This is a genomic window from Jeotgalicoccus marinus DSM 19772 (genome assembly GCF_000425825.1).
GTDB lineage: Bacteria > Bacillota > Bacilli > Staphylococcales > Salinicoccaceae > Jeotgalicoccus > Jeotgalicoccus marinus.
Map to the genome: position 1 here is coordinate 115,344 of NZ_AUEE01000004.1, position 57,671 is coordinate 173,014.

The following is a 57,671-nucleotide window of genomic DNA, read 5'->3' on the forward strand; positions in this document are numbered from 1 at the left end:
TCATTAGTGTACCAATAATATATTGCACACCATGCTGTTCTTTAGCTGAGCGCTCTAGTTCATCGAACACGGGACCATCGATACCTGATTCACCATGAACATTGCGACAGCATCATCGTGACCAGGATCACAATCTAAAATTATTCTTTTTTTGTCCATTTTATATCTCCTCTGTTTTTGCCTTAAAATCATACTTGTTACATACCCATAATGTATGGAATTTATTGTGTTTTCGATGTATTTAGAAGGGTAAATATCTGAAAACAGAGGTGATAGTATGAATTTATCTAATTATAAAGTACCAAGTACTAAAGATATAAAGTTGAAAGATTATAAAACAAGTGAGGGAATGAAAAAAGATAATCTTGAAATTAAAGAAACTATCATTCCACCACTCGTTGAAAAACTAAAAAATTTACATTTGAAATTAAATGCTGAAGAAGAAAATGGCATCATGGTCGTCTTACAAGCCATAGATGCTGCAGGTAAAGATGAAGCAATTTCTTATATTTTCTCTAATCTCAATGCTCAGGGTCTAAAAGTCACATCTTTTGGCAAGCCATCAGAAGAGGATAGGAAGAAAGATTATTTACGAAGAATTCATGCAGGCGAACCAGATCGTGGTGAGATTGCGATTTTAAATCGTTCTCACTATGAAGAGATCATTGCCACAAAGGTTCATAATCTACTAGATGACGAAGACGATAATATATTTGAACAACGTTATCGACAGATTAATGATTATGAAAGATATCTATGTGAAAATGGCTTTACTATCATTAAGTTTTTCTTCAATATGTCTAAGAAAGAACAGAAAGATAGACTATTAGAAAGAATGAAGAACCCTGACAAGCAGTGGGAATTCTCATTTTCTGATGTTGAGGAACGTAAGAAATGGAATCAATATCAGAAGGCGTTTGAAAATATGCTTAATAATACCTCCACCCAGCATAGCCCTTGGTACATTTTACCCGCAGATGATGAATGGCATAGTCGTCGAATTATTACAGAGGTTATGATCCATGTGTTAGAGAAAATTGACCCTAAATTCCCTGAGATTTCAGGTGAGGATAAAGAGAAACTGGAAAAGTATATTAAAGAATTGGAGAATGAATAGAGGATAACAGTTCTGTAACTCTGGAGAGTGTTGGTTATGAATAAAGAAGATTTATTGAACTTAGCAGAAGAAATAAGTAAAGAATATCATGAGGCTCTCAAAGAATTAGTTGATAGATAATTGCATAAAAATAAAAGCTGCTTAGTAAACCCTATCAAGGATTCCTAAGCAGCTTCTTACAGAATTAAATTACAAAATAACGTTAGCTAATAGTCTATCTATTTCCCTTATATCTATACCTTTACCAAGTTTAAGTTTTAAATGGCCCGCTCTAGTCCACAGCTCAACCTCAGCATTTACATCAAAAATACCTTTAGCATTCTCACTTGACCAAGCATTGATCGTGCTATAAGGGATTGAATAGACCTCTACTTTTTTACCTGATAGTCCTTGTGAATCTCTGAAGACAATTCTTTTGTTGGTGAATGTCACACTATCTCTGTATGTTTTAAAAGCAGTGACAAACTTTTCATCATCAATCATAATTTCTTCAACTTCTGCAGGTAACTCACATTTACTAAGTAAAGTATATTCAGGTAGACTGACGTTAGACATATTAACACTCCACTTTTAAATTTAATTTTACAAACTATTTATTGTCCGAGCTCAGCAACTGCTTCAATTTCAATTAGACAATCATGATGCAGTGGCGTTGTCGGCACAATTGCTCGTGCAGGTTTGTGATCTTTGAAATATTCACTGTAGATGACATTGATCTCATCCCAATACTTCACATCAGGTGTGTAGACACGGCACATAATGATATTTTCTCTAGTAATGCCAGCAGCTTCTAACACAACATCTAAGTTTTTTAGTGCTTGTTCAGTTTCAACCTTGATGCCACCACTCGGAATTTTCCCTGTTTCATTATCTATAGACAGCTGTCCTGAAATATAGAGTGTGCCATTATGCTCCATGGCAGGCACATAGTGTCCAGGATTGTTTTTTGAGTACTTTGTATGAATTGGTTTCATAGTTATCTCCTTCACACCGACTTATATTTTGATAGAGTCAACTCGTTTGCTTTTCACGTACGTGCAACACCTAAAGCATGACTATTGAATCTTATTCAAGACAATATCAGCTAATGCTTTTGCTGAAATCAGCAATGATTTTTCATTGACGTCGAATTTAGGGTGGTGGTTCGGGTAGGCATTTTCTACGCCTTCTGGTTTAGCACCGACAAAGATGAATGCGCCTGGTTTTTTCTCTAAGTAATACGCAAAGTCTTCTGAAGCAGCTTGTGGTTTGGCACGGTATACTTTATCGAAGTATGTGCCTGCACTCTCTACTAAAGTCGCTTCAATTTCATCTATAATTTCTGGTGTGTTATATAGAACTGGATAGTCATAGACATAGTCTAAAGTGCAATCTACGCCGTAGCTTCTTTCTAGTCCTTCAACCAGATTTTTCATTTCTTCATAGACTGGTTCCATATTATCCATAGATAAATAACGTACTGTACCACGAAGTGTTACACTGTCTTGAATGACGTTGTAACCACCTGGTGCATCAAAGGCTGTAATTGACACAACTACTGAGTCATTTGGATCCATGCGACGGGAGACGATTGTTTGTGCTGATGTGACAAAGTAACCACCTGCAACAAGTGCATCATTAGTAGTGTGTGGCATTGCGCCGTGACCGCCTGAGCCTTGGATTTTAAGGTCAAAGTTTGAACGGCCTGTCATCGCTTCTTCTGCACACACTGTAATATCACCTACATCAATCGTTGGGAAGAGGTGAATACCATATACTTCATCTAAATCATCTAAGATGCCTGATTCTACGATACTTTTGGCACCGCCTGGTGGAATTTCCTCAGCATGTTGGTGAATGAGCTTAATTCTACCTTTCCACTCATCTTTAAGATCGATTAAAGCTTCACCTAAAATTAACATGTAAGCCGTATGACCATCATGTCCACAGGCATGCATGACACCTTCATTTTTAGATTTAAACTCAACATCTGCTTCTTCTTTAATTGGTAGAGCATCAAAGTCCGCACGCAGTCCGATTGTCGGTCCTTCACCAGCTCCACCTTCTATTTCCACGATAATGCCATAGCCATTACCCACATTTGTTGTCAGAGTCACATCTTTGTCTTTATAAAATTCTTCGATAAACTGTGCTGTTTTCTCTTCTTCAAATGATAACTCTGGATTTTCATGTAAATGACGTCTAATTTCAATCATTCGTTCTTCATTTTCTTCTAATTGTTTAAAAATCTTTTCTTTTAATGACATTGTTCATAACCCCTTTTCTTGATTTAATCGAAAATTTCTTCTTTAAAGAAATGGAACAGAACTAAAGGCAAGATTGCAACATTAGGAAGATAAGGCATAATTATGCCAGTAGCAAGGAACGTATCCCAGTTACCCTCTTCTTCTGTAAATAAAACTTGTCCGGCTTGTACTTTCTCTTTAAATCTCTCTAATTCATCTTCATCAAAGAGCTTTAATTTTTCTTCCATATATTCTTTATGGACTAATCGCTTAGAAATTGCATTAATAATTTGTGGTCTTGTCTTGTACTCTTCAAGGTCTAAGTCTAAGTTTTCTGCCACAAGATTCATGTGCTCTTCTGTTAATAATAAGTCATAATATTCGATAATTGGATAGTCTAGTAAATTTACAGTTGTGGTATATTCTGCATTATTCAACGTTACATTTGATACATTAATACCTTCTGGTAAGGGTGCTAAATGGATTGTTGAACCAAAGTTCCTTAATATCCCATCGATCACTTCTTCATGCATTACCCCTTCGCCGTCGCCAATGTATAAGAGGTGATGATTGTAAATTAAAAATGGATTATCATCAGGATTGAAAGGCAAGGTAATGATATTGTCACCTGTTAAGGCATTAGAATAACGCTTGATTAACTCAATTTCTTCCATTTTTAAGCTATCTCCAAGTAAGGTGAGATAGTCATCCGATTTTGCTTCTTCTATTTTTTCTTCTACTATCTTATCTAGTTGGGATAAAGACTCTCCCACTTTATCTAGATGTAAATATGTTAAATACGTCTTATAAAATGTTGCTAGCTCCATCTCGATTCTCCTTAAGTAATTGGGCTACCTCTGTTAAATAGTTTTAGAAGCTGTTTATTTACTGCGCTGACCGGATAGCGTTCCCTAAAGTTTTTATTTCTAACCTTGGCATAGGTGCTCACATAGTCCGGATGGTTTTTATCTTGTAGTATAGTGAGGATATCCTGAAGTTGGTCGATGCCACCGATACCTTCAATTGGGACTGGGCCACCGTAAGACAGGACTTTAGGTAGTGCCTTTTCTATATTTATATAGTCCTCAACTTCAATATCGACGACATAATAATCATCTGATGATGCCAGGTATTGAACTGGACCACCTTGTAAATACACATCCGCCATACGGACATTTTTCGGTGAGGATTCAAGATCTGTTAGAACTTCATCGTCCGTGACAAAATCTCCGCTCCCGGTATTCTGCCAACCAAATGCTTCAGAAATGACAATTTCTAATTCTAAGAGGTTTAAACGTGTTGGTAATTGAATTTCTCTATATATCTCATCCATTCCATTAATAGACAACATAATTCGGTAAGCGTTGTAGTTTTCACTGACACGTGCTGTCGTCATATGGTTGATAGTTTTAAAGTCTATTTGTTTTAAGGTCGTCAATACATCTTCATGCATGATCAGGTAATCTTTATGAACCTTAACTAATAGGCCCATTTCTACAGCATCTTGCCAGCGTGGTTGATTTGCATAAAGGTAATCATCCTCTTTAACTTTATGCGCCACTTCATTGGCTAACTCCCGATCTAAGAGGGAAATCGCAAGTTCTAATGATTCTTTAGTCACAATATGAGCAGTGACTTCGGATAAATAATCGTCCTTATATTGTCCGATGGATTTAATATTTAATTTCGACATTACTTTTCGTAATTTAATGAAGGTCAGATTATTATAGAGCCAGTAGATTGGACCCTTAAAAATGGGTTCAAATCTTGACAGTTCACTAGGTTTAATCTCTTGTGAGTCTGGAATGTACATCGGTTCAAATGGGAAAATACCTGTTTTTCTCAGACCGTAATTTAAGTGATTGATGATATCTTCATGAATCACACCTTGATTGACATTATCCTCTAAAATGTACTGGTAGTCGATTAAGGTAGAGTATTTGTTTTGATTGTATGCAACCCTGTGGACTTCATCATGGCTTTCTTCTGCTGCTAAACGCCTAATGAGTTTGGCTTCTGCCATTGATAGATGTTCAAAAATTTCAGCTTGTAAAGCCGCATCACTAAGTTCTTTTAATTTATAGTCAATCAACTCATCCATACTCGTAAAATTTACAGAGTTAAACAAACTGGCCCTGACCAGTTCATGTTCTCCTAAATAAGTCTGATAGAAAGTTTGAATATCCATAGACATAATCCCCCAGCTCTTTGACTGCTTTTATACTTACTATTTTACACTTATTAATCATAAAAATCTGTTGAGACAGTTTAATCACAAAAAAACACTAGTGATAAATCACCAGTGTTTAAAATTATGCGATTCTACTTCTTATTCTGGCAGTTTAGATACACCAATGTTCGTCATTTCAAAAGCATTTAACACATGATTTAACTGTTCTTCTGAAAGGACATCATATTTCTTACATATGTCTCTTACTGGTTCACCACTTGCCATCGCTTCACGTGCAATTGATGATGCTTTCTTATAGCCAATGTGAGGCACAAGTGCTGTGATTACACCGATACTCTTATCCACGTATTCCGACATCTGTTTTTCATTAGCTGTAATACCTGCAATACATTTTTCTGTAAAGACTCTAAAGCCATTGTTCATAATGTCTATGGATTGTAGTAGGTTATATGCAAGCACGGGTTCCATAACATTTAATTCAAACTGTCCAGCTTCTGATGCGAGACAAATGGTATTGTCGTTACCGATGACTTGGAAGGCAATTTGATTAATCACTTCAGCCATAACCGGATTCACTTTACCAGGCATAATTGAAGAACCTGGCTGACGTGCAGGAAGATTGATTTCATTCAGACCCGCTTTTGGTCCTGAAGCCATCATTCTTAAGTCATTTGCAACCTTAGACATGTTCATCATACATACTTTAAGTGCTGCAGAAATTTCAGTATAGGCATCTGTATTCTGAGTTCCATCAACAAGATTTTCTGCAGATTTAAATGGATAGCCTGTAAGATTTCTAAGTTCTTCAACAACTGTATCAATGTATTTTTGGTCTGCATTTAAACCAGTACCAACTGCAGTTGCACCGATGTTGATTTCATAAAGATTTTCTAAAGCGTTTGATACACGGCGAATATCTCTTGATAAGACCTTAGCGTAAGCACTAAATTCTTGACCTAGGCGAATTGGTACGGCATCTTGAAGATGCGTACGTCCCATTTTAATGACGTGATCAAACTCCGTTGCCTTCGCTTCAAATGCTTGTTTCATCGTGTTCATCGTTTCTAACAAGCTTTCTGCACGTATTAAAAATGCAATATGGAGCGAAGTTGGGAAGGCGTCATTTGTTGATTGTGACATATTGACATGGTTGTTCGGACTCACAAAGTCATAGTCACCTTTTTCTCTTCCTAAGATATCAAGTGCACGGTTTGCAATGACTTCATTTGCGTTCATGTTTGTCGAAGTCCCAGCACCACCTTGAATTGGATCTACGATAAAATGACTGTGCCACTGACCGTCTATAATTTCTTCACTCGCTTGGACAATGGCATTTTTTCTTTCCTCATCTAAGACGCCATTCTCATGGTTTCCAATAGCCGCTGCCTTTTTGACCATACCAAGGGCTCTGATTAAGTCCGTGTTTAAACGATAACCTGTAATTGGGAAATTCTCTAAAGCTCTTAGGCTTTGAACTCCATAATAGGCATCATTATTAATTTCTTTTTCTCCAAGAAAGTCTGCTTCAATTCTTGTATCTTTCGTCATGTCTTCATACAGCTCCTAGGGTTTATTGTATAATCATCGATTCAAAATCTTTTGGAAATGCGTTGAGATTAATTGTATTATCATCTTCAATATACAACATATCTTCGATTCTGACACCGCCAAAATCAGGAATGTATATTCCTGGTTCTATGGTAATCACATTCCCCGCTTCTAACTTATCTTTGTTTTCACCATGAACAGAAGGTGCCTCGTGGATATCTAAGCCAAGACCGTGACCAATACGGTGCATGAAATACTCACCGTACCCTGCATCTTCGATAACCTGTCTCGCACTTTTATCGATATTTGAGAGTTCTGTTCCTTCTTGACTCGCTTTAATACCTGCAAGATTTGCATTCAACACTGTTTTATAGATTTCTTCTTGCTTTTCAGTCGCTTCTCCAACAATAAAAGTTCGTGTCATATCTGAAACATAACCTGTATCCGATACAACTCCGAAATCAATTAACAAGAAATCTCCTTTTTGGATGACGGCATTGCCCGTGTCACCATGTGGTAAGGCAGATTTTTTACCTGTTAATACACTTGGTCCAAAACTTGGTCCTATTGCACCATAAGATTTAAATTGTTTGACCAGGAAGTCTGACACTTCCATTTCTGTCTTGCCTTCAACAGTAAATGTTTTAAGATTCTCTAGTGCCTTTTCTGTCATATCGACGGCACGTTGTAATTCATTTTTGTCATGGTCATCTTTTATTCCACGTAAGTAATTGATGTGATTATCAAGGGTCTGAATATTCTCAGCTTGATATTGTTCAATCAACCTAAGGTAACGATCATAGATTAGATGACTGCCTTCGACTGCGATCGTCTTATCACTTGGAATTGTCTTAAAGACATATGAAAATGCATCTTCCTTATCATCATGTGGAAGGTAATGATCTAAATCCGTATTATTTTTCACTGTTTCACCATCTAGTGCTGGGTAAATCATCGTTGTTTCTTTTGACTGATTATCGATTAACAAGAGTAACAATCGTTCATGTGGGTCTAAGCGTACACCGGTAAAGTAAAAAATGTTTAATGGATTAGATATTATTGAATAATCCGCTTCGACACTTGCTGCTAATTCATCGATTTTGCTCGCCATCTATTTTCCCTCCTCAGAATATGAAATGTACTTATCAAACCATCCTGTGATTTGTTCTAATCTTGCGAGACGTAAACTCGGTTTTCCTGAACGTGAAAGCTCATGAGAAGAAGATGGGAAACGGACAAACTCAGTTTCCTTACCGTGATATTTCAACTCTATAAAGAACTGCTCTGCTTGTTCGATTGGACATCTAATATCTTCTTCACCATGTAAAATAAGTAAAGGTGTTTCAACTTGTTTCGCATATTTCAAAGGTGAGTGATGCCACAATTTTTCAAGATCATCAAGTCCAGCTAAAATCTGCCAATCTGTAAAGTAATAACCAATATCTGAGACCCCTCTAAAGCTAATCCAATTCGAAATTGAGCGCTGGGTCACAGCTGCTTTAAAACGGTTCGTATGCCCTACAATCCAGTTGGTCATAAAGCCACCATATGATCCACCTGTTACACCTAAATTATCTTGATCAATCCAATCATACTTATTGGTAATATAGTCCACTGCGGCCATAATATCTTTATAGTCACCGTTACCGTAATCCCCTCTTACAGCATCAACAAACTCCTGAGAATAACTGTGTGACCCTCTAGGATTAATAAATAATACGGCATAGCCTTTCGCTGCTAACACTTGCATCTCATGGAAGAACGTATTGGCATATAAGGCATGTGGTCCACCATGTATATTGGTTACCATCGGATAGATTTGACCAGCCTGATAATCAGCTGGTTTCATGAACCAACCGTGAACTGTCGTCTCATCAAAACTAGAAAACTTAATTTTTTCTGGATAAACGAGTGTTGTTTTCGATACGTAGTCCTTATTGACTTCGGTTAATTGAACAAGTTCTTCTGTTTCAAAATCAAATTTATATAGTTCACTCGGTGACACATGCGTTGAAATTGTTAAGTAGGCACCTGACTCATCTGCATCCATACCAAAAATGTTATGGTCGCCACGGTAAAGTGGCTTAATATGCCCATTAATGTCTCCTTGGTATAAGTTCACACTACCAAATTCCGACACGATAAAAACATACTCACTATTTGAAATCCACTTCGTCGGATTACCGTCAATATTTTGTTGGGTATCTTGTGCGACTAAGCCACCGACTGGTTTGTCGAGTGCTGTAGTGACATCAATAATATCGCCTGTAGTTAGATTCAAAACTTCGATATGTGGGTGTGTTGCATTCTTATATTGACGTGTCATCACTGTCATTAAAATATGTGACCCATCTGGTGATAATTCCGCTTTAAAGACATTCATGTCTGAACGTAACAATTGATCCGTACCGTTTTTACGTAAATACAGTTTAGAAGAAAAATTGAAATCTGGATTATCACTTTGATCAGTTGAGTAAATAAAACCAGTATCTGTTAAGTCATGAAGTTGATAGTTCGCTTCGCCTTTTAAGACCACTTCTGTTTCTTTAGTATGAATGTTTACTTTTTTAATCTGTGAATATTTCTCGGGAAATATTCCATATGGTGATGGCCCACCATCAGATTTATATTTCATTTTATTAATAATCGTCGGTTTCGGTGTTTTACTATCTTTTTCTTCTTCAGACTCTTTTGTGTCCTTTCCTTCTCTGACAGAATAATAAATTGTCTCATCATCTGAACTAAAGACTGGGTTAGATGCACCATCTTTTTCAAAGGTAATTTGTTCGCGTTCCCCACCTGTGTGACGGAGTATGAAGATCTGTGTTTTTTTGTCTTTATCAGGTGCTGTGAAGGCTGTCATATTTCCATTATAGGCATGACACACATTACCGATTACTTCATCTTTATATGTAAGTTGAATGTTGCCTTGGCCATTGTGAGAATGAAGGTAGGCATAGTACGTATCCTCGTCCTTATCAGTACGACTCGTTAAATACGTCACGCTCGAGCTATTTGGGACGACTTTTGGTGCAGAAACGGATTGTATATCAAAAATGTCTTCGATTGAAACTTTTGTCATTAAAAATCCCCCTTTTTAATTAATATAACACTCTTTAGTTCACCCTACTAACGAATGAATGAAATGGCTTCATTTTTTAGTACTTAATGTGCGTTGATATAAGAGATATATAAATATAGGAACAGCAGATAACATGACCATAACACCTGTAGGAATGCTAACTGGTGCAAAAAGTGTACGCCCTAAAGTATCTACGATTAGAACATAGATTGCACCAACAAGAATCGAACGTTTTAACAACGGGATAAATGGCATCGGCTTAAGGTACATAATCACCTGAGGAACGATAATGCCTACAAGAGCAATAATACCGGTGTAACCTAAGGCAACAAGTGGCGGAACAGCAGCGGTCATTAATAACATCGGGCGTATTTTACTCACATTGACGCCTAAGGCATGTGCCCGAATATCTCCTAGCTTTAACAAATCTAACTGTCTGCCATATCTTATTAACAAGATAAATGCAATAAATGTCAGCACCATAACGACGGCAACTTGGTAGTAATTTACGCCACTCAAGGAGCCAAACATGTACCTTGAGATGTTCTGTGTATCTTCTGGATTAACTAAGATAATCAAGTACAAAATACCCGAGAGTAATGAACCCAGTAGAACGCCGGTTATAATTAATGTTTCTGGACGGTAAGACAAATCTAAACGCCGTGCAATTATTAGCACGAGTACCATGGTCAAAAGACCACAAATGATGCTCATAATTGGTGCGAAGATAACAGGGATGACTGTAATCACTGTCAAAGCTGAACCGAGAACCGCCCCATTAGCCATACCTAAAGTAAAGCTATCCACCATCGGATTTTTCAAGATAATTTGAAATACTGCCCCACTCATACTTAAGCTTGCTCCAAGGAAAATTGCCATTAACACTCTTGGCAATCTCACATCTAGCATGATTGTATATGACTGCATTGTAGACACATCAGAGAAACTAACAGATCCAACAAACACACTAACAACCAGACAGAGCATTAAGATCATTGATAGAACAACATTTGTCTTATTCATATATACACTGAGCGACTTCTTCTAAGCCTTCAACGAACCTAGGACCTGGTCTTGAAATCGTATCTGGATTTGGAATACATTGGTTGCGTTCATCGGCAATCTCAGTTGTATCTAGCCCAGAGATACTAGAAATTTCTTCAGATAATGTTTCATTATCTTGTCCAGATGTTGAGATCACCTTCGTTGGTTCACGTGCAATTAACTCTTCCGATGTAACAGATGGATAACCTTCGACATCATCAAAAGCATTCTCTACTTCTAAAGTTTCCAAAAAGTCATCAATAAAGGTATCATCACCTGCAATATAAATATCTGGTACCACTGACACTAGGAGCAGCACACTATCATCAGTTTGTTGATCTTCATAAGTGGCTTTAAGGTCTGTAAGTTCTTTTTGAAGTTCAGTATTTAAATTTTCAGCTTCACTACGCTTATCAATAAAATCACCAACTTGTGTTATCGTATCGTAAATTGCATCAATTGATTGCGCATCGTCTACTACTAAGATTTCAGCACCTGTATTATCAGCCACACGGTCAATAATATCCTTGTTCGCATCATGGTTTGAAGCATGTGAAATAATATGTGTTGGATCTAGAGCCATCATAGCCTCTTCATCTAAATCAAAAGTATCCAGCCTTGTTAAATCTTCAGACAGATCCTCAGGGTATGTATCTACTGTTGTAATGCCCACCAAGTCTTCTGTTGAACCAAGCTCTGCGATGATTTCCGTATTACTTGGTATCAAAGAAATAATATTCATATCTTCATTCGAGCTCTGATCAACAGCGGATTCATTAGAACAGGCTGTCATAACTATCGTAAATAAGGTTAAGAAAAATAATTTTGTGTGCCTAGGTAATTTTTTGATAATCACCATCTCCTTTAGCATCATTATAATAAAGTTACACTGTCTATTGTAGGGTGATTTATTTATAAAATGACATACAAAAAGGGGCTGGGCAAAAATATTCCCAACCCCTTCTTAGTTACTTACATTCTTTCAGGTGCATTCACATCTATTAATCTTAGGGCATTCTCTAAAGTTTGACGAACGGCTTCAATCATTAAAATATAAGCACGTGTCTTATCGTCATTTTCTCCTAGTACTTTTTCAGCATTATAGAATTTATGGAAGCTCGCAGCTAAGTCATGGATGTAATTTGGAATTCTTTGTGTCGCACGAGCTTCTGCTGCACCTCGAACAATATTAGGAAATTCTAATATTTTCTTCAGTAATTCAAGTGCTTGCTCGTTGGTGATTACATCCACTGCAACTGTTTGGTCTATATCAAAACCACTTTCCTTCGCTTGACGTAAAATACTGCATATTCTAGCGTGTGCGTATTGTGCATAGTAAACCGGATTATCAGAGGATTCACTACGTGCTAAGTCTAAATCAAAGTCAAAATGCGTATCAGTTGAGCGCATAACCATGAAGTAACGTGCAGCATCAACACCAATCATATCGATTAAATCTCTCATCGTCACTGCCTTACCAGTACGTTTACTCATCTTCACTTCTTGACCGTTTTCAATTAAACGGACAATTTGCATGATTTCAATTTCTAACTTCTCCGGGTTCTCACCTAAAGCACCGAGTGATGCTTTTAGACGGTTAATATAACCATGGTGGTCTGCACCAAAGAGGTTAATTAACTTATCATATCCACGCTCCACTTTGTCATAGTGATAAGCAATATCTGGCATTAGATATGTGAAGGTCCCGTCTTTTTTCACGATAACGCGGTCTTTGTCATCCTTAAAGTCTGTTGTGCGTAGCCATGTCGCATCATCACTTTCATAGATGAAACCATTGTCTTTCATCTTGGTCATCGCTTCATCTATTTCGCCACTTTCGTATAGTGAGGTTTCACTAAACCAGTTGTCAAAGTGAATACGAAAATCGCTTAAATCTTCTTTTAGTTTACGCATTTCATATTCGACACCAAGGTCTCTAAATTTACTAATACGTGCAGTTTCATCTAAATCTTTATACTCAGGGTGAGCCTCAGCTAACTCTTCACCAATCACCTTAATATCTTTACCGTTATAACCATCTTCCGGCATGTTCAATCCTTGACCTAAAGCCTCAAAATAACGTGCTTCTATGGAACGTGCTAAGTTGTTAATTTGATTACCGGCATCGTTGATATAGTATTCACGTGTGACATCATAGCCAGCAAAATCCATGATATTAGAAAGTGTTGCACCAACTGCACCATTTCTCGCATGACCAATGTGAAGATCGCCTGTAGGATTTGCAGAAACATACTCGATTAACACTTTTTCTTTCGTTTCAAGCTCTGAACGACCATAGTTTTCTTTTTGGTTTAGAACCTTAAATATAACGTTTAAGAGTTCTTTACTTTCCATTTTAAAATTGATAAAACCTGGTCCTGCAATGCTGACTTCACTTACACTTGCTTTTTCTTTATCCAGTTTTTCAATGATTAATTCAGCAATTTCTCGAGGGTTTCTACGCGCAAGTTTAGTCAAAACCATCGCTGCATTAGTAGAAAAGTCTCCGTTATTCTTATCTTTTGGAACTTCGACTTTTACACTAGGCATATCTGATTCTTCGACTAAGTTTGCACTTTTGATTGCACTTTCAATCGCTTCTTTAAGTTGTTGTTTTAAATCCATATTTAAGCCCTCTCTAACTTATATTTGTAGTGACCAAGTAGTGACCCCGATTCAAATAAATCATATTCAATATACAAGCCTGTGTCACTAGCATCCAGTTCATGCGTCAATATTTCAAACTGATGTCGGCCGGCTGGGGAATCATAAAATGTTGATGTTCTCATACCTTTTTCAAAGTGAAAATTCATATTGATAATGCCACGTCTCTGTAATTTTATATTACAATCACTTATTCTAACTGTGACTTTTAGCTCATGTTCATCCAATGATTCTGTATAACGCAAATAACGGTCTTCTTTATCTATGACTGAAACGTTTAAATCTTGTTTGTATTCATTTTTCTCACCATGCATATCAACGATTTGAGATAGCTTATACATACCTTGATTTGGAGCGTTCATTTTATCACCTTCAATATTACAAATTATAGCACAATGCATGTAAATTGACGCCTAAAACATAAAAAAGGCAGGGCTTTCGCCCCACCTAAGTGTCCTAGTTATATCACTATAACTATAATATATTTTATCCATAGATTTAGGAATGTGCAACGTAATTTTAGAAAGTCATAAAAAAGACATATTTGCTAGGACTGAACACCGAGTGCTTCCTGCATACGGTCTGAGTTATTCCACATTTCTTCATTATGTTGTTGTAAAAAGTCGATTAGCGCATCTTTTGAGCCCTGATCCAGAAGCTCAAGCTTAATGCGACCTTTCATTGCATCATCTAAACTATTTACGTGTTCATGCATCATTTTATAGCCGCGACGTTTTTCCTTATTAACCATTAAATAACAAGCACCTGCGCCGTTATAGACAGGACCAACTTCCTTACGTTCGACTGCTATCCAAACAAGATAATACTCTTTAGCATCTTCACCTTCGGCTTCAGTCTTATCCGTAATCCACTTCACTCGTTTTTCAACTTCAGCTTTACCATGTAAGCCGCCGATATCTAATACTGCTTCTTTCGTTTCAATATTAATATATATTGGTGCAATGTTTTCTAGACTAATTGAGCCAAAATTTTGTCCTCTATGACCATCAAGTGGGTCATTTTTTATAATATTAAATTGAAATCCTGGCTTTTTCTTTGGTTTTTCATCTGCCAAATTGAACCCTCCTAATCAAGTTCGTTTAGTAAATTAATAATTTCCGCCTTTACACTCAAATCTTCGATGGCTAAAATTTTCTCTTTCGGATAATACAGACGAGACCCTAAACGATGCAAGCCTGTAATTGAATTAATGATGGCAGATTGTGAACTAATTTCTCTAATATCACCATTCGATCTCAATAGATGAATCGGCTGACGATTTGTTTTTTGACCAGGGCGGTCGTAGTCATATGGTAAATCAGAATAACTATCACTAAATACATAATAGTTAGGGTCTAGGCCAGCTCGTCTATACAAATCATTGAGTTCAGAAATTGTAATTATAGAGCCATCAAACGGCAAGTATTTAAATAAATCTCTGTTTACAAAACGACTTGCTAAATCGCTGAGAATTTCATCGTCTTCACGAATCCACTCTTGTAAGTAAAAGTTCACAACCATTTCATCAAGTCGTAAATAATCTTCAACAGTTACATTCTCATTAAAGAAAGGGATGAAATATGTTGGTGCTTGTTTAAAATTATAGCTAGACTGGTGGAGATGCTTCGCACGTCTTAAAATAAGATTTAAAAGTACTTCCCCACCACGTGACACAGGATGGAAATACACCTGCCAATACATCTGATAACGACTCATCAGGTAGTCTTCAACAGCGTGCATCCCACTTTCTTTGATTAACACTTCATTTTTTGAAGGTCGCATCACTCTTAATATACGTTCCATATCAAAATTACCATAACTGACTCCCGTATAATAAGAATCTCTCTGCAGGTAGTCCATACGGTCAGCATCAATTTGGCTTGAAATCATGCTGATAACTAATTTATTTGGATGTGTCTTATTTATAACTGCTGCCACTTGTTCTGGGAAGTCTTGAGAAACTCTCGATAGTACCTCATTGACTTCTGTCGAACCTAAGATAATTTTCTTTGTAAATTCCTCATGGTCAGTATGAAAAATATCTTCAAAGCTATGGGAGAACGGTCCATGACCTAAATCATGTAGGAGTGCTGCAGTAAGTGCGAGCAACTTATCATCTTTGTTCCACTCAGGATATTCTTCAAAGTTATCAATCATACGTCGCACAATTTCATAGACGCCTAGCGAATGGTTGAAGCGAGAATGTTCTGCCGAATGAAAAGCAAGATACAGAGTCCCGAGTTGTTTTATTCTACGCAGGCGTTGAAACTCTTTAGTTTTAATAAGGTCCCAAATCACCTGGTCTCTGACATGAATATATCGGTGAACTGGATCTTTAAATACTTTTTCTTCTTGCAGTTGCTTGTGACTATATTCGCTCATTACCAATGGGTGACGCCTCCTTTTTCAATCCAATAATATCATAAATTTACGATTAACAACCAATAGCTCACATTAGCTTTGAGATTGGTTAGCTCTTTTTCCAACAAAAAGCATGTAACATAAACCAGCTATGAGAATTGGGAGAATCAGCCACAGATACATACCGTCATATCCGACAAATGGTATCAAAAGACCGAGTAAAACTGGGCCAAAACCTAAGCCGATTTCTAAAATAATAAAGTAAGTTGATGTGGCAAGACCTACATTTTCTTTCGGTGCCACTTTCACACAGATAATCTGGGCAGCCGATTGGAAGTTACCAAAACCTAAACCAATAATGAAACCTGCGACTAGTACAAGCAGTCCGGAGGTCGTATTTCCAAGAATTAAAAAGCCAATCGCCATTAGAATAAATGTCGGGTAGATGACCATATTAGGTCCCTTTTGGTCAATTAAGCGCCCCGTAAATGGTCGGGTCGATAAGACCGCTACTGCATAAACAATAAAGAAGAAACTCGCAGCAGTCACAACATCAATTTCAATTGCATAAGTATTTAAAAATGATAATACACTGGAATATGCTAACCCCATTAGGAATATAGGCATCAACATTCGTAGAGAATTTTTCTCTATCAGAATAAATTTAGTCGGCTTAACTGCTGTCTCTTTAGTTATGTTATTAATTTTTATCATTGGGATCATCAACACAACTAAAACCATGAGTACGCCGACGTATACTAACATCATTTCAAAGGTAATTACTTCAAGTAATAAGAAAGCAATAAAGGGTCCAACTGCACTCGCAACTACCATACTTAAACTAAAGTAACTTATTCCTTCACCCCTACGCTCTTCAGGGACAGAAATTGTTGCGAGTGTATTGAGTGCTGTCGAGATAATACCTGTTGCGAGACCATTTAAAAGACGTGTCACCAAGAGGAATGTTAGGCCAAAATCAAAGAAATATAAAATGTAAGTTAAAAAATACAGGCTAGTTCCGATAACCATAATTTTCCGAGCACCAAGATGGTTAATTTGATACCCTGTCACTGCGCGACCGATTAGAACACCGACAATAAAAATACTCGCCGTAAAACCAGCAATACTTGGATTGATATCATATTTTTCAATGATGTAGTTTCCTACCGTTACTAAAGTTGAATACATCGCACCCATTAGAATAAAGTGAAAGGCAAAAATCGCTATAAATTCCTTGGTCCATATTTTTGGTGCGTAGACACTGTTTGACATTAAATTCCTTCTTTCTGACAAATTAAAACCAGTATTTAAAATACTGGTTAGTTAGCATTCATATATTTACTATTGCGGTTTTTGATATTATCTGTAAAACGTTCATAGACTGTCTTATCCGTTTCTGATAACTCTCTGAAATCCACAACATTCGCACCCATTTTCTCAAGTGCTTTTAAGGTGAGCGCCTCAACTTCTTGAACGCTAAAGTTTGTTTTTAAGAGCTCATTTAGAGAAGCCATATGTTCTGGATTAATCAAGGGATAAGTAAATTTCTCACTTTCTACTGCACGTGCATACTTATAAAAATCCTTCATTAATTTAGCACGTTCACTACCACTGCCCGTAACAGATAAATAAATCTGTACTGCCACCCCGTCCTTGATTCGGCGTTGTGAAATACCAGCAAATTTTTTACCATCAATGCTTAAATCATATGTACCTGGGCAATAACTATCATGAATTTCATATGCTTCAATACCTTGGTCCTTAAACATAGTTTGAACCAACTCTACCATCATATCATAACCATCTTCTATATACTGGAAATCCGCCTTAGGTATGACAAGTGAAATGTTCAACACACCATCATCAAGTACGACACCGAGCCCCCCACTATTTCGAACGATAAATTCAAAACCTGCATCATTTAAAAAATCTAAGCCATAATTCAACTTAGGCAGACGTGCATCTTGTAGTCCTAAGATGATAAATGGACTGTGCTGCCAAAAACGAATCTTTGGCGTGTTATCTTCTGATACTTGATGTTGTAAAAAATCATCGAAAGCAAAGGATTCAAAGGGATGTGTTGTATGATACTTGTGAATCACTTCAACAGTTTTACCTGTGAAGTAGGTCTCACTCATTACTATCGCCTTCACGATTTGCAACAACTTGTGTTGCAGTAAATAGAGCTAGGTTATAAACCTCTTCTGTTGTCGTGCCACGAGACAGATCATTAACAGGCTTTCTTAAACCTTGAAGAATTGGCCCATATGCCTCAAAGCCACCGAGTCTTTGTGCAATTTTGTAACCGATATTTCCCGCTTCTAGTGATGGGAAGATGAATACATTAGCGTTTCCTTTTAAAGGTGAGTTTGGTGATTTTTTCTCCGCTACACTTGGTACAAAGGCCGCATCGAACTGTAACTCGCCATCAATAATCGCATCAGGTAATTTGTTTTGTGCATATTCTGTTGCGAGACGCACACGTTCTGCTTCTTCAGTCTTCGCAGAACCTTTAGATGAGAAGCTCAATAAGGCAACCCTTGGTTCAACACCAAAACTTGCTGTTGTTTTCGCCGTTTCCACTGCAACCTCAGCCAATTCATCAGCAGTCAATGTCGGGTTAATGGCACAGTCACCCATGACATATAATTCATTATCACGACGCATGAAGAAGATACCACTTGTCTTAGAGACACCTTCTTTAGTTTTAATGATTTGAAGCGCCGGGCGAACAGTGTCTGGTGTAGAATGCATAGCGCCTGATACAAGACCTTGTGCATAGTTTGTATGTACCAGCATTGTGCCAAAATAGTTTACGTTTGTACCGATAATTTCGACTGCCTGATCTGCAGTTACCTTGCCATTTCTTACTGTTTGAAATTCATCCGCGAGTTTCTGACTTAATTCAGAAGTTGCTGGGTTTATAATTTCTAAGTAATCTATATCTATATTTTCTTCTTTTGCTATTCTTATTATTTCATCAGTATCCCCAAGAACAATTGGATGCACATAGCTATTCTTTGAATGCTGTGAAGCGGCAGTTAATATGCGCTTATCAATACCTTCTGGGAACACTATCTTAATTTTTTCACCATGTAAGTTGTTTTTAAGATTCGTAATAAAGTTACTCATTATGGCCTCCTCGGTGAATTACTTTATATATTATTATACTGGTTCTGTCACATCTTTTAAACATAATCTGTTGTTAAAACGTTTTCTACTAACTAAAATAGAGTTATATATATATCAAAAGGAGAGAATAGAATGAGCGAACCGGTCAGTACAATAGAAGGTTATTATAGCTTACATTTACTTTATAGCGTGGATTGGGCTGCATTTAAAGTTTTAGATGATGAAGAGAAAGATGCCTTGTTAGAAGAACTCCGGACATTCTTGGTTGAACAAGAAGCTGTTCACAACAATAAAGAAGGTGACTATGCTTTCTACAATGTTATGGGACACAAAGCAGATTTGATTTTCTGGTTCTTAAGAAACACGCCAGAAGAATTAACTAAACTTGAACTTCAAATCAATAAACTTGGTATTGGAGATTTCTTAGTTCCAACATACTCTTATGTTTCAATCATTGAAATGAGTAGCTATCTAGGTGGTAATAAGACTGCTGAGGAAATGCTTGCCATCCCTCACATTCAAAATAGACTCTTCCCTAGCCTAGATAAGTCTAAATATATTTGTTTCTATCCAATGGATAAAAAACGTGACCTAGACGATAATTGGTATATGCTACCGATGGATGAGCGCAAACAATTGATGCGTGATCACGGTATGATTGGTCGCCAATATGCAGGTAAAATCAAACAGTTCATTTCTGGTTCTCAAGGTCTAGACAAATACGAATGGGGTGTAACGCTACTATCAGATGACATGCTTGAGTTCAAGAAAATCATCTATGAAATGCGCTTTGATGAAGCAAGTGCTCGTTATGGTGTCTTTGGTGACTTCTATGTCGGCAGTATCATCGAACGTGATGGATTAGAAGCGTACTTTAAGTAATAGATATTTTAAGTATTCCTCTGTTTTATCCTCTTTAAAATGGGTTATATATAATTATCTAGATTTTTAGGAGGAAACCTTATGAAGCGCTTGTTAAAGCGTGTAGCAATCTTTGCTGCACCAATTATCATCAATAAAATCGGTGAGAAATTCATGAATAAAGGCAGTAAAGATACTGACTCAAATTCAGGTACTTATCCAAGTAAGAAAAATAAAAGAAAATAAAGATCAACTTATAAAATCCACCTAACAATCGTTAAGTGGATTTTACTATAGAGAGGACGCCTATGATTAAACAAATTTCAGATCACGTCTATGTTATGCCATTTGATAGTGAGCGGGACCGGCCACACATTGGATATATTCAAGGTGAACAGTTTAGTGTTTTAGTTGATGTCGGTAATTCACCTGAACATCTCAGTTAAGTACTAAATGAAATTCAAGAAAATAATTTACCAGAACCGACACTTGCCATCATCACCCATTGGCACTGGGATCATACTTTTGCTATGCATGCTTTTAAAGGTAAAACAATCGCCCACAAAAAGACAAATGATATCTTGTCTCAGGTCAGCACTTGGGAGTGGACAAAAGACGCGATGATGGAACGTCTTAGAACAGGTGAAGAATGTCAATTTTGCCATCATCATATCCTTATCGAATATGATGATATCTCAGAGATGAAAGTCGTAACTGCTGATATCGTCTATGACAACACGCTATCTTTAGACTTAGGAAACCTGACTGTACACGTTGTACCTATCGATAATCCCCATTCAGATGATGGTGTTGTGTTGTTCGTAGAAGAAGAAAAAGTGCTATTTGCTGGTGATGCAGACAGTGGCGAGTATTATAAATTAGATGGTGGTTATGATTCAGACCGCTTCTATCACTACGTAAAAACAGTTGATCAATTCCCATACGAAACCTATATTCATGGACATGTGGGACCCTTTAACCGTGAAGAGACTCAAAGATTTCGGCAAACAATCATAGATGAAGAATTGTAGGCAAAATACCGATTAATATACGAAAGAGAGCCGATAAAATCAGCTCTCTTTTTATTTCTTCCATTTTAATTCTACTAGTGGACGGGTCAATGTCACAACTGGCTTACTTGATAGCACCAACACAATAAGCGCTGAGAAAATGACAAATATAAAGGTTTCATACCATCTGTCATACCAAAGCACATCAAATTCTCTAAGTGGCTGGATTATAAAGCCGTGTAAAAGATAGACATATAAGGTATTTTGTCCAAGCTTAGTGAGGTAACCATAGTTTTTGTCTGGTATCCAAGCAATCATAAAAATAATAAGCAAGGTAGCAAGTACATAAATAATGAGTCGCATCAAGCTACCACTGATTTCAGCTTCCAACGAGCGGTAAGCAATAGCGCCAGTTAACCAGTCAGTATCTAGAGATACATCGATATTTATCGAGCTGTATATAAAAACAAAAAGTACAACTGCAAATATAAGTCCAATTATCCTTAAGCCCTTGGTTTTTAACATGACTACATGCTCTTTATTCATATAATACCCGGCTAAAAAGAATGGGAAGAACACTATCGTTCTAGACAAACTTAGGCCAAAACTTGATAAATCCACATAGCCAACTGAAATGCCTATGAGGACCGTAAGCGGAATACCTACGTATGCCGGAAAGCGTTTAAACAAGATTAACAATATGTGCCAACTAAATAGACTGACTAAGAACCACATCGCCCATTGCGGTTTCAGAATACCCACGTACACGTCCTCTCTACCTAAGAGAAGATACAAGCCCGTATATATAACTTGAAAAATAAAATAAGGCAAAAGTAAATTCTTAGCGAGCTTTAAAATGTATTTAGGTTCACCAATACCCTTAGCAAAAAAACCTGCCAACAAGATAAACATTGGCATATGGAAAATATAAATAAAGGCATAGATTGAATTTATTAATTGTGAATCCGTCGCAAATGGTTGAATCATATGACCGAACACGACTAAGAAAATCAAAATCAATCTCGCATTATCAAAAAACGGTAAGCGGTTCATAGTTCTCCTCCGGGCCAAAAAATATCATTCCCAATATAGTAGGATAATTTACACGAAAATGAAAGTAAAATAAAAAAAGAATCTTAAACTAATTAAGATTCTAATAACACATTATTTTCTTTCTCTTCCCGTTCTTTTTCCTGCTCTTGTTTCTCTAGCACAGTTCATTCAACTGATTCTTGTAGCGTATCTTTTGGTAGATGTACAAAATCCATAAGTGCAGGCTGGAATTTTCTCATCATCCAACCCAGTATCTTTCCTACAAAAAGCGCAGTTACAAATGTTCCGATACCTATAGATCCTAGTGTTTGAGTAAATATTAAACCTATAACAACAGCAACAATAACGTTCAACATATCACTTGTGACCTTGGCCTTGGAGAACTCTAGATTAAAACGATCACTAATCACATGTGTCAATTCATCATATGGCATTAAAGGGAACTTAGCATTGAAATAGCCGAGTAGGCCCAAAGCCACAAAGAATAGACTAACTAAAAGGAAAATAGCTTGTGTCACTAAATTTCAGGGTTAGGTAATTGTTGAACTAAAAACAAGGTAAAGTCCATCATACCTCCAAATAAAAATGCGATGATGAGTTGAACAATTGCTTCTCTAATATTTAGTCTTTTACTTAAAAGAATTTGAACAATGATAAACAATACGTTAGCGGCAACTGTCATTAAACCGATGGAAATTCCAGAAGAAAGTGTGAGTGCATAAGCAAGTGAAGACACAGGCGATACACCCATGTTTGCTTGAATTGAAAAACTGACGCCGAGGGAAAGGAAAAATAAACCTAATACATAAATGAATAAACGTTTTACTGTGACATTAATATGCGAAATAATTAATCCCCCTTCAAAATTTGTCCATTAAATATTATATCAAGGTTTGTGAATAATATATAAATATAATGAAGTCATATTAAAAATAATATGTTGGAGGGCTTATGGATTTTAGACAGCTATACTACTATAGAGAAATTATTCGAGAAGCAAGTATTTCTAAGGCAGCTGAAAAGTTACATATTGCTCAGCCACCCCTTAGTCAGCTATTAAAACGTTTAGAAGATGAACTTGAAACAACACTGATTCACCGTTACCGACAAAAGTGGGAAGTCACTGAAGCGGGTCGTCTTTTATATGATTACGCAAGTCAAATAATTGGCCAGTCTGATCAACTTAAAAAGAGAATTCATGAACTTGAGATGGGTCAAGGTGGAACCATTGAAATAGGCGTCTCATCCTCATGATATAACTTATTAATCGACTATCTTCATAATTTCCGGTCACTCTATCCAAATGTTAAGATACTCATCCATTCCGGTGATTCTGAAACTTTAATTGAAAAACTTAAAGAAAAGGAAATAGACATTGCCATTGTCATGCGTCCTTCAATGACTGATGATTATGATGTTAAAACACTCGAGAGTGAGCCTAATATTTTAATCACTCCAGAAAGCTGGGCGAGTAGTTTACCAGAAGAACCAGAATTAAAAGACCTGGTCCATCTTCCCTTTATTATGCTCGGTGCAATGAAGGACTATACTTTTAGAAACGATTTACTCAAGTCATTCGCCCGTCGAGGAATCAAACCAGATATCGTCATGGAGTGTAAAGACCTACCTATTTTGGTTTCGTTGGTCAGCCACGAACTCGGCATCTCTATTATTCCTGGTATGAATAAAAAATCCTTAGATACGGAACATCTAAAAATCTATAAATTACCTCAATTAGAAGTGACTGTAGAACCTGTCTTTTTAAAACTAAAAGATATACCAATGTCGACAGCTGCGAATAACTTTTGGAACTTAGTAAACTAGTAAAAACCCTCTCGGAAAATTGAATTTCCGAGAGGGTCATACCAATTATAGAATTTATTTTACTTTTACCGGCATATCTTTCAAGATTCTCGATAAAATCCACGCGTAAATTATCGTTAGAACAACCGCAGCAATATGACCAAAGTATACAATCGCTTCACCCAAATAAGCTAAATCATTCATAAAGTTCTCAGTAAAGACTTGCAGAATAATTAATATTAGTCCAGCTACTATTGATGTCATTCCGGCTGCGAATCCTCTACTAAAGGCCGCTCCGATTAATGCACCTGTCACAAAGTACAGTGGACCTTGTAAGAAAATGAATAGTCCATTGCCAAATACCGATAAGCCTTTAATTTGCTCTTCCATCAAATAATCCCCTGCTAATGGTGTAAAGGATAATACAAAGTTAATGATAATCACCAAAACTGCTGTAATTACAGCTGTCAATATAGCTGAAGTTATCAATGATTTGAAAAATGTCTTTCTGGAAACACCGGAATTCACTGCCCATTCAAAGAAACCAAGGACCGTTGTTATTCCAACAACTGCAAAGTATATTCGTGCTGTTCTCATACCCGTTCCAAAGAATGAAGATGTCGGGTCATTTAGAAAACTGAGTATGATATATATAATGAGCAGTATCCCTAAAAATACAAAGGTGAACATCGATAATATATAAGTTAGAGACTGAGTCGTTTCTTTAAATTTTGTCTTCATTATTTACCTCCTATTAAACTTTAATTGCCGCATTGAGTACATATGCTCTTGCTATTATTCCAAGTATAATTATTGCGAAAAGCTGTACACCCAACACCAATAGTGGATTGTCGACATTCATAGTTGTGAACTCTCCAAAAGCTTGAGAATAATAACCACCAAGTCCACCGAGGATAAAACATACAAAAATACCTAAAATAAAATTCTTAACAAATGAGTAGAACACTATCAGACCAATAAAGTAAGTTAGTAAACCTGATAAAATAGCAACAATATTTATAATAATATTTTCCGTGATTGTCCAATTTTGAATAATTTCTCCACTTAAGCTAGGAAACAAATTAAGTCCCAAGGAAAAAATATTCATCAGGATCATACTGTAAAGACTTAGAAACAATACTGTCCCTATGCTTTCCTTGAAGTATGTCTTCCTAGATTTACCATGACCAACTTGTTTTTTTAATACCATAAAAGCAAGTGTGCCAAATACAAGCATTCCTATACTGAGTGAGCTGATATGAGCTTGGTAGAATATCTCAGCTGGTTCATTCAAAAAATGAATAATTGAACCAACGACAAGTGTCATCAAGGTCATATATATCAATATCCATAATAGAAATTTATATAGAGTTTTCTTTTTTATAGTTATCATATAATCACTCCTGACCTTTATCGTCATTAGTCAGACTTATGAATAACTCCTGTAGTGCTAGACGTGAAATATCTAGATGATTATCTTCAGCGAACGCCATTTCTTCTGGACTTAAATAACCAATAACTGTATCGATTTGTAAAGCACCTAAAAACTTCACATTGATAACGTTCTTATTAGCAGTAAATTCCCTTACTTTCTCCGCCTTACCAGCGACTGTGAATCCTTTCTCTAATAAATCATCTGTCGGTTCTTGAAGTAAAATCTTGCCATTGTGCATCATGACAATCTCATCAAATAAGTGTTCCATTTCAGAGATAATGTGCGTAGATAAGATGATGATACGCGTGCCTCTACGTTTAGCTTGCAATACTTCTTCATAGAATAACTCTCTTGTTGGTGCATCCATGCCATTTGTGACCTCATCAAAGATGGTTACTTTCGATAAAGAAGCTAAGCCCATAGACGCATTCACTGCCGCTTGTTGACCTTGAGATAATTCATTGAAATTTTTATTTTCATCAATTTTGAACTTCTTCAGTAACTCATTTGCATATTCTTGATCGAAATCATCCCTAAACATCGCATGACTTTCCGGGTACTCTTTTACTTTATCCGTCTCAGATGAAGTATCTTTAACATTGTAAATAAAATTAACATGCTGCATCATTTCATCTTTTTCATATATTGTTTTCCCGTCCAAGGTAATTGAACCCTGAGTCGCTTTTCTATAGGATGCAATTAAAGAGATTAAAGAAGTTTTCCCTGCACCATTTCTTCCTAATAAGCCGTATATTTTTCCTGGAGTGAACTCTACATTGATATCACTCAAAATCTCTTCTTTCTTTATGGATAAACCCACATTCTCTATATTTAAATTCATTACTTTTCACCTCTATTATCAATTAGTTTTTGAATATCGGATTTACTTAATTCCAACTTCTTAGCTTCGTCTAACATCGGTTTTAAATAATCCTCAACAAATTCTTCTCGTCTGACGGTTAACAATTTCTCTCTCGCACCTTCTTCAACAAACATGCCTACACCCCTCTTTTTGTAGAGTATGCCTTCTTCAACTAACTGCGTTACACCCTTAGAAACTGTGATGTGATTGACTTTGAAGTAGGTCACTATCTCATTTGTAGATGGAATCTTGTCATGCACTTCTAATGTCTCGTCTATAATTTGATCCGTTAGCCAATCCTTGATTTGAGCATATATAGGTTTTTTATCGTTCAACAAACTTGTCAAATGTATCCCTCCCATCACCTTGTACTTATCCGACAGGTAAACTGGCTATATATCTATGTATATAACTATATAACCATATGTTGTATTTGTAAACACCTTTGAGAGATTTTCATATAAATAGATGGGGTAGACTGCTTGATTTGCTTCGTTTTTATTTCGAAGCTCACCTATTGCCTGCGCTCAGCTTCGTTTTGCTTTCGAAGCGGACCTAATGCCACTCCTCATCTTCCTGCAATACAACAAAAAACGCATCAAAAACCTTATACAAAGATTTTTGATGCGTATATATTTCTTTTTATAGTTTTGCGATACCGATAATTACAAGGATCCAGCTGATTAAGAACATTACGCCACCGATTGGTGTGACTGCTCCGAGTATAGACACACCTGATAAGGCGAGGACCATCAGTGAACCTGTAAAGAAGATAATTCCTGCTAACATGAACCAACCTGCTGCAGTTAAGAACTGTGCACCTGTCACTTGGATTAAAATACCAATCGCAATAAGTCCTAATGCATGGTAGAACTGATACTTAACAGCAGTTTCCCATATGTCTAAATAGTGCTGGTCGAGCTTTGCTTCTAAAGCATGTGCACCGAAGGCACCGCATGCAACGGCAATTAAAGCATTAATTGCACCGAGTATAACGAATAATTTCATCAAGAACTTCCTTTCGTTTAAATCACTTTTTTATTTTTATAGTAAATCATAAATAATGATGTCACATATATTAATAAACTAAATACCAAGAGCCAACCACTGATGAGTAGCATCTGTGCACCTGGTGTATACATCGCACCTGCAAATGCTGTGGCAAGGGCAATCCATCTTATATAATTCAACACTTTAGACCAAGGTTTCTGATACTTCTCTTGTAACTTGATTTTATAACTCTTTCCTAGAAAAGTTAAACTAAACACAAGGACACCTATAATAATAAACGCTAACATAATTTACACTTCCTACTCTAAAAATCGAAGATATCTCCACCGTGTCCGCCTGCTTTGTCTTCAGCTTGCTCATTTATAATTTGTCTACTGACAACTGGACTGGATTCAGTTCGTTCTTCAGTTGTTTCTTTAACCGCTTCGTCATCCAAAACATCCAACAGCCGCTTCATCGTATACACATGCTTTTCAATATCCTCACTATTTTTAAGCAAGGCAAGTTCATTTTCAAGCTGCGCAATTACTCTTTCGTTCATTATTTCTCGCTCCAATCGATTGGTTTCAACCCCTGACTCACTAGATAGTCATTGGTTTGACTAAAAGGTTTTGATCCAAAGAATCCTCTATATGCTGACAATGGACTCGGATGTACAGATTGGATGATGTGATGTTTAGTCGTATCGATGAGTTTAATCTTCCTCTGTGCAGGTTTGCCCCACAAGATAAAAACCACGCCCTCTAAATTGTCAGACACCGCTTCAATGACGCTATCGGTGAATACTTCCCAGCCTAAACCTCTATGTGAGTTTGCTTGACTCTCATCAACGGTGAGTACCGTGTTTAATAAAAGTACCCCTTCTCTAGCCCAGTCTTTTAAACTGCCAGAGTGACGTTTGATACCTAAATCAGCTTCTAATTCCTTGTAAATATTTCTTAAGGACGGCGGCAACTTAATACCATCGTTTACTGAAAAGGCTAAACCATGGGCTTGACCTTCCCCGTGGTAAGGATCTTGACCGAGAATAACAACTTTCACATTTTCAAAAGGTGTTAAATCAAATGCTGTATAAATTTCTTCTCTTGGTGGAAAGACATTTCCTGATTGATAACGTGAACTTAAAGTTTCTTTTAAAGTGGAAAAATCATGATTTTCATTTATCTTTTTAAATACATTGTCCCAATGTAATTTTGTCATTTCTTACTCACCTTCCATTAAAGTTTCATTATATCACCGAAGTAAGCAATGCTCTAGAATTACAAGGTAAATTATAGTAGAATGACAATATCTATATGTAGTTACTAGGAGGAAAATATATGGCTTTAGCAAAAACGTTAACAATTGCTGGTACCGATGTAAGTGGAGGTGCAGGAATTGCAGCAGATTTAAAAACTTTTCAGGAACATGAAACATACGGTTACAGTGTCTTAACAACTGTCGTTTCGATGGATCCAGGTACATGGTCACACCGTGTAAGTCCAATTCCTGTAATTGATGTTAAAAACCAACTGGAGACAGCACTATCGCTTAATCCAGACGTTATAAAAACAGGTATGCTCCCTTCTGAAGAAGTTGTTGAACTTTCAAAAGATGCCTTCCTAAATTCAAATGCTAAACATTTCGTAGTTGATCCTGTAATGGTTTGTAAAGGGGACGACGAGGTTCTGAACCCAGGATTAGTTGAATCAATGATCGAAAATCTAATTCCTAATGCTACGGTCGTTACACCTAACCTTGTAGAAGCTGGCCATTTAGCGGGTGTTAAAACACCGCGTACGCTTGAGGAAATCAAGGATGCAGCTAGATTAATTCATGAAAAAGGTGCCAATAATGTTGTCGTTAAAGGTGGTACTGGTATCGAGGGAGATAATGCAATTGATGTCTTCTATGATGGTAAAGAAATGCACTTACTAGAGTCACCAAAATTTGACTCTTCATATAACCATGGTGCAGGTTGTACTTTTGCGGCTGCAATCGCAGCAAACTTAGCAAATGGAAAATCACCATTAGAATCAGTTCAAGACGCTAAATCATTCGTTACAAGTGCCATAAAAAATGGTTGGAAGATGAATGATCATGTTGGCGTTGTGAGACATGGTGCATACAATTCAGTAGAGAAAATCGAAGTACTCGATAAGGTATTGAACTAAGTTGAGAGATAGCTTGCTATCTCTTTTCTATTCAATGACTAACTATTTAGGAGTTTGCTATTCATGGAAATGAAAAAAATTGAAAAGAAAAAAGTTCAGGAAATTTTAACGAGTTTTCAAAATACACCGGTTTATTTACACGTTGAAATTACCAGCGGTATGTACGCAAGCCACCTAGACGATAGCGTTTTTAATGCCGGAACTTTCCTACGCAATATTCAAGTCGAATATATTCAAGGTACAATCCGAGGCGGAAATCGTTCTAAAGAGCACCGTGTCGGTTTAAAATTGACTAACGGTGGTTGGATTTACGTACTCGGTCTTACACATTACATTGTGAACGAGGACGAGGCGTTTATTATGCATGGCTTTAACGGTGAAGGCAAACTTGCTGCAGCTCTAGAAATCTCAACCAAACCATTTACTAAGTAGGAGGCTGTTCCATGGATTTTGCAAATGAAAATCATGTACTTGTTGTCTTCCCCCACCCTGATGATGAAGCATTTGGTGTGAGTGGGACAATTATGAAATATATAGATGCGGGTGTTCCCGTCACTTATGCATGCCTTACATTTGGCGATATGGGTCGCATGTTAGGATATCCACCTTTCGCTACAAGAGAATCACTTCGTGCCATTAGGAAAGCTGAAGTTGAAGAATCAGCTAGAGTAATGGGGCTTAAAGACTTACGTCTCTTAGGCTTCAGAGATAAAACACTTGAATTCGAAGAAAAAGGAATTCTAAAAGAGGTCATTACTAACTTAGTAGAAGAATTATCTACAACACGTATCATTAGTTTTTACCCTGGCTATTCTGTGCACCCTGACCATGAAGCAACTGCTGATGCAGTGATTGAAGCGGTTAAAGATATGCCTATAAAGGATCGTCCAAAGTTACAGATGATTGCCTTTGATAATCGAACTTTTGATGATCTTGGTGAACCTGATATCGTTAATGATATCGATGGTTACACCGACCGTAAGATGGAAGTCATGGCTGCCCATCGTTCTCAAACAGGTAAGCTGTTAGAAGACTTAGCAGCTGATACTCAACAAGGTGACGACGCACGTAATCGATGGATGAAATACGAAAACTTTTACAGTTATGAAATAGATTAAGGAGTATCACTATGGAAGAATATGATCTAACGACACGAGAAGGTCGTTTTAAACATTTCGGCTCAGTAGACCCTATCGTTGGTTCGAAACCGAAGAAAAAAGAAGATATGGCAGACTTACAAAACTCTCGTAAAGACTTCTTATTCGAAGTCGATTCAGTAGGAATCAATAACTTAACCTACCCTGTTGTAATTGGAGATTTCCAATCCGTTGGTAATTTCGAACTGTCTACAAGCTTAAACAAAGACGAAAAAGGTATCAATATGAGCCGTCTAATTGAGTCTCTTGAAACTGTAAATGAAAATGGCGTCCCATTAAATTTCGATACAATAGAGTCTCTATTATTGCACTTAAGAGAACGCATGAATCAGAATGATGCAGGAGTAACAGTTGATGGAACTTGGTTCTTTAACAAACCTTCACCAGGTACGAACATCAATGGTATCGCTCATGCAGATGTAAAATATTCAGCTTCTCATGATGGAGAAAAATTCACACGTAAACAATTTGGAATGACTGCACAAGTTACAACACTATGCCCATGCTCAAAAGAAATTAGTGAATATGGTGCACATAACCAACGTGGTAATGTTAAGGTGCTCATCGACATTGATGATAGTGTTGAATTACCTAAAACTTATAAAGAAGACTTATTTGAAATACTAGAAATAAATGCATCTAGTCAACTATTCCCAGTGTTGAAACGTACAGATGAAAAAATGGTCACAGAACGTGCTTATGAAAACCCACGTTTTGTTGAAGACCTCATTCGTCTTGTAGCTTACGACCTAGTTGAATTACCATGGGTCAAAGGCTTTGTATTGGAATGCCGTAACGAAGAAAGTATACATCAACACGACGCATTCTCAAGACTGAAATATCAAAAATAATATATAATAAGTAATCCGCACCTCACCTATTTCAGGTCAGTGCGGATTCTTATTGTATTTAATGAGAATCATCTGCTTCTTCGGATTGCATATCATGTTGTTCGTGTGAACCGTCTCCGTGATTATGGCTAAATCCAAAGGACATAGTAAAGATAGAACCTGCAACAATAATTGCCGCCAATATGAAGGCGTGGAAGATCATATGCCACGGTGCATGAGTGGTTCCGCGCTCTGTAATATGCATGAACATAAATAACTGTATAAAGGCTTGAATGACTGCAAGTGCTAGAACTGAAATAACAATCCACATCACTGGCATATCTGATGAGAGTGCAGTCCAGGCAGCTAATATAGTCAGTAACACTGATAATACAAAACCAATTATATGATTTATAGGATATTTCTTTTTGTTATTCTCACTCATCTACAACACCATCCCTAGCATATAGACTGCAGAAAAGATGAAGATCCAAACCACATCTAAGAAGTGCCAATATAGACTTAGAACAAAGGCCTTCCTAGTTGTAACAGGCGTCAAGCCACGTTTTCTGAGTTGAATAATTAATGCTACCATCCAACCAATCCCTAGGAGTACGTGCAAACCATGTGTACCTGTTAAGGTGAAGAAGGCTGACCAATAAGCACTAGATTGTAGTGTCACACCTTCATGTACATAGTGCACGAATTCATATATTTCTAAGCCTAGGAATGATAAGCCTAGTAGTAAAGTTACTGCTAACATACTAATAAGCCCTTTTAATGACTGCTCTCTCATAAAGTGAACTGCCAAGCCACATGTGAAACTACTTGTCAGTAGTAAAAAGGTCATAATGAGGACGATGTTTGGTTGAAACATCTCCACTGTAGTCGGGGCATCAGCTGTACGTCCCATTAAGACAGCATGAGTGGCAAACAAGGTTCCAAACAATGACATCTCAGCAGCTAAAAATAGCCAGAACCCAATTATTTTATTCTGTCCTTCTTCAGTACTATATTCCATTGAGACATCAGTTCGAATATCTTCACTCATTTTCAGCCCCCCTTAACTCGCGTTCTATACTTTCTATTTCATCAACTTCAAAGTGATAGCCATCTCTATAATCAAATGATCTCATTATCATCATTACGATTGTAGCGATGAGCCCAATGACCGCTAGCGTAATCCATTCAAAGACTAGGAAGAAACTTGCAAAAAACATTATTGCCGTCATAATAAAAGGCTGTCCAGTATCATTAGGCATGTGTATTCTTGATAATTTACGCTTATCGAAAGTCGTTTCACCTTTCTTTTTCATTTCAATTAAGGCATCAGTAGAATCGACTTCTGGTAGAGTGGCAAAATTATATTTTGGTACTGGTGTTGGTGTTGCCCACTCAAGTGTTCGTCCTACACCCCACACATCTCCGTCTAACTGACGGGTACTCTTGAGGTAGCTGTAGACGATACCGTAAACAAATATTGCGAAGCCAGCACCCATAACAAAGGCACCAATTGTTGAGATGAAATTAAGGGTGAACCATTCTGGACCTGCCGTAAATAACCTTCTTGCCATTCCATCTAGCCCTAGGAAATATTGTGGGAAGAAGGTGACGTGGAAGCCAATTAAGAATAACCAGAATGCCCATTTATTTATTCTTTCATTTAACTGGTACCCAAACATCTTAGGGAACCAGAATATTAGACCTGCAAAACTTGCAAATACAGTACCTGGAATAAGTACATAGTGGAAGTGAGATACGAGGAAATACGTGTTATGGAACTGATAATCAGCAGCTGCCATTCCTAACATAACACCCGTTACACCACCAATTGTAAAACTTGGTACAAAGGCTAATGACCATAGCATAGGTGTCGTAAATAAAATCTTAGATTTATAGATTGTCGCCAACCAGTTAAAGATCTTCACACCTGTCGGTATGGCAATTGCCATTGTTGTAATAGAAAAGATTGAGTTAACAAAGGCGCCAGCACCCATTGTAAAGAAGTGGTGCACCCAAACAACAAAGCTCAGACCTGCTATACCAATAATTGCCCATACCATTGTTTTGTACCCAAATAATTGCTTTTGAGCAAAGGTCGCAATTATTTCAGAGAAAATACCAAAGGCTGGTAAAATTACGATATAAACTTCAGGGTGTCCCCACATCCAAAACAGGTTCGCCCACATCATCGGCATACCTTCACCTGTCAATGCAAAGAAGTGAGAGCCAAAAATACGATCAATCGTCATCAATGCCAATGCCACTGTTAAAATTGGAAAGGCAAAAATGATAATAAATGATGTAATTAACGTGGACCAAGTGAATATTGGCATCTGAAACATTTTCATTCCCGGTGCACGCATTCTCAATATCGTCACCATTAAATTAATTCCTGTTGCTAAAGTTCCGATACCTGATAATTGTAATCCTAATAGGTAAAAGTTAATTCCCGGACCAGGACTTAATTCTGCACCTGCTAGTGGTGCGTAATTGGTCCATCCCGCATCTGGTGAACCACCAATAACAAAAGATAAGTTAAATAGTAAAGCACCAAAGAAGGTAGACCATAAACTCACAGCATTTACATAAGGAAATGCAAAGTCACGTGCACCGATTTGTAATGGTACGATATAGTTCATTAAACCAATTAAAAACGGCATTGCAACAAAAAATATCATGATTGTTCCGTGCGTCGTAAACACTTCATTATAATGTTGTGAATTTAAAAAGTTCATATTTGGGAATGCGAGCTGAATACGCATCATTAACGCGTCAACACCCGCTCTAAAGAACATCGCTAAGGCGATGAGAATGTACATAATACCAATCTTTTTGTGGTCGACTGTAACTAACCATTCATTCCATAGCCATTTCCATTTTTTAAAGTAGGTCAAAACAAAAATGATCGTAGCTGAAACTAATACAATCGAAACCATCCCTATATAAACTAAGGGCTCTCCGGTTACAAAAAATTCATCCAATTGCATATACTTGACCTTCCTTCATCATTCTGAAATTTCATTTGGTTTAAATTCTGGTTGATTGTATAAATCTAAACCTTTTTCATACTTTTCTTCATGTCTTTCGACGGAATAATCTCTGAATTCATTCTTTCCATGATTGACCCAATCCAGATGCGTAGATGAAAATGTTTTTTTGTCAACTATACTCGGTGCTAATATCTCATCGTACTTCTCTTGAGTTAATTCAGGTTCATTTTGCTGTACGTCTGTGACCCAGCTGTCAAATTCATCATGTTTGACGGCATTCACTTCGAACGTTTGTGCAGCAAAGCCTTCACCTGTAAAGTTTGAATTTCTACCTAGGAAGGTCCCTTCTTCATCTGCTTGCAGATAAAGTACGTTTTCCATACCTGCCATCGTATACTTTTGCCCACCTAAACGAGGTATCCATAGGGATGCCATTGAATCTGCAGAAGATAATCTAAATTCTACTGCTCGGTCTGTTGGGATATTTAAATAGTTAACAGTCTCCACCCCTTCTTCAGGGTAACTAAATATCCACTTCCAGTCCGCAGATGTTGCATATACAACGAGTGGCTCTTGATCACTTGAAGATTCAGGTGGTTCCTCAAGTTGAAAGAGCAAATTAATAGTCGGTATGGATAAGGCAGTGACAATAAGAATCGGTATTGTAAACCAAACGATCTCTAGTTTCATATTGCCATGCATTTCTGGTTTATAATCTGATGGCTTTCTGCCTTTACGATTGGCTCTATACTTGATAACAAAAACAGTAAAAATAGTAAAAACAACAACAATAATACCAGCCATAAAGTATAAAGAGTAATAAATTAAATCTCGCTGACTCTCAGCAACTGGACCAGCAGGATCAAATACCTCTAAATTACTACATCCAGATAGGATTAGAGCAAACATAACCATGCTCAATATAGAACTTATTTTGTACATTCTTTTCTTTCTCTTCATTGTTCACACTCCATATGTGATTTACAAATAAATATAAGAGACTCACACGCATTATATTATCTATTTGTTTCGCCCATAAACCTATTTTGTCGAATTCTCATAGAATGTTGACTGAATCGTAATATTTCTGCCACTTTCACAAAAAAACCTCGACTGTTCATAAATCTGTCGAGGATGTTTCATCAATCTTTTGTTGTTTCTTCTTTGTTCTTAAATTTTTAAAAAAATTTCTAAGTAATGCTGCACAGTCCTCAGCCATTATTCCGCTGATGACATTTGCACGATGATTGAACCTTGGTTCATCCAATAAATGCATTAAACTATCTACAGTACCGCCTTTAGGGTCCGGCGCCCCGTAGACAACCTGAGGTACTCTAGACATAATAATGGCGCCGGAGCACATTACACAGGGCTCTAGAGTAACGTACAATGTACATTCTTCTAATCGAAATGACCCAAGAACTTTAGCCGCTTCTTGGATCACTAACAACTCAGCATGTGTCACTGGGTTTTGACTCGTTTCTCTTAGGTTATGCGCTCTCGCAATTATCTCATCATTCTTAACTACGACAGCCCCAATTGGCACCTCTTCCAAGGCTTCTGCCTTATGTGCTTCTTTTATTGCTTCAGCCATGTAGATCTCATGCATCGAGAATAAAATCTCCTTCTTGATTAAATAAGTCCTTCACACTATCAATAATCATATTGGCACCATTTAAATGGCTTTCTGAGCTCGTCCCACTTAAGACACCAATCGTATATAAGTCTTCTTCATAACCAAGCATTGTATCCGCATGATTGTCACCAATCATCACAAGCTCTTTAACTTTATACTGGTGCTTATCCAGGAAGGGTTTAATGAACCTAAGGTCAGGCTTGTGGAAATCATTATCATCTCCACAAATAATATCGAAGATGTATGGTTCGAGATTAAACTTCTCTATAAATCGAAGTGTGGAATCTCTACTATCACTTGTGACAATGACATTTTTAAAACCAAGTTTTTGACCTTTTTTAAGAGCATCTAGTGCACCGTCAATCAATACCATCTCGTCTCGAAGCATATCGAGATTTGATTCATAGAAGTCTTTTGCCCATTTCGCTCCACCATTACGGTAAGACTCAAATACTTTGTGAATATCTCGACCTGTACCTTGAGCAATAGTAGAATTCGCCTGTATTTCACCATTAACATATCCTAAATCTTCAGCGACTTCTTCTTTTATATCTTCTGCATCAAAGTCCTTAGCGAATACATCTATACATTTCTTAGCATATGGTGTCCACAACTTCTGAAAATTGAGCAAGGTCCCGTCCTTGTCATATAATATTACTCGACTCATCGTCATCCTCCATGACTAGGTAGGACCTTCTCTAGGAAGCTACCTATGTTTTTTCTTAATTGCTTCAATCATAGTGTCCGTCATTTTATCAATATCGAATTTAGCATCAAAGCCCCACTGACGCTTCGCCTCAGATGAATCGATACTATTTGGCCAACTTTCTGCAATACCTTGTCTCACTGGATCGACATCATAGCTTAATTCAAAGTCTGGGTAGTGGCGACGAATAGACTCAGCAAGTATTTCTGGATCAAAGCTTAGTTTTGAGACATTGAAAGCATTTCTATCTTCAAGCTTATCAGCATCTGCTTCCATAAGGTCAATAATTGCTTGAATCGCATCATCCATGTACATCATATCCATAAATGTACCTTTGTCGATAAACGATGTATACTTACCATTTTTTACTGCTTCAAAATAAATTTCAACAGCATAATCTGTTGTCCCACCTCCTGGCTCTCTCACATGTGAGATTAGACCAGGGAAGCGTACACCTCTAGTATCTACACCAAATTTTTCATAGTAATAGTCACATAGAAGCTCTCCAGATACCTTGTTTACACCATACATCGTCACTGGACGTTGGATTGTTGTTTGTGGTGTTTGATCTTTTGGTGTTGAAGGTCCAAATGAACCAATAGAACTTGGTGTAAAGAATTGTAAGTTTAAATTACGTGCAACTTCAAGTGCATTCACTAAGCCGCCCATGTTAATTTCCCAAGCTAGATGTGGATTTTTCTCACATGTCGCACTTAATAATGCAGCAAGATGCATTATTGTGTCCGCATTAAACTCACGTGCAATTCTTTCCATCTCTTCATAGTTTGTAACATCCAAAGTTTCAAATGGTTTACCTTCAAGCGGTGAATCTACAGGTTCTTTAATATCTGTTGCTAAGACATTGTCCTCACCGTAAATTTCTCTTAACTTAACGGTTAATTCCGTTCCAATTTGTCCTAGTGCACCAGTTAGTATAATACGTTTCATTGCCTTTTCCCCTTAAATATTGAAGATTTTCAGTTAATAATTCCGAGTTCTTTACCGACCTTAGCGTATATTTCTAAAGCTCTGTCTAGCATTTCTTTAGTATGTGCTGCAGTAGGCATATTTCTCACGCGTCCTGTCCCTTTTGGCACTGTTGGGAAGACGATTGATTTAGCATAGACGCCTTCTTCTTTTAGACGCTTAGAGAATTCTTGAGCTTTCTTCTCGTCACCAATAATACATGGTGTGATTGGTGTTTCTGAGTCTCCGATATCAAAGCCAAGATCTTTAAGTCCTGCTTTTAAGTAGTCCCCATTTTCCCAAAGTTTGTCATGTAGTTCAGTTGAAGCCATTAGCATTTTAACAGCCTCAGTGATTGCTTTAGTATCTCCTGGAGTTAAAGAAGTTGAGAATAAGAATGGGCGTGCAGCAACTTTTAAGTAGTCAATTAAGTCTTGTGACCCTGCAACATAACCACCGACAACACCAATTGCTTTAGATAATGTCCCCATCTGTAAATCAATTTCTTTTTCTAGACCAAAGTGTTTTACTGTTCCTGCACCTTTGCCCATTACACCAGAGCCATGTGCATCATCCACATAAGTAATAAGGTCAAACTCTTTAGCAATCTCTACGATTTCAGGTAATTTTGCAACGTCACCATCCATAGAAAAGACGCCATCAGTAATGTACATTACTTTTTTGTAAAGGCCTGATTCTACGGCTTCCTTAGCTTTTCTTCTTAAATCATCCATATCCGAGTGATTAACACGAATGATTTTCGCGCGTGATAAACGACACCCATCAATGATAGAAGCGTGGTTAAGCTCATCTGATAGAATTGCATCCTCTTTATTCATTACCGCTTGAATTGCTGCCATATTACAGTTAAAACCAGATTGGAAGGCTACAGCCGCTTCTGTACCTTTAAATTCTGCTAATGTGTTCTCTAGTTCTACGTGTAAATCTAACGTACCGTTAATTGTCCGTACCGCACCTGCACCAACACCGTGAGACTGAACTGCAGATATTGCTGCTTCCTTCAATTTCTCTTCTGTCGCTAAACCTAAGTAGTTGTTAGAAGATAAGTTAACCAGTGTTTGTCCACCGATTTTAATTTCTGGACCATTTGCCCCCTCTACTGTATCGATTACGTTATATAGTCCATTTTCTTTCAAATAGTTCAGGTTATCCTGTAAATACTGTTCTAATTTTTTTGACATATACGTCCCCTCCTTGACTTTTATTTTAGCATATTTAAGCGTTTACCTTTAATGAAAGCCTATTGTTTATATAATGCTAATTTTCTAATATTTTAAGCTATCTTAGTTTAAAAGTATCCAAAGTTTTGATAAGATGAATAGAAAAAAACAATACGGAGGTTGACCCATGAGCATTAAAGAAATAGCGTCCCAGAAACTCCCTGAGATGATTAAGAATCGCAGACATATGCATATGCATCCTGAGGTTTCATTTAAAGAGAAAGAAACTTATCAGTTTATACTAAATCATCTACAGCAGTACCCTGAACTTAAAATTCGTGAGAATGTGGGCACCAATGAACAAAATGAAGGTAGAGGTATCGTTGCCTCCATTGGTGAAGGTCATCCTCACATTGCGGTACGTGCAGATTTTGATGCATTGCCAATCGAAGATCAAAAAGACGTCCCATATAAATCTCAAAATCCAGGTGTTATGCATGCCTGTGGTCACGATGGACACACATCGACCTTACTCGCATTGGTCGATACAGTTGTACTGAATAAGGCAAATTTAAAGGGGACTGTGTCCTTTATCTTCCAATACGGCGAGGAAGAACAACCTGGTGGTGCCATGGCTATGACCAATGATGGTGCCTTAGAAGGTGTAGATAAAGTATACGGCCAACACTACTGGAGTCAATTTGATACCAATGAAATTCAAACACGTCCAGGTGCCTTAATTGCCAGTCCAGATGGATTCTACATCACTATTAAAGGTTCTGGTGGTCACGCTGCTTATCCAGATACGACTGTGGATCCAATTGTGGTTGCTGCTGAACTCATCACCAATCTCCAAACAGCTGTATCTAGACAAATCTCTGCTATCGACAATGCAGTCGTGACAGTAGGTAGTGTCCAAGGTGGAGATGCTTTTAATGTCATTCCTGATACAGTACGTGTCATCGGAACGGTGAGAACGTTTAAACAAGAAGTAAAAGAAAAAATATATGAGATTTTTAAAGCTGAAGTCGAGCATACGACCAAAAAACGCGGGGCAACCTATAACATGGACTACGTATTCGGTTACCCAGCAGTCATTAATCATGAGGAAGAAGCTAAAGTTATCGAAGCTGCAGCAAAATCACTCGATTTACCGTATAAAGAAGCAGATCCATTAATGATTGGTGAAGATTTCTCTTATTATATTTTGGAAAAACCAGGTGCCTTCTTCTACACAGGTACGGGAAACATCGACAAAAACTCTCGTCATGCCCACCACACAGATATGTTCGATTTAGATGAAGATGGTTTAGAAAGTGCGCTGATGATGTTCATGAAAATTCTTGAATTAGAGTCGGTGATTGAATGGAACTAAAACAAATTGAATCTCAGGTTAAATCGCATTTCAATGAAACGGTAAAAATCCGTCGTCATCTGCATATGTACCCCGAACTGTCCTTTCAAGAAGTCCATACACCGGCCTACATCGCAGAGTATCTAAGAGGACTCGGTATAGAAGTTCAGGAAGGTGTCGGTGGCCGCGGGGTCGTCGGTAAGTTGATTGTCGATGAATCACTACCTACGGTCGCACTTCGGGCAGACTTTGATGCCTTACCAATTCAAGACTTAAAGGACACACCATACAAGTCCACTGTTCCAGGTGTTATGCACGCCTGTGGGCATGATGCACATACTGCCATTGTCTTAACGGCCGCAAGGATTTTAAGCAGTATGAAAGATCAATTAAAAGGCAATATTGTCTTCATACACCAACATGCGGAAGAAGTTGATCCTGGTGGTGCCATTCAAATGATTGCTGATGGCTGTCTTGAAAACGTGGATGCAATATTCGGAACACATGTTACTACGTCTCTTGATGTTGGAAAGGTCGGCTACAAATATGGTACAGCAACAGGCATGCCCGATGACTTCACCATTAAACTCAAAGGTCTGGGCGGGCATGCGTCCCGTCCACATAATGCAATTGATCCAGTAGCTGCCGGCATCTCACTCTGCAACCAACTTCAATATGCAGTCACAAGAAAATCCAATGCAATGGATTCAGTTGTTTTATCGATTACAATGTTTAATGCTGGCAGTCAACACAATATCATCCCAGATGAAGTCACAATTGGTGGAACAATTCGTACCTTCAACCATGACATGCAGGATTTAATGATTACTGAGTTGAATAACACTTTGGAAGGACTCGTTAGAACTACGGGGGTTTCATATGATTTGGACTATATGAGAGGCTATCCACCAGTCGTTAATGATGATGAAATGACTGATATAGTCGTTAAGAGTGCAAATAAAATCAGTACTGTATCTGAAACCATTCGTCTAGAACCAGACCTTGGTGGTGAAGACTTTTCTTACTACCTACAAAAAGTTCCAGGTACATTTTTCTATACGGGTGTTAAAAACTCTAGTTTTAAGGCAGACTTCCCTCACCATCATGGCCACTTCGATATCGATGAAAAAGGGATGATGAATGCAGTCAGTGTCATGCTTGAATCTGTATTTACCTATTTTGAAAAGGAGTCACAATAATGGACATTAAAAAAGTCATAGATGATAATTTCGAGTCAATGGTAGAACTTCGTAGATATATGCACCAATATCCAGAAGTATCCTTCCAAGAAGAAAATACTAAAGCATGGATTTACGAACAGATTAAAGATCTTGGCATAGATATTAGAGAGAATGTTGGGGGTAATGGTATTGTCGCACGTCTTCAAGTAAATGATTCTTACGAAACAGTTGCGATTCGTGCAGATTTTGACGCCCTACCAATACAGGATGAAAAAGATGTACCCTACCGTTCTAAAACGCCTGGTGTCATGCATGCATGTGGGCATGATGCGCACACAGCGATGCTGATTACAATGGCAAAAGTGTTATCAGCGCATAAGGAGGAGTTGCCTGTCAATGTAGTATTCCTTCATCAACATGCTGAGGAGTTACTACCAGGCGGTGCAAAAGCAATGATTGAAGATGGTGCCTTAGAAAATGTTGACTATGTCATTGGCACACATGTTTCTACAAAGTTCCCTGTCGGTACAATTAAATATAACTACGACACGATGTACGCAAATGCAGACTCCTTTAAAATTGTTGTCAATGGACTAGGTGGTCACGGTGCAACCCCACAAGTTACAAAAGATCCAATTATTGCATCAGCATCCCTTATTCAACAGATACAGACTATTGTCTCAAGATCAGTCAGTCCATTGGATTCTGCTGTAGTTTCTATAGGCGCCTATAATGCAGGTTCTGTCTTTAATGTCATACCTGGTAAAGCAGAAATAAAAGGTACTTTCAGAACGTTCACTGAAGAAGTTAGACAAATTGTTGCAGAGAGACTAGAGCAACTATGTATGGGAATCAGCGCAAGTTTTAATGTTCATGCCGACATTGAAATCACATACGGTTACCCTTCATTAAAAAACGATCACGAGCTACTTGATTACGTCATCGATAATGTAAGAGAAGATTCATTTTATGTTAAGGATGTTGAAGAAGTAGGTCCTGCCATGGGAGGAGAAGACTTTTCGTATTTTGCAGAAAATCGACCAGGATGTTACTTCTATACTGGCGTGAGAAATAGTGATAAGAAAGCTGATACACCTCATCACCATCCTCATTTTGATATCGATGAAGATGGAATGAAGACAGGTGTAGAAACTATGTTAAAAGCTGTACTTAACTTTAATAAGAAATAAACACAAAAAAGCTGAGATCATTTGATCTCAGCTTTTCTTATATCAAAAAATTATTATTTAATGATTTCAGTTACAACGCCTGATCCTACAGTACGTCCACCTTCACGGATTGAGAAACGAGTACCGTCTTCAATAGCGATTGGTGAAATAAGTTCTACTGTCATTTCAACGTTGTCTCCAGGCATAACCATTTCAGTTCCTTCTGGAAGGTTAACTACACCAGTTACGTCAGTTGTACGGAAGTAGAACTGAGGACGGTAGTTAGTGAAGAATGGAGTGTGACGTCCACCTTCGTCTTTTGAAAGAACGTAAACTTCTGCTTTGAAGTTTGTGTGTGGTGTGATTGAACCAGGAGCTGCTAAAACTTGACCACGTTGGATGTCTTCACGTGATACACCACGTAGAAGGGCACCAATGTTGTCACCAGCTTCTGCATAGTCAAGAAGCTTACGGAACATTTCAACACCTGTAACAGTTGTTTTCTTAGACTCTTCAGTGATACCGATAATTTCGATTTCTTCACCGACTTTGATTTGTCCACGCTCAACACGACCAGTTGCAACTGTACCACGACCTGTAATTGAGAATACGTCCTCAACAGGCATCATGAATGGTTTGTCAGAGTCACGTTCTGGAGTTGGAATGTACTCATCAACTGCGTTCATAAGATCAAGAATTTTTTGCTCGTAGTCAGCATCGCCTTCAAGAGCTTTAAGTGCTGAACCAGCGATTACAGGAATGTCATCTCCAGGGAAGTCATACTCAGAAAGTAATTCACGAACTTCCATTTCAACTAATTCTAGTAATTCTTCATCGTCAACCATGTCAACTTTGTTTAAGAATACTACTAATGCCGGAACACCTACGTTACGTGAAAGTAAGATGTGCTCACGAGTTTGAGGCATTGGGCCATCTGCAGCAGATACTACTAAGATACCGCCGTCCATTTGTGCAGCACCAGTGATCATGTTTTTTACATAGTCAGCGTGACCTGGGCAGTCAACGTGTGCATAGTGACGTTTTGCTGTTTCGTATTCGATGTGAGACGTGTTGATTGTGATACCACGCTCTTTTTCTTCTGGTGCGTTATCGATCATGTCGTAACTTTGAGCTACACCGTCACCGTGCTTAGAAAGTACAGTTGCGATTGCTGCTGTTAAAGTTGTTTTACCGTGGTCAACGTGACCAATTGTACCAATGTTGGCATGTGTTTTCGAACGGTCAAATTTTTCTTTAGCCATTGTAAAATACCTCTCCTTATATATAACATTATTTTTTATTTAAAACCCAAGGTGGGGTAACCCACCTTTGGAGTCTTTCTTACAACACTTATAAAGCATTTGCTTAAAAAAATCAAGTATATGAATTAAGCACCAGTGTTTTTCTTGATGATTTCTTCTGATACTGACTTAGGCACTTCTTCATAGTGATCAAATACCATAGTATAAGTACCGCGACCTTGAGTGTTAGAACGTAGTGCAGTCGCATAACCGAACATTTCAGAAAGTGGAACGAATGCGTTAACAACTTGTGCGTTACCACGCGCGTTCATACCTTCAACACGTCCACGACGACTTGTTACGTCACCCATAATGTCTCCTAAGTACTCCTCAGGCATTACGATTTCAACTTTCATCATTGGCTCTAAAAGAACTGGTTTACACACTTTAGCTGCTTCTTTAAGCGCTAATGATGCAGCTACTTTAAAGGCCATCTCAGAAGAGTCGACATCGTGGTAAGATCCATCGTAAAGTCTAGCTTTAACGTCTACTAATGGATAACCAGCAATTACACCGTTTTCCATTGAGTCTACAAGTCCAGCTTCAACAGATGGAATGTATTCACGTGGAACTACCCCACCAACGATTGCGTTTTCGAATTCGAAACCGCCACCTTGTTCGTTTGGAGTGAATTCGATGTGAACATCACCGTATTGACCACGACCACCAGACTGACGTGAGAATTTACCTTGAACCTGTGCAGGCACTGTAAATGTTTCACGGTATGATACCATTGGCGCACCAACGTTACATTCAACTTTGAATTCACGTTTCATACGGTCAACAAGTACGTCTAGGTGAAGCTCACCCATACCACCGATAATAACTTGTCCAGTTTCCTTATCAGTACGTGCTGTGAAAGTCGGGTCCTCTTCTTGTAACTTAACAAGAGCAGTTGTTAACTTGTCTTGGTCACTCTTAGACTTCGGCTCAACCGATAAGTGAATAACCGGCTCAGGGAATTCCATAGATTCAAGTACAATATCAAGTTTCTCTTGTGTAAGCGTATCACCAGTACCAGTATCTTTAAGACCTACTGCAGCTGCGATATCTCCTGAGTAAACAGTTGAGATTTCTTCACGTGAGTTGGCGTGCATCTGTAAGATACGTCCAACACGTTCACGCTTATCTTTAGTAGTGTTCTGTACATAAGAACCAGCGTCTAGTGTACCAGAGTAAACACGGAAGAAAGTTAATTTACCAACGAATGGATCTGTCATAACTTTAAATGCAAGTGCTGCGAATGGTTCTGAATCGTCAGGACGAGCAATGTACTCTTCTTCCTCATCGTCAGTTTTATGACCAACGATTGGTTTAACATCTAATGGTGATGGTAGGTAGTCGATTACTGCATTTAATAGTAATTGAACACCTTTATTTTTAAATGCAGTACCACAAAGTGCAGGGTAGAACTCAACATCACAAGTCGCTTTACGAATTGCTGCTTTAAGCTCATCTACAGATAGGTCTTCTCCACCTAGGTATTTTTCCATGACGTCTTCGTTGACATCTGCTAAACCTTCGATAAGAGATTCTCTAGCTTCTGCTGCTTCATCTGCGAATTCTGCAGGGATTTCTGTAATTTCAATATCAGTACCTAAGTCGTTACTGTATAGGATTGCTTTCATTTCAACAAGGTCAATAATCCCTCTGAAATCATCCTCAGATCCGATTGGTAACTGAATTGGGTGTGCATTCGCTTGTAAACGGTCTTTGATCGTGCCTACTGAATACTGGAAGTCTGCACCGATCTTGTCCATTTTGTTGACGAATACTAGTCTTGGTACGCCGTAAGTTGTCGCTTGGCGCCAAACTGTTTCTGTTTGTGGTTCAACACCTGATTGTGCATCAAGTACTGTTACCGCACTATCGAGTACACGAAGTGAACGTTCAACTTCAACAGTGAAGTCTACGTGTCCAGGAGTATCGATAATGTTTACACGGTGGCCGTCCCACTGAGCTGTAGTTGCAGCAGATGTGATAGTAATACCACGTTCTTGCTCCTGCTCCATCCAGTCCATTTGTGATGCACCTTCGTGCGTTTCACCTAATTTGTGGATACGTCCTGTGTAATAAAGAATACGTTCAGTCGTCGTAGTTTTACCTGCATCGATGTGTGCCATGATACCGATATTACGCGTTTTCTCTAAAGTGAATGGTCTTGCCATGAGTATTCTTTGCTCCTTCCAGGAATGGATTAGATTTATATACTAAAGAACTTAGCATACTACCAACGGTAGTGTGCAAATGCTCTGTTAGCTTCAGCCATTTTATGACTTTCTTCGCGTTTTTTAACTGCTCCACCTGTGTTGTTAGCAGCATCAAGAATTTCGTTAGCTAGTCTCTCTTCCATTGTCTTTTCCCCACGCAGACGTGCGTAGTTCACAAGCCAACGTAAGCTTAGAGTAGTACGGCGTTCTGGACGAACTTCAACCGGTACTTGGTAGTTAGACCCACCAACACGGCGTGCTTTAACTTCAAGAAGTGGCATAATATTTTCAATTGCTTCGTCAAAAACCTCCATTGCATCTTTACCAGAACGTTCTTGTACGATATCGAATGCATTATAAAGAATTTTTTGTGAAGTTCCTCGTTTACCGTCAACCATCATCTTGTTGATGAGTTTAGTCACAAGCTTAGAGTTGTGAATCGGATCCGGTAGAACATCTCTCTTTGGTACAGGACCTTTACGTGGCATAATTATCCTCCTTCCAATTTTTATTTTATCATTATTTATATTTAAAATTCACATCTAAAGCGAGATTATTTCTTCTCTTCTTTAGGTTTTTTAGCACCGTAGTGTGAACGGCTTTGTTTACGCCCTTCAACACCTGAAGTATCTAAAGCACCACGAACGATGTGGTAGCGCACACCAGGTAAGTCTTTTACACGACCTCCACGGATAAGTACAACACTGTGTTCTTGTAGGTTGTGACCAATTCCAGGGATATACGCGTTAACTTCGACGTTATTTGATAATCTTACACGAGCATATTTACGTAATGCAGAGTTTGGTTTCTTAGGTGTCATAGTACCTACACGTGTACAAACACCGCGTTTATGTGGCGCAGCTTCGTTAGTTACACGCTTTTTGAGACTGTTGAAACCTCTGTTTAATGCAGGTGAGTCAGATTTTTGCGTTTTAGTAGTACGTGACTTTCTAATCAACTGATTAATAGTTGGCATCTTTGAATGTCCTCCTCTCGTAACTTAATCCACACATCCAGGTGGTTCATTTTTTGAGTATAAAAAATCTGTAAGATAACAATCTTACAAAAATACACTTTGTCTCCTTTAAAAAAGGCGCATTAGTCCCCTCTTAAAGTAACCTTAACAATAATACCATTTCCAAAAGAAATGTGTCAAGCATTCACAGTGAAAAAGTTAATGCTCTTAGACACATAAAACATAATAACATAGAGCACTATACAAAACTAGTCGAGTTCCAATTTTAATAAAACAAGAACGGAACCTCGACGTTGAGGTTCCGCTCTATATAATCATTTTCATAAGAACTTGACCCATAAGTTCTTACCATCTAACTCTGTAGAATTAGTCTTCAGTTAAGACGAAATCTTCTTCAGCGATAGTTTCATCAGCTACTGAAATATCAACATCTTTATAATTTGTCATACCTGTACCTGCAGGGATCAGCTTACCGATAATGACGTTCTCTTTAAGCCCGAGAAGATCATCTCGCTTACCTTTAATTGCTGCATCTGTAAGTACACGAGTTGTTTCTTGGAAGCTGGCAGCTGATAAGAAGCTTTCAGTTTCAAGAGACGCTTTCGTGATTCCGAGTAATACAGGTTTTGCAGTGGCAGGACGTTTTCTTTGTTTAAAGATTTCCTTGTTCGCATCTGTAAATTGGTGAATTTCCACTAAAGCACCTGGCAATAAGTTAGTATCTCCGGCATCTATGATACGTACTTTACGTAACATTTGACGAACCATAACTTCAACGTGTTTATCGCCAATTTCTACCCCTTGCATGCGGTATACTTTTTGTACTTCTTTCAACAGATACTCTTGAGTTGTATTTAACCCGGCAACTTGAAGTAATGATTTAGGTTCGATTGAACCTTCGTTTAATACGCCACCTGGTTCAACTTTATCTCCAATTTCAACGAGGAGACGTGCTGCACCTGGTACATTGTACGTACGAGTTTCGTGTTCACCTTTAACTTTAACTTCTTGTTGACGGTCTTTAACGATTTCAATGTCAGTTACAGTACCGTGAATTTCTGAAATCTGCGCTTGCCCTTTAGGATTACGCGCTTCAAATAATTCTTGGATACGTGGAAGACCTTGTGTAATATCGCTACCTGCTACCCCACCTGTGTGGAATGTACGCATTGTAAGCTGTGTACCAGGCTCACCGATTGATTGAGCAGCAATTGTACCAACTGCTTCCCCAACTTCAACTTTTTCACCTGTAGCAAGGTTCTTACCGTAACAACGTTCACATACACCATGACGCGTGTTACATGTAAATGCTGAGCGGATATATACTTGTTCGATACCACTGTTAACAATTTCTTTAGCGATATCTTGAGTAATTAATTCATTAACGCCAATGATCACTTCATCAGTTTCTGGGTGTCTAACTGTTTCTTTCGTGTAACGTCCTTCTAGACGGTCAAGTAGTGGTTCGATTAACTCAGTACCTTCCATCAAGGCAGATACATGAAGTCCTTTATCTGTGCCACAATCTTCTTCACGAACAATAACATCTTGAGCAACATCTACAAGACGACGAGTCAGATAACCAGAATCGGCAGTTTTCAGTGCTGTATCGGCAAGACCTTTACGCGCACCGTGTGTAGAGATAAAGTACTCGAGTACTGTAAGTCCCTCACGGAAACTTGATTTGATTGGTAACTCAATGATCTCACCAGATGGGTTGGCCATTAGACCACGCATACCAGCAAGTTGAGTAAAGTTAGATGCGTTACCACGGGCACCTGAGTCACTCATCATGAATATTGGGTTTAGACGGTCAAGTGATGACATCAACTTATCTTGGATAACATCTTTCGCCTTAGTCCAAAGCTCAATAACTGCATTGTAGCGCTCTTCTTCAGTGATAAGACCACGTGAGAATTGCTTTTGAACTTTCTCAACTTTTTCTTCAGTTTCGTCGATGATGACCTGTTTGTCTGGAAGTACCACAATATCAGATACCCCAACTGTAATACCTGCTTTAGCAGAGTACTTGAAGCCTAAGTCTTTCATCAAGTCGAGCATCACTGAAGTTTCAGTAATGTGGAACTTATTAAACACTTCTGCAATAACTTGTCCAAGGAATTTTTTGTTGAACGGATCAACAAGTGGCATTTCTGTAATCTTCTCGATTAAGCCTTCCTCACTTAAGTCACTCGCAGCAATAAAGTACTTATCTGGAGTTTTACGTTCTAAGTTATCCTTAGTCGGTTCATTTATATAAGGGAATGAAGGTGGCATAATCTGGTTAAAGATTACCTTACCAACAGTTGTCATTAAAATTTTACCTTTGTTCTCTTCAGACACTTTCTCTACAGGCATATCCTTAGTATGGATACCAATACGAGTGTGCAGTGAAGTGTAACCATTTTGGTAACTCATAATGACCTCTTCAATGCTCTTGAAGATGTGCCCCTCATTTTTAGTCGCTTCACGTTCTAATGTTAGGTAGTAGTTACCTAGGACCATATCCTGTGAAGGTGTAACGACTGGTTTACCATCTTTCGGGTTAAGAATGTTTTGTGCAGCAAGCATCAACATACGTGCCTCTGCTTGTGCTTCTTTAGAAAGTGGTACGTGTACAGCCATTTGGTCTCCATCAAAGTCAGCGTTATATGCTGTTGTTACTAGTGGGTGAAGGCGAATCGCACGTCCTTCTACTAGTGTCGCTTCGAAGGCTTGGATACCTAAACGGTGAAGTGTCGGTGCACGGTTAAGGAGTACTGGATGTTCTGTGATGACATCTTCAAGTACATCCCAAACTTCATTTTCCATGCGCTCGATTTTACCTTTGGCATTCTTAATGTTAGTTGCAAGCTCACGCTTAACTAGCTCTTTCATTACGAATGGCTTAAATAGCTCAAGTGCCATTTCCTTAGGTAAACCACACTGATACATTTTCAGTCCAGGACCAACGACGATAACCGAACGACCAGAATAGTCGACACGTTTACCAAGTAAGTTCTGACGGAAACGACCTTGCTTACCTTTAAGCATGTGAGATAGTGATTTCAATGGACGGTTACCTGGTCCTGTTACAGGACGGCCACGACGACCATTATCGATTAGAGCATCGACAGCTTCTTGTAACATACGTTTTTCATTTTGCACGATAATTCCAGGTGCTCCTAAATCAAGTAGACGTTTCAAACGATTATTACGGTTGATTACACGACGATAAAGGTCGTTTAAATCACTTGTGGCAAATCGTCCACCATCTAATTGAACCATCGGACGAATTTCCGGTGGAATAATTGGTAGGACATCTAAAATCATCCAAGAAGGATCATTACCAGAGTGGCGGAATGCTTCCACCACTTCTAGCCGTTTGATCGCTCTTGTTAGGCGCTGACCTGTTGCAGTTTCAAGTTCTTTTCTAAGCATCTCTAGTTCAGATCCTAGATCAACTTGTTGTAAGAGTTCCTTGATTGCTTCAGCACCCATTTTAGCAGTGAAAGTATTACCGAACTTATCGTAGTATTCACGGTATTCGCGTTCACTTAGCAGTTGTTTAGGTTCTAGGCCTGTTGGACCTGGTTTAATAACAGTATATGACGCAAAATAAATAATTTCCTCTAAAGAACGCGGAGACATATCAAGTAATAGTCCCATACGTGATGGTATTCCTTTGAAATACCAAATATGAGTAACTGGAGCTGCAAGTTCAATGTGCCCCATTCTTTCACGTCTTACTTTAGCGCGTGTCACTTCTACACCACAACGGTCACATACCATGCCTTTATATCTAACGCGTTTGTATTTACCACAGCTACATTCCCAATCTTTAGTAGGACCAAAGATTTTTTCGCAGAATAAACCATCACGTTCAGGTTTTAATGTTCTATAGTTAATTGTTTCCGGTTTTTTGACCTCACCGAATGACCAAGAACGAATTTTTTCAGGTGATGCTAAACCTATTTTCATATATTTAAATCTGTTTACATCTATCAATGAGCTTTCCTCCCTCAGTTTTCTCGAAGCTCAGAACGTTACTATTCAGTAACATTTTCGTTAGCAGCAGCGTCTGTTTCTTTGACCGGTTGAGCCGGTTGATTCGGAATATCGTCTTCATCAGTATCGCGTAGTTCAATTTCCTCATCGTTTTCATCCATGATGCTTACATCTAAGCCCAGACTTTGAAGTTCTTTCATCAATACTCTGAATGACTCAGGGACACCTGGTTTAGGAAGGTTTTCACCTTTAACGATTGATTCATATGTCTTAACACGTCCGACAGTATCATCAGATTTAACAGTTAAGATCTCTTGGAGTGTATATGCAGCACCGTATGCTTCAAGTGCCCAAACTTCCATCTCACCGAAACGTTGTCCACCAAATTGTGCTTTACCACCAAGTGGTTGTTGTGTAACGAGTGAGTATGGTCCAGTACTTCTTGCGTGAAGTTTATCGTCAACCATGTGTGCAAGTTTAAGCATATACATCACACCAACAGAGATACGGTTTTCAAATGGTTCACCTGTACGGCCATCATATAGAACGGTCTTACCATCACGTGCAAGTCCTGCTTCTTCCATTGTTGACCATACATCTTCCTCATTTGCACCATCGAATACTGGTGACGCCATTCTTAAGCCCATCGCACGAGCAGCCATACCAAGATGTAGTTCTAGCACCTGACCGATGTTCATACGTGATGGAACACCGAGTGGGTTAAGCATGATGTCGATTGGCGTGCCGTCTGGTAAGTAAGGCATATCTTCTTCTGGAAGGATTTTTGAAATAACACCTTTGTTACCGTGACGTCCACACATTTTATCCCCTTCAGAAATCTTTCTCTTCTGAACGATATAAACGCGTACAAGTTGGTTAACACCTGGAGATAATTCGTCACCATCTTCACGGTTAAATACTTTAACATCTAGAACAATACCACCAGCACCGTGAGGTACACGTAGAGACGTGTCTCTAACTTCACGCGCTTTCTCTCCGAATATTGCATGTAGTAAACGTTCTTCAGCAGTTAATTCAGTCACACCTTTTGGCGTAACTTTACCAACTAAGATATCTCCATCATTAACTTCCGCACCAATATATACAATACCGCGGTCATCAAGTTTTTTCAGCGCACTGTCTGAAACGTTAGGGATATCTCTCGTAATTTCTTCTGGTCCAAGCTTAGTATCTCTTGATTCCGACTCATATTCTTCAATATGAATTGATGTGTAAACATCTTGTTTAACTAAGCGTTCGCTCATGATTACGGCATCCTCATAGTTATAACCATCCCAAGTCATGAAGCCGACAACAACGTTACGTCCAAGCGCCATCTCACCCTTGTCCATCGATGGACCATCTGCTAAGATTTCGCCTTTTGTTACGATATTTCCTTCTTCAACGATTGGTTTTTGGTTGTAACAAGTTCCCGCATTTGAACGAATGAATTTAGACATTCTATAAACGTCTTTTTCAGTTTCTACTTCTTTACCATTCTTCTCTTCGATACGACGAACATGAACTTCTTTTGCTTCAACATGTTCAACGCGTCCTTTGTAACGAGAAACGACCGCAGCACCAGAGTCACGTGCAGATACGTGCTCCATACCTGTACCAATGAACGGTGATTCAGGATTTAATAATGGTACAGCTTGACGTTGCATGTTTGCACCCATCAAGGCACGGTTTGAGTCATCGTTTTCTAGGAACGGAATACAAGCCGTCGCTGCAGAAACAACCTGCTTAGGTGAAACGTCCATGTAGTCCATACGCTCACGGTCCATTTGCGTGTTATTACCACGGAAACGACAAATTACTTCTTCATTAGTGAAACTACCATCTTCATTTAATGGTGCATTCGCCTGTGCAACAACGTAACTATCTTCTTCGTCTGCTGTTAAGTAGTCGATTTGGTTCGTTACTCTGTTTGTTTCAGGGTCTACTCTTCTATAAGGAGTTTCGATAAAACCAAAGTCGTTCACTCTAGCATAACTTGATAAAGTGTTGATCAAACCAATGTTTGGTCCCTCTGGTGTTTCAATCGGACACATGCGTCCATAGTGAGAATAGTGAACGTCACGCACTTCCATACCAGCACGTTCACGTGTTAAACCACCAGGCCCTAATGCAGATAAACGACGTTTGTGCGTCAACTCTGCAAGTGGGTTTGTTTGGTCCATGAACTGAGATAACTGTGAACTACCAAAGAACTCTTTAATAGATGCAATTACTGGACGGATATTAATTAATTGTTGTGGTGTGACAGTTTCAGTGTCTTGAATAGACATTCTTTCACGAACCACACGTTCCATACGAGAAACCCCAATACGGAATTGGTTTTGTAACAATTCACCAACAGAACGTAAACGACGGTTACCTAAGTGGTCGATATCGTCAGTCTGTCCAACGCCTTCTAATAAGTTAAAGAAGTAACTCATTGAAGACACAATGTCAGATGGTGTAATTGATTTAACTTCAACATCTGGGAATGCGTTACCGATTACCGTCGTCGATGTTTCTTCGTTATTATGAGAACGTACTTTTATTGATTGAACTTCTACAGGCTCATCAAGTAACCCCTGCTCTAAGTGGTAAGTCTTCAAGTTCGCTGTAGATTCTAACTGGTCCATAATCGCATCTAAAGTACGACGATCGATTGTTGAACCTGCCTCTGCAATGATTTCACCTGTTTCGCTGTCAACGATTGGCTCAGTGAGCACTTGGTTAAACAAGCGGTGTTTTAGGTGAAGTTTTTTATTCATCTTATAACGACCCACATTCGCTAAATCATAACGTTTTGGATCAAAGAATCTTGAGTATAATAAATTACGTGCGTTTTCCACTGTAGGTGGTTCACCCGGACGTAATCTTTCATATATTTCTAAAAGTGCTTGATCTACTGTTTCTGTCGTGTCTTTCTCTAGCGTATTACGAAGGTATTCGTTGTCGCCAAGAAGGTTGATGATTTCTTCATCTGTTTGAAAGCCTAGGGCACGTAATAATACTGTAATTGGCAATTTACGCGTGCGGTCTATTCTTACGTATACGACATCTTTAGCATCGATTTCATACTCGAGCCAAGCGCCTCGGTTAGGGATGACAGTTGCTCCGAAGTTTAATTTACCGTTCTTGTCAAACTTCTCGGAGAAGTATACAGATGGGCTTCTTACTAATTGTGAAACGATAACACGTTCAGCACCATTTATAATAAAAGTACCTGTATCCGTCATCAACGGGAAATCTCCCATAAATACATCCTGCTCTTTTACTTCGCCGGTTTCTTTGATGACTAAGCGAACTTTAACTCTCAGCGGAGCTGAGTAAGTCGCATCGTGGTCTTTCGCTTCTTCTTCGTTATACTTCGGCTCGCCAAGTTTATAATCGACAAATTGTAAAGACATATTACCAGTAAAATCTTCTACCGGAGAAATATCTTTAAACATTTCGATTAAACCCGTTTCCAGGAACCACTCGTACGATTTCGTCTGAATCTCAATTAAGTTAGGTAGTTCCAACTTCTCTTCGATACGCGCATAACTTCTACGTTGTGCATGTCTTCCATACTGAATCAATTGACTCATCGACAGATTCACCCCTAATAATATTTGCGTAAACTATAATGGCGTTTAAGTCCGCACCCTATTCATTGTAAAGACAAAAAGAAAACGGAATCGTATTCAACCCCATTTTCTATTAAACTGGACACTTTTTTAAACGCTCCATTCAACAAATGTACAGAAAAGTACATACTTATTGATATTAATTTAACATTCTATAAGAATAACACAGACAATTTGTCAAGTCAAATATTCTTTATATTTTATTTAATGCTTTTCAATATATAATACCCTTTATCTTTAACAACAATCTGCACATTACCAAAAGTCGATTGCAAGTATTTCTTATATGATGCCATACCTTGCTTCTTCTGGACAACCATATAGATTGCACCGTCTAAGGTCAAGCGTTCATATGCATCTCTTAAGATTTCTAAGACCACATCTTTCCCCGCTCTAAATGGCGGATTCGTAACATAAAGAGAGGTATCAATATTTGACTCATCAAAGTCATGACGGCTCATCACATTCACTGAGATTCCCGCTCTTTTGGCATTCTCATCTGCAAGGTCTGCTGCATCCTTATTCACTTCAACCATAATGGGATGCATACCTAATTCACGACCGATTACAATTCCGATCGGACCATAACCTGCGCCCATATCGATAAAACTTCCATCGCCTTGATAAGTGTCAACTACGGTTTTAATAAGTAAGGCACTACCGTAATCAACATTATTTTTAGAAAATACACCGCGGTCAGTTTTAAAGCGGTAAGTATAATCGTTAAAATCGAAGGTTGTTTCACCATACTCATGTGGCGTGTCATCTGTCGTATAATAATGTGACAAATAAATTTCCTCCAATCAGAAAAAAGTCTCCGCTAAACTAAGTTTGCGGAGACTTTTTGCGACAAAAATTATAGATACTATTTAAGTTCTACACCAGCGCCAACTTCTTCAAGTTGAGCTTTAAGTGCTTCAGCGTCTTCTTTAGAAAGACCTTCTTTAACAACTTTAGGTGCGTTGTCAACAAGTTCTTTAGCGTCTTTAAGTCCAAGACCAGTCGCTTCACGAACTACTTTGATTACTTTAATCTTAGATGAACCTGCATCTGTAAGTTCAACGTCAAATTCAGATTTTTCTTCAGCTGCAGCAGCTTCTCCGCCACCTGCTGCTGCTACAGGAGCAGCCGCTGTTACGCCAAATTCTTCTTCAATTGCTTTAACTAAATCGTTTAATTCTAAAACTGTCATTTCTTTAATGCTCTCAATGATTGTTTCAATGTTAGCCATGATTATTTTCCTCCATTTTATAATTGGTTTTTAGCTTAAATTAAGCTTCGTTGTTTTCGTTCTCTTTGTCTTCACCGACTGCTTTAACTGCATAAGCGAAGTTTCGTACTGGTGCTTGTAGCACTGAAAGAAGCATAGAAAGTAGGCCATCTCTTGATGGAAGAGATGCGATAGCTTTTACATCTTCAACAGGTACATAGCTGCCTTCGATGACACCCGCTTTAATCTCTAAAGCTTCGTGCTCTTTAGCAAAGTTGTTAATGATTTTAGCTGGAGCGATAACATCTTCATTAGAGAATGCTAATGCACTTGGTCCAACTAGGAATTCGTTAAGTTCAGAAAGTTCCAATGCATCAGCCGCACGGCGAGTCATTGTGTTTTTGTAAACTTTGAATTCAACGCCAGCTTCACGTAATTGTTTACGTAATTCTGTGACTTCTGAAACTGATAAACCACGGTAATCTACAAGAATAGTAGAAACTGAGTTTTTAAGTTGTTCAGTAATCATTTCAACGTGTTGCTGTTTTTGTTCAATGATGTTTGACATGTCGTTACACCTCCATAATTTTTGTCTGGAGCAAATAAAAAAGCACCTTTTACCAGCGGCAAAAAGTGCTCGAATATATGAAAATATAATTCAAGTCGTTTTATTTGCCTCGGCAGGAAAGTTATTAAGCTATAAAAGCTCCTGCTGTCTTAGGTAATCTTTAAAATTTACAAGTGTAAATATACCTCGTATACCTACACTTGTCAATATTTATTTTCAAACAGTTCTAATTACATTAGGGTCTACTGTAACGCCAGGGCCCATTGTGCTTGAAACTGTAACAGATTTAAAGTAAACACCTTTAGAAGAAGATGGTTTAGCTTTTTCTAAAATATCGTGAACAGCTTTAAAGTTGTCTACAAGTTGCTCATCAGAGAATGAAACTTTACCGATCCCAACGTGAACAATACCTGCTTTTTCAGCACGGTATTCAACTTTACCAGCCTTGATTTCTTCAACTGCTTTAGTCACGTCCATCGTTACTGTACCAGTTTTAGGGTTAGGCATTAAACCTTTAGGTCCTAATACGCGACCAAGTTTACCAACTTCACCCATCATGTCCGGTGTTGCAACGATAACGTCGAAATCAAACCATCCACCGTTAATTTTTTGTGCTAGCTCAGCTTCACCAACGTAGTCAGCGCCTGCTGCTTCTGCTTCTTTTGCTTTGTCGCCTTTCGCAAATACTAATACACGCTGTGTTTTACCAGTACCGTGTGGAAGTACTAGTGCACCACGGATCTGTTGATCATTTTTGCGCGTATCAATACCTAGACGGAATGCAACATCAACTGAAGCGTCAAAGTTTACAATAGAAGTTTCTTTTGCAAGCTTGACTGCTTCTTCAATTGAAAATGTAGAGTTTTGATCAAACTTTTCTAGAGCAGCTTGATACTTTTTACCTCTTTTAGCCATTTATATTCCTCCTTGTGGTTATAGCGGGGTTAATCCTCCCACGACCGTATTAATACTTATTATTTTTCGACAGTGAAGCCCATGCTTCGTGCTGTACCTTCAACCATACGCATTGCTGCTTCAACAGTTGCCGCGTTTAGGTCTTCCATTTTCGTT

General features: G+C 38.2%; 60 protein-coding genes, 1 pseudogene and 1 other annotated feature (2 of these 62 cut by a window edge). Of the genes and pseudogenes, 14 read left to right on the forward strand and 47 right to left on the reverse strand.

Annotated elements, in window-relative coordinates; all coding sequences use genetic code 11:
• Nucleotides 1-70: the 5' end (the start) of a nucleoside hydrolase gene (locus H624_RS11475; protein ID WP_211220880.1), read on the reverse strand. It extends 590 nt beyond the left edge of the window; 70 of the gene's 660 nt are visible here — the first part of the coding sequence; its start codon is at nt 68-70; the stop codon falls past the left edge of the window.
• A 207-nt stretch (nt 71-277) separates the two neighbouring features.
• Here H624_RS11475 and H624_RS0102040 point away from each other — a divergent pair, with 207 nt between their 5' ends.
• Nucleotides 278-1,117 (forward strand): PPK2 family polyphosphate kinase, encoded by an 840-nt coding sequence (locus tag H624_RS0102040; RefSeq protein WP_026866099.1) that lies wholly within the window; start codon nt 278-280, stop codon nt 1,115-1,117.
• A 189-nt stretch (nt 1,118-1,306) separates the two neighbouring features.
• Here the strand turns inward: H624_RS0102040 and H624_RS0102050 are convergent, their stop codons facing one another.
• From H624_RS0102050 to pta, 17 genes are all read right to left on the reverse strand, one after another.
• The gene (locus H624_RS0102050) at nt 1,307-1,672 is read right to left on the reverse strand and encodes a PH domain-containing protein (RefSeq protein WP_026866100.1); all 366 of its coding nucleotides are present in this window, start codon (nt 1,670-1,672) and stop codon (nt 1,307-1,309) included.
• A 38-nt stretch (nt 1,673-1,710) separates the two neighbouring features.
• Nucleotides 1,711-2,091 carry a RidA family protein gene (locus H624_RS0102055; RefSeq protein WP_026866101.1) on the reverse strand — a complete coding sequence of 127 codons (381 nt, stop codon included), beginning with the start codon at nt 2,089-2,091 and terminating at the stop codon, nt 1,711-1,713.
• 81 nt (nt 2,092-2,172) lie between these two features.
• The gene (locus H624_RS0102060) at nt 2,173-3,363 is read right to left on the reverse strand and encodes an amidohydrolase (protein WP_026866102.1); all 1,191 of its coding nucleotides are present in this window, start codon (nt 3,361-3,363) and stop codon (nt 2,173-2,175) included.
• 23 nt (nt 3,364-3,386) lie between these two features.
• A complete protein-coding gene (locus tag H624_RS0102065; protein ID WP_026866103.1) occupies nt 3,387-4,169 on the reverse strand; it encodes a hypothetical protein in 783 nt (260 codons plus the stop codon).
• 11 nt (nt 4,170-4,180) lie between these two features.
• Nucleotides 4,181-5,530, reverse strand: coding sequence for an IS1096 element passenger TnpR family protein (locus tag H624_RS0102070; protein WP_026866104.1), 1,350 nt, complete (start codon nt 5,528-5,530; stop codon nt 4,181-4,183).
• 141 nt (nt 5,531-5,671) lie between these two features.
• On the reverse strand, nt 5,672-7,081 hold the full coding sequence (gene aspA / locus H624_RS0102075; protein WP_026866105.1) for an aspartate ammonia-lyase: 1,410 nt from the start codon (nt 7,079-7,081) through the stop codon (nt 5,672-5,674).
• A gap of 22 nt (nt 7,082-7,103) precedes the next feature.
• A complete protein-coding gene (locus H624_RS0102080) occupies nt 7,104-8,192 on the reverse strand; it encodes an aminopeptidase P family protein (RefSeq protein ID WP_026866106.1) in 1,089 nt (362 codons plus the stop codon).
• Entirely contained in the window at nt 8,193-10,163 is a 1,971-nt protein-coding gene (locus tag H624_RS0102085) for a S9 family peptidase (RefSeq protein ID WP_026866107.1), read from the reverse strand.
• Nucleotides 10,164-10,232: 69 nt separating this feature from the next.
• A complete protein-coding gene (locus H624_RS0102090; protein WP_026866108.1) occupies nt 10,233-11,186 on the reverse strand; it encodes a FecCD family ABC transporter permease in 954 nt (317 codons plus the stop codon).
• Complete coding sequence (locus H624_RS11480) at nt 11,179-12,081, reverse strand: ABC transporter substrate-binding protein (protein WP_084145679.1); 903 nt, start codon at nt 12,079-12,081, stop codon at nt 11,179-11,181. Before H624_RS11480 ends, H624_RS0102090 begins: the two co-directional genes overlap by 8 nt.
• Nucleotides 12,082-12,179: 98 nt before the next feature.
• Nucleotides 12,180-13,832, reverse strand: coding sequence for an arginine--tRNA ligase (gene argS, locus H624_RS0102100; protein WP_026866109.1), 1,653 nt, complete (start codon nt 13,830-13,832; stop codon nt 12,180-12,182).
• A 2-nt stretch (nt 13,833-13,834) separates the two neighbouring features.
• Nucleotides 13,835-14,233, reverse strand: coding sequence for a YwiB family protein (locus tag H624_RS0102105; protein WP_026866110.1), 399 nt, complete (start codon nt 14,231-14,233; stop codon nt 13,835-13,837).
• 185 nt (nt 14,234-14,418) lie between these two features.
• Nucleotides 14,419-14,946 (reverse strand): YwhD family protein, encoded by a 528-nt coding sequence (locus H624_RS0102110; protein ID WP_026866111.1) that lies wholly within the window; start codon nt 14,944-14,946, stop codon nt 14,419-14,421.
• Between the two features lie 11 nt (nt 14,947-14,957).
• The gene (locus H624_RS0102115) at nt 14,958-16,253 is read right to left on the reverse strand and encodes an HD domain-containing protein (protein ID WP_035855775.1); all 1,296 of its coding nucleotides are present in this window, start codon (nt 16,251-16,253) and stop codon (nt 14,958-14,960) included.
• 72 nt (nt 16,254-16,325) lie between these two features.
• Nucleotides 16,326-17,504, reverse strand: a complete 1,179-nt coding sequence (locus H624_RS0102120; protein WP_026866113.1) for an MFS transporter — start codon at nt 17,502-17,504, stop codon at nt 16,326-16,328.
• 47 nt (nt 17,505-17,551) lie between these two features.
• Nucleotides 17,552-18,370: a lipoate--protein ligase family protein gene (locus H624_RS0102125; RefSeq protein WP_026866114.1), complete on the reverse strand. Its 819-nt coding sequence runs from the start codon at nt 18,368-18,370 to the stop codon at nt 17,552-17,554.
• Nucleotides 18,363-19,364, reverse strand: coding sequence for a phosphate acetyltransferase (gene pta, locus H624_RS0102130; protein ID WP_026866115.1), 1,002 nt, complete (start codon nt 19,362-19,364; stop codon nt 18,363-18,365). The genes H624_RS0102125 and pta overlap by 8 nt, the downstream gene beginning before the upstream one ends.
• A 132-nt stretch (nt 19,365-19,496) precedes the next feature.
• Between pta and hemQ the strand changes: the two genes are divergently transcribed.
• The 4 genes from hemQ (at nt 19,497) to H624_RS11485 (ending at nt 21,256) form a co-directional block, all read left to right on the forward strand.
• Complete coding sequence (gene hemQ, locus H624_RS0102135) at nt 19,497-20,246, forward strand: hydrogen peroxide-dependent heme synthase (protein ID WP_026866116.1); 750 nt, start codon at nt 19,497-19,499, stop codon at nt 20,244-20,246.
• Between the two features lie 81 nt (nt 20,247-20,327).
• Nucleotides 20,328-20,471: a hypothetical protein gene (locus H624_RS12515; RefSeq protein ID WP_156889126.1), complete on the forward strand. Its 144-nt coding sequence runs from the start codon at nt 20,328-20,330 to the stop codon at nt 20,469-20,471.
• A 62-nt stretch (nt 20,472-20,533) separates the two neighbouring features.
• Nucleotides 20,534-20,671 (forward strand): hypothetical protein, encoded by a 138-nt coding sequence (locus tag H624_RS12830; protein ID WP_245570541.1) that lies wholly within the window; start codon nt 20,534-20,536, stop codon nt 20,669-20,671.
• A gap of 12 nt (nt 20,672-20,683) precedes the next feature.
• Nucleotides 20,684-21,256 carry an MBL fold metallo-hydrolase gene (locus H624_RS11485; protein ID WP_342664963.1) on the forward strand — a complete coding sequence of 191 codons (573 nt, stop codon included), beginning with the start codon at nt 20,684-20,686 and terminating at the stop codon, nt 21,254-21,256.
• A 51-nt stretch (nt 21,257-21,307) separates the two neighbouring features.
• Here the strand turns inward: H624_RS11485 and H624_RS11490 are convergent, their stop codons facing one another.
• Complete coding sequence (locus tag H624_RS11490) at nt 21,308-22,288, reverse strand: acyltransferase family protein (protein ID WP_035855710.1); 981 nt, start codon at nt 22,286-22,288, stop codon at nt 21,308-21,310.
• Nucleotides 22,289-22,452: 164 nt separating this feature from the next.
• Nucleotides 22,453-23,135 (reverse strand): annotated as a pseudogene (locus H624_RS11495) (YczE/YyaS/YitT family protein).
• A 104-nt stretch (nt 23,136-23,239) separates the two neighbouring features.
• On the opposite strand from H624_RS11495, the gene H624_RS12835 reads away from it, so the two are divergent.
• Together H624_RS12835 and H624_RS12840 are read left to right on the forward strand one after the other, a co-directional pair.
• On the forward strand, nt 23,240-23,542 hold the full coding sequence (locus H624_RS12835) for a LysR family transcriptional regulator (RefSeq protein ID WP_240921846.1): 303 nt from the start codon (nt 23,240-23,242) through the stop codon (nt 23,540-23,542).
• Nucleotides 23,543-23,554: 12 nt separating this feature from the next.
• Nucleotides 23,555-24,112: a LysR family transcriptional regulator substrate-binding protein gene (locus H624_RS12840; protein WP_281170725.1), complete on the forward strand. Its 558-nt coding sequence runs from the start codon at nt 23,555-23,557 to the stop codon at nt 24,110-24,112.
• 54 nt (nt 24,113-24,166) lie between these two features.
• Here H624_RS12840 and H624_RS0102165 read toward each other — a convergent pair whose 3' ends face one another.
• The 8 genes from H624_RS0102165 to H624_RS0102200 all read right to left on the reverse strand — a co-directional run bounded on the left by H624_RS0102165 (nt 24,167) and on the right by H624_RS0102200 (nt 28,599).
• On the reverse strand, nt 24,167-24,832 hold the full coding sequence (locus H624_RS0102165) for a hypothetical protein (protein WP_026866117.1): 666 nt from the start codon (nt 24,830-24,832) through the stop codon (nt 24,167-24,169).
• Between the two features lie 13 nt (nt 24,833-24,845).
• A complete protein-coding gene (locus H624_RS0102170) occupies nt 24,846-25,484 on the reverse strand; it encodes a hypothetical protein (RefSeq protein WP_026866118.1) in 639 nt (212 codons plus the stop codon).
• Nucleotides 25,485-25,488: 4 nt separating this feature from the next.
• Entirely contained in the window at nt 25,489-26,367 is an 879-nt protein-coding gene (locus tag H624_RS0102175; protein WP_026866119.1) for an ATP-binding cassette domain-containing protein, read from the reverse strand.
• Nucleotides 26,367-26,735, reverse strand: coding sequence for a GntR family transcriptional regulator (locus H624_RS0102180; RefSeq protein WP_026866120.1), 369 nt, complete (start codon nt 26,733-26,735; stop codon nt 26,367-26,369). Before H624_RS0102180 ends, H624_RS0102175 begins: the two co-directional genes overlap by 1 nt.
• Nucleotides 26,736-27,030: 295 nt before the next feature.
• Nucleotides 27,031-27,396: a DUF423 domain-containing protein gene (locus tag H624_RS0102185; RefSeq protein WP_026866121.1), complete on the reverse strand. Its 366-nt coding sequence runs from the start codon at nt 27,394-27,396 to the stop codon at nt 27,031-27,033.
• Nucleotides 27,397-27,413: 17 nt separating this feature from the next.
• Complete coding sequence (locus H624_RS0102190) at nt 27,414-27,686, reverse strand: hypothetical protein (protein ID WP_026866122.1); 273 nt, start codon at nt 27,684-27,686, stop codon at nt 27,414-27,416.
• Between the two features lie 17 nt (nt 27,687-27,703).
• Nucleotides 27,704-27,940, reverse strand: a complete 237-nt coding sequence (locus H624_RS0102195) for a hypothetical protein (protein WP_026866123.1) — start codon at nt 27,938-27,940, stop codon at nt 27,704-27,706.
• Complete coding sequence (locus H624_RS0102200; protein WP_035855713.1) at nt 27,940-28,599, reverse strand: uracil-DNA glycosylase; 660 nt, start codon at nt 28,597-28,599, stop codon at nt 27,940-27,942. The genes H624_RS0102195 and H624_RS0102200 overlap by 1 nt, the downstream gene beginning before the upstream one ends.
• 119 nt (nt 28,600-28,718) lie before the next feature.
• Here H624_RS0102200 and thiD point away from each other — a divergent pair, with 119 nt between their 5' ends.
• From thiD to folE2, 4 genes are all read left to right on the forward strand, one after another.
• Nucleotides 28,719-29,552, forward strand: coding sequence for a bifunctional hydroxymethylpyrimidine kinase/phosphomethylpyrimidine kinase (gene thiD, locus H624_RS0102205; protein WP_026866125.1), 834 nt, complete (start codon nt 28,719-28,721; stop codon nt 29,550-29,552).
• A 69-nt stretch (nt 29,553-29,621) separates the two neighbouring features.
• Nucleotides 29,622-29,984, forward strand: coding sequence for a DUF1806 family protein (locus H624_RS0102210; RefSeq protein WP_026866126.1), 363 nt, complete (start codon nt 29,622-29,624; stop codon nt 29,982-29,984).
• Between the two features lie 11 nt (nt 29,985-29,995).
• Nucleotides 29,996-30,670, forward strand: a complete 675-nt coding sequence (bshB2, locus tag H624_RS0102215) for a bacillithiol biosynthesis deacetylase BshB2 (protein ID WP_026866127.1) — start codon at nt 29,996-29,998, stop codon at nt 30,668-30,670.
• A gap of 11 nt (nt 30,671-30,681) precedes the next feature.
• On the forward strand, nt 30,682-31,560 hold the full coding sequence (gene folE2 / locus H624_RS0102220) for a GTP cyclohydrolase FolE2 (RefSeq protein ID WP_026866128.1): 879 nt from the start codon (nt 30,682-30,684) through the stop codon (nt 31,558-31,560).
• Nucleotides 31,561-31,618: 58 nt separating this feature from the next.
• On the opposite strand, the gene H624_RS0102225 is transcribed toward folE2, so the two are convergent.
• The 8 genes from H624_RS0102225 to H624_RS0102260 all read right to left on the reverse strand — a co-directional run bounded on the left by H624_RS0102225 (nt 31,619) and on the right by H624_RS0102260 (nt 39,042).
• Nucleotides 31,619-31,984 (reverse strand): cytochrome C oxidase subunit IV family protein, encoded by a 366-nt coding sequence (locus tag H624_RS0102225; protein WP_026866129.1) that lies wholly within the window; start codon nt 31,982-31,984, stop codon nt 31,619-31,621.
• Entirely contained in the window at nt 31,985-32,590 is a 606-nt protein-coding gene (gene qoxC / locus H624_RS0102230; protein ID WP_166627016.1) for a cytochrome aa3 quinol oxidase subunit III, read from the reverse strand.
• Nucleotides 32,583-34,529 (reverse strand): cytochrome aa3 quinol oxidase subunit I, encoded by a 1,947-nt coding sequence (qoxB, locus tag H624_RS0102235; protein WP_026866131.1) that lies wholly within the window; start codon nt 34,527-34,529, stop codon nt 32,583-32,585. The genes qoxC and qoxB overlap by 8 nt, the downstream gene beginning before the upstream one ends.
• Nucleotides 34,530-34,547: 18 nt before the next feature.
• Entirely contained in the window at nt 34,548-35,492 is a 945-nt protein-coding gene (qoxA, locus tag H624_RS0102240; RefSeq protein ID WP_026866132.1) for a cytochrome aa3 quinol oxidase subunit II, read from the reverse strand.
• Between the two features lie 157 nt (nt 35,493-35,649).
• The gene (gene tadA, locus H624_RS0102245) at nt 35,650-36,141 is read right to left on the reverse strand and encodes a tRNA adenosine(34) deaminase TadA (protein ID WP_035855716.1); all 492 of its coding nucleotides are present in this window, start codon (nt 36,139-36,141) and stop codon (nt 35,650-35,652) included.
• The gene (locus tag H624_RS0102250) at nt 36,134-36,835 is read right to left on the reverse strand and encodes an HAD family hydrolase (RefSeq protein ID WP_026866134.1); all 702 of its coding nucleotides are present in this window, start codon (nt 36,833-36,835) and stop codon (nt 36,134-36,136) included. Before H624_RS0102250 ends, tadA begins: the two co-directional genes overlap by 8 nt.
• Nucleotides 36,836-36,874: 39 nt before the next feature.
• Complete coding sequence (locus H624_RS0102255) at nt 36,875-37,822, reverse strand: NAD-dependent epimerase/dehydratase family protein (protein WP_026866135.1); 948 nt, start codon at nt 37,820-37,822, stop codon at nt 36,875-36,877.
• Between the two features lie 29 nt (nt 37,823-37,851).
• On the reverse strand, nt 37,852-39,042 hold the full coding sequence (locus tag H624_RS0102260; RefSeq protein WP_026866136.1) for a glycine C-acetyltransferase: 1,191 nt from the start codon (nt 39,040-39,042) through the stop codon (nt 37,852-37,854).
• Between the two features lie 166 nt (nt 39,043-39,208).
• Here H624_RS0102260 and H624_RS0102265 point away from each other — a divergent pair, with 166 nt between their 5' ends.
• Genes H624_RS0102265 through H624_RS0102275 form a run of 3 tightly spaced genes read left to right on the forward strand, consistent with a single transcriptional unit; the run spans nt 39,209 to nt 42,746 of the window.
• Entirely contained in the window at nt 39,209-40,396 is a 1,188-nt protein-coding gene (locus H624_RS0102265; RefSeq protein WP_026866137.1) for an amidohydrolase, read from the forward strand.
• Nucleotides 40,387-41,574 carry a M20 metallopeptidase family protein gene (locus tag H624_RS0102270; protein WP_026866138.1) on the forward strand — a complete coding sequence of 396 codons (1,188 nt, stop codon included), beginning with the start codon at nt 40,387-40,389 and terminating at the stop codon, nt 41,572-41,574. Before H624_RS0102265 ends, H624_RS0102270 begins: the two co-directional genes overlap by 10 nt.
• Entirely contained in the window at nt 41,574-42,746 is a 1,173-nt protein-coding gene (locus H624_RS0102275; RefSeq protein WP_035855719.1) for a M20 metallopeptidase family protein, read from the forward strand. The genes H624_RS0102270 and H624_RS0102275 overlap by 1 nt, the downstream gene beginning before the upstream one ends.
• Before the next feature lie 53 nt (nt 42,747-42,799).
• On the opposite strand, the gene tuf is transcribed toward H624_RS0102275, so the two are convergent.
• The 11 genes from tuf to rplK all read right to left on the reverse strand — a co-directional run.
• Nucleotides 42,800-43,987, reverse strand: coding sequence for an elongation factor Tu (gene tuf, locus H624_RS0102280; RefSeq protein ID WP_026866140.1), 1,188 nt, complete (start codon nt 43,985-43,987; stop codon nt 42,800-42,802).
• Between the two features lie 125 nt (nt 43,988-44,112).
• Nucleotides 44,113-46,194 (reverse strand): elongation factor G, encoded by a 2,082-nt coding sequence (gene fusA, locus H624_RS0102285; RefSeq protein ID WP_026866141.1) that lies wholly within the window; start codon nt 46,192-46,194, stop codon nt 44,113-44,115.
• Between the two features lie 59 nt (nt 46,195-46,253).
• A complete protein-coding gene (gene rpsG, locus H624_RS0102290; protein ID WP_026866142.1) occupies nt 46,254-46,724 on the reverse strand; it encodes a 30S ribosomal protein S7 in 471 nt (156 codons plus the stop codon).
• Between the two features lie 65 nt (nt 46,725-46,789).
• Nucleotides 46,790-47,212 carry a 30S ribosomal protein S12 gene (gene rpsL / locus H624_RS0102295; protein ID WP_026866143.1) on the reverse strand — a complete coding sequence of 141 codons (423 nt, stop codon included), beginning with the start codon at nt 47,210-47,212 and terminating at the stop codon, nt 46,790-46,792.
• A 366-nt stretch (nt 47,213-47,578) separates the two neighbouring features.
• Entirely contained in the window at nt 47,579-51,199 is a 3,621-nt protein-coding gene (gene rpoC / locus H624_RS0102300) for a DNA-directed RNA polymerase subunit beta' (RefSeq protein WP_026866144.1), read from the reverse strand.
• A gap of 41 nt (nt 51,200-51,240) precedes the next feature.
• Nucleotides 51,241-54,783, reverse strand: a complete 3,543-nt coding sequence (gene rpoB, locus H624_RS0102305) for a DNA-directed RNA polymerase subunit beta (protein ID WP_026866145.1) — start codon at nt 54,781-54,783, stop codon at nt 51,241-51,243.
• A gap of 239 nt (nt 54,784-55,022) precedes the next feature.
• A complete protein-coding gene (locus tag H624_RS0102310; RefSeq protein WP_026866146.1) occupies nt 55,023-55,610 on the reverse strand; it encodes a class I SAM-dependent methyltransferase in 588 nt (195 codons plus the stop codon).
• Nucleotides 55,611-55,687: 77 nt separating this feature from the next.
• Complete coding sequence (gene rplL / locus H624_RS0102315) at nt 55,688-56,053, reverse strand: 50S ribosomal protein L7/L12 (RefSeq protein ID WP_026866147.1); 366 nt, start codon at nt 56,051-56,053, stop codon at nt 55,688-55,690.
• 40 nt (nt 56,054-56,093) lie between these two features.
• Entirely contained in the window at nt 56,094-56,600 is a 507-nt protein-coding gene (rplJ, locus tag H624_RS0102320; protein WP_026866148.1) for a 50S ribosomal protein L10, read from the reverse strand.
• A 27-nt stretch (nt 56,601-56,627) separates the two neighbouring features.
• Nucleotides 56,628-56,772, reverse strand: a sequence feature (ribosomal protein L10 leader region).
• 44 nt (nt 56,773-56,816) lie between these two features.
• Nucleotides 56,817-57,515 (reverse strand): 50S ribosomal protein L1, encoded by a 699-nt coding sequence (gene rplA / locus H624_RS0102325; RefSeq protein WP_026866149.1) that lies wholly within the window; start codon nt 57,513-57,515, stop codon nt 56,817-56,819.
• 59 nt (nt 57,516-57,574) lie between these two features.
• A protein-coding gene (gene rplK / locus H624_RS0102330) for a 50S ribosomal protein L11 (protein ID WP_026866150.1) crosses the window boundary here: on the reverse strand, nt 57,575-57,671 show its 3' end. Its footprint extends 329 nt past the window's final position; 97 of the gene's 426 nt are visible here — the last part of the coding sequence; its start codon lies beyond the right edge, outside the window; its stop codon occupies nt 57,575-57,577.

Excerpts from the sequence above, each read along its gene's own strand:
- H624_RS0102040 (WP_026866099.1), top strand. The coding sequence starts at position 278 with ATGAATTTATCTAATTATAAAGTACCAAGTACTAAAGATATAAAGTTG.
- H624_RS0102050 (WP_026866100.1), bottom strand. The coding sequence starts at position 1,672 with ATGTCTAACGTCAGTCTACCTGAATATACTTTACTTAGTAAATGTGAG.
- H624_RS0102055 (WP_026866101.1), bottom strand. The coding sequence starts at position 2,091 with ATGAAACCAATTCATACAAAGTACTCAAAAAACAATCCTGGACACTAT.
- H624_RS0102060 (WP_026866102.1), bottom strand. The coding sequence starts at position 3,363 with ATGTCATTAAAAGAAAAGATTTTTAAACAATTAGAAGAAAATGAAGAA.
- H624_RS0102065 (WP_026866103.1), bottom strand. The coding sequence starts at position 4,169 with ATGGAGCTAGCAACATTTTATAAGACGTATTTAACATATTTACATCTA.
- H624_RS0102070 (WP_026866104.1), bottom strand. The coding sequence starts at position 5,530 with ATGGATATTCAAACTTTCTATCAGACTTATTTAGGAGAACATGAACTG.
- aspA (WP_026866105.1), bottom strand. The coding sequence starts at position 7,081 with ATGACGAAAGATACAAGAATTGAAGCAGACTTTCTTGGAGAAAAAGAA.
- H624_RS0102080 (WP_026866106.1), bottom strand. The coding sequence starts at position 8,192 with ATGGCGAGCAAAATCGATGAATTAGCAGCAAGTGTCGAAGCGGATTAT.
- H624_RS0102085 (WP_026866107.1), bottom strand. The coding sequence starts at position 10,163 with ATGACAAAAGTTTCAATCGAAGACATTTTTGATATACAATCCGTTTCT.
- H624_RS0102090 (WP_026866108.1), bottom strand. The coding sequence starts at position 11,186 with ATGAATAAGACAAATGTTGTTCTATCAATGATCTTAATGCTCTGTCTG.
- H624_RS11480 (WP_084145679.1), bottom strand. The coding sequence starts at position 12,081 with ATGATGCTAAAGGAGATGGTGATTATCAAAAAATTACCTAGGCACACA.
- argS (WP_026866109.1), bottom strand. The coding sequence starts at position 13,832 with ATGGATTTAAAACAACAACTTAAAGAAGCGATTGAAAGTGCAATCAAA.
- H624_RS0102105 (WP_026866110.1), bottom strand. The coding sequence starts at position 14,233 with ATGAACGCTCCAAATCAAGGTATGTATAAGCTATCTCAAATCGTTGAT.
- H624_RS0102115 (WP_035855775.1), bottom strand. The coding sequence starts at position 16,253 with ATGAGCGAATATAGTCACAAGCAACTGCAAGAAGAAAAAGTATTTAAA.
- H624_RS0102120 (WP_026866113.1), bottom strand. The coding sequence starts at position 17,504 with ATGTCAAACAGTGTCTACGCACCAAAAATATGGACCAAGGAATTTATA.
- H624_RS0102125 (WP_026866114.1), bottom strand. The coding sequence starts at position 18,370 with ATGAGTGAGACCTACTTCACAGGTAAAACTGTTGAAGTGATTCACAAG.
- pta (WP_026866115.1), bottom strand. The coding sequence starts at position 19,364 with ATGAGTAACTTTATTACGAATCTTAAAAACAACTTACATGGTGAAAAA.
- hemQ (WP_026866116.1), top strand. The coding sequence starts at position 19,497 with ATGAGCGAACCGGTCAGTACAATAGAAGGTTATTATAGCTTACATTTA.
- H624_RS12515 (WP_156889126.1), top strand. The coding sequence starts at position 20,328 with ATGAAGCGCTTGTTAAAGCGTGTAGCAATCTTTGCTGCACCAATTATC.
- H624_RS12830 (WP_245570541.1), top strand. The coding sequence starts at position 20,534 with ATGATTAAACAAATTTCAGATCACGTCTATGTTATGCCATTTGATAGT.
- H624_RS11490 (WP_035855710.1), bottom strand. The coding sequence starts at position 22,288 with ATGAACCGCTTACCGTTTTTTGATAATGCGAGATTGATTTTGATTTTC.
- H624_RS12835 (WP_240921846.1), top strand. The coding sequence starts at position 23,240 with ATGGATTTTAGACAGCTATACTACTATAGAGAAATTATTCGAGAAGCA.
- H624_RS0102165 (WP_026866117.1), bottom strand. The coding sequence starts at position 24,832 with ATGAAGACAAAATTTAAAGAAACGACTCAGTCTCTAACTTATATATTA.
- H624_RS0102170 (WP_026866118.1), bottom strand. The coding sequence starts at position 25,484 with ATGATAACTATAAAAAAGAAAACTCTATATAAATTTCTATTATGGATA.
- H624_RS0102175 (WP_026866119.1), bottom strand. The coding sequence starts at position 26,367 with ATGAATTTAAATATAGAGAATGTGGGTTTATCCATAAAGAAAGAAGAG.
- H624_RS0102185 (WP_026866121.1), bottom strand. The coding sequence starts at position 27,396 with ATGAAATTATTCGTTATACTCGGTGCAATTAATGCTTTAATTGCCGTT.
- H624_RS0102190 (WP_026866122.1), bottom strand. The coding sequence starts at position 27,686 with ATGTTAGCGTTTATTATTATAGGTGTCCTTGTGTTTAGTTTAACTTTT.
- H624_RS0102195 (WP_026866123.1), bottom strand. The coding sequence starts at position 27,940 with ATGAACGAAAGAGTAATTGCGCAGCTTGAAAATGAACTTGCCTTGCTT.
- H624_RS0102200 (WP_035855713.1), bottom strand. The coding sequence starts at position 28,599 with ATGACAAAATTACATTGGGACAATGTATTTAAAAAGATAAATGAAAAT.
- thiD (WP_026866125.1), top strand. The coding sequence starts at position 28,719 with ATGGCTTTAGCAAAAACGTTAACAATTGCTGGTACCGATGTAAGTGGA.
- H624_RS0102210 (WP_026866126.1), top strand. The coding sequence starts at position 29,622 with ATGAAAAAAATTGAAAAGAAAAAAGTTCAGGAAATTTTAACGAGTTTT.
- bshB2 (WP_026866127.1), top strand. The coding sequence starts at position 29,996 with ATGGATTTTGCAAATGAAAATCATGTACTTGTTGTCTTCCCCCACCCT.
- folE2 (WP_026866128.1), top strand. The coding sequence starts at position 30,682 with ATGGAAGAATATGATCTAACGACACGAGAAGGTCGTTTTAAACATTTC.
- H624_RS0102225 (WP_026866129.1), bottom strand. The coding sequence starts at position 31,984 with ATGAGTGAGAATAACAAAAAGAAATATCCTATAAATCATATAATTGGT.
- qoxC (WP_166627016.1), bottom strand. The coding sequence starts at position 32,590 with ATGAGTGAAGATATTCGAACTGATGTCTCAATGGAATATAGTACTGAA.
- qoxB (WP_026866131.1), bottom strand. The coding sequence starts at position 34,529 with ATGCAATTGGATGAATTTTTTGTAACCGGAGAGCCCTTAGTTTATATA.
- qoxA (WP_026866132.1), bottom strand. The coding sequence starts at position 35,492 with ATGAAGAGAAAGAAAAGAATGTACAAAATAAGTTCTATATTGAGCATG.
- tadA (WP_035855716.1), bottom strand. The coding sequence starts at position 36,141 with ATGCATGAGATCTACATGGCTGAAGCAATAAAAGAAGCACATAAGGCA.
- H624_RS0102250 (WP_026866134.1), bottom strand. The coding sequence starts at position 36,835 with ATGAGTCGAGTAATATTATATGACAAGGACGGGACCTTGCTCAATTTT.
- H624_RS0102255 (WP_026866135.1), bottom strand. The coding sequence starts at position 37,822 with ATGAAACGTATTATACTAACTGGTGCACTAGGACAAATTGGAACGGAA.
- H624_RS0102260 (WP_026866136.1), bottom strand. The coding sequence starts at position 39,042 with ATGTCAAAAAAATTAGAACAGTATTTACAGGATAACCTGAACTATTTG.
- H624_RS0102265 (WP_026866137.1), top strand. The coding sequence starts at position 39,209 with ATGAGCATTAAAGAAATAGCGTCCCAGAAACTCCCTGAGATGATTAAG.
- H624_RS0102270 (WP_026866138.1), top strand. The coding sequence starts at position 40,387 with ATGGAACTAAAACAAATTGAATCTCAGGTTAAATCGCATTTCAATGAA.
- H624_RS0102275 (WP_035855719.1), top strand. The coding sequence starts at position 41,574 with ATGGACATTAAAAAAGTCATAGATGATAATTTCGAGTCAATGGTAGAA.
- tuf (WP_026866140.1), bottom strand. The coding sequence starts at position 43,987 with ATGGCTAAAGAAAAATTTGACCGTTCGAAAACACATGCCAACATTGGT.
- fusA (WP_026866141.1), bottom strand. The coding sequence starts at position 46,194 with ATGGCAAGACCATTCACTTTAGAGAAAACGCGTAATATCGGTATCATG.
- rpsG (WP_026866142.1), bottom strand. The coding sequence starts at position 46,724 with ATGCCACGTAAAGGTCCTGTACCAAAGAGAGATGTTCTACCGGATCCG.
- rpsL (WP_026866143.1), bottom strand. The coding sequence starts at position 47,212 with ATGCCAACTATTAATCAGTTGATTAGAAAGTCACGTACTACTAAAACG.
- rpoB (WP_026866145.1), bottom strand. The coding sequence starts at position 54,783 with ATGAGTCAATTGATTCAGTATGGAAGACATGCACAACGTAGAAGTTAT.
- rplL (WP_026866147.1), bottom strand. The coding sequence starts at position 56,053 with ATGGCTAACATTGAAACAATCATTGAGAGCATTAAAGAAATGACAGTT.
- rplJ (WP_026866148.1), bottom strand. The coding sequence starts at position 56,600 with ATGTCAAACATCATTGAACAAAAACAGCAACACGTTGAAATGATTACT.
- rplA (WP_026866149.1), bottom strand. The coding sequence starts at position 57,515 with ATGGCTAAAAGAGGTAAAAAGTATCAAGCTGCTCTAGAAAAGTTTGAT.